General features: G+C 72.5%; 30 protein-coding genes and 3 pseudogenes. 19 read left to right on the plus strand and 14 right to left on the minus strand.

Annotated features, from left to right (window positions below):
- Together AB0K37_RS16820 and AB0K37_RS16825 are read left to right on the plus strand one after the other, a co-directional pair.
- Positions 1–309 (plus strand): annotated as a pseudogene (locus tag AB0K37_RS16820) (3D-(3,5/4)-trihydroxycyclohexane-1,2-dione acylhydrolase (decyclizing)); the annotation flags it as partial.
- Positions 310–319: 10 nt separating this feature from the next.
- Complete coding sequence (locus AB0K37_RS16825) at positions 320–1,801, plus strand: CoA-acylating methylmalonate-semialdehyde dehydrogenase (protein ID WP_363981311.1); 1,482 nt, start codon at positions 320–322, stop codon at positions 1,799–1,801.
- Here AB0K37_RS16825 and AB0K37_RS16830 read toward each other — a convergent pair.
- From AB0K37_RS16830 to AB0K37_RS16850, 5 genes and pseudogenes are all read right to left on the minus strand, one after another.
- Positions 1,775–2,425, minus strand: a complete 651-nt coding sequence (locus AB0K37_RS16830; protein WP_363981314.1) for an isochorismatase family protein — start codon at positions 2,423–2,425, stop codon at positions 1,775–1,777. The genes AB0K37_RS16825 and AB0K37_RS16830 overlap by 27 nt on opposite strands.
- Positions 2,422–4,322, minus strand: a pseudogene (locus AB0K37_RS16835) (hydantoinase B/oxoprolinase family protein). The gene AB0K37_RS16830 and the pseudogene AB0K37_RS16835 overlap by 4 nt, the downstream one beginning before the upstream one ends.
- A complete protein-coding gene (locus tag AB0K37_RS16840; protein ID WP_363981317.1) occupies positions 4,322–6,385 on the minus strand; it encodes a hydantoinase/oxoprolinase family protein in 2,064 nt (687 codons plus the stop codon). The pseudogene AB0K37_RS16835 and the gene AB0K37_RS16840 overlap by 1 nt, the downstream one beginning before the upstream one ends.
- Before the next feature lie 20 nt (positions 6,386–6,405).
- Positions 6,406–7,629, minus strand: coding sequence for a CoA transferase (locus AB0K37_RS16845; RefSeq protein WP_363981320.1), 1,224 nt, complete (start codon positions 7,627–7,629; stop codon positions 6,406–6,408).
- Positions 7,630–8,376, minus strand: coding sequence for a GntR family transcriptional regulator (locus AB0K37_RS16850; protein ID WP_363981323.1), 747 nt, complete (start codon positions 8,374–8,376; stop codon positions 7,630–7,632).
- 106 nt (positions 8,377–8,482) lie between these two features.
- Here AB0K37_RS16850 and AB0K37_RS16855 point away from each other — a divergent pair, with 106 nt between their 5' ends.
- The gene (locus AB0K37_RS16855; RefSeq protein WP_363981326.1) at positions 8,483–9,382 is read left to right on the plus strand and encodes a hydroxymethylglutaryl-CoA lyase; all 900 of its coding nucleotides are present in this window, start codon (positions 8,483–8,485) and stop codon (positions 9,380–9,382) included.
- Between the two features lie 26 nt (positions 9,383–9,408).
- On the opposite strand, the gene AB0K37_RS16860 is transcribed toward AB0K37_RS16855, so the two are convergent.
- From AB0K37_RS16860 to AB0K37_RS16870, 3 genes are read right to left on the minus strand one after another with little or no spacing between them, the layout of a single operon-like run.
- Positions 9,409–9,732, minus strand: coding sequence for a helix-turn-helix transcriptional regulator (locus AB0K37_RS16860; protein WP_363981329.1), 324 nt, complete (start codon positions 9,730–9,732; stop codon positions 9,409–9,411).
- Positions 9,729–11,078 carry a TrpB-like pyridoxal phosphate-dependent enzyme gene (locus tag AB0K37_RS16865; protein ID WP_363981332.1) on the minus strand — a complete coding sequence of 450 codons (1,350 nt, stop codon included), beginning with the start codon at positions 11,076–11,078 and terminating at the stop codon, positions 9,729–9,731. Before AB0K37_RS16865 ends, AB0K37_RS16860 begins: the two co-directional genes overlap by 4 nt.
- Before the next feature lies 1 nt (position 11,079).
- The gene (locus AB0K37_RS16870; RefSeq protein WP_363981335.1) at positions 11,080–11,364 is read right to left on the minus strand and encodes an acyl carrier protein; all 285 of its coding nucleotides are present in this window, start codon (positions 11,362–11,364) and stop codon (positions 11,080–11,082) included.
- A gap of 479 nt (positions 11,365–11,843) precedes the next feature.
- Between AB0K37_RS16870 and AB0K37_RS16875 the strand changes: the two genes are divergently transcribed.
- The 4 genes from AB0K37_RS16875 to asnB are packed head-to-tail and all read left to right on the plus strand — an operon-like array spanning position 11,844 to position 17,239.
- Positions 11,844–13,022, plus strand: a complete 1,179-nt coding sequence (locus AB0K37_RS16875; RefSeq protein WP_363981338.1) for an acyl-CoA dehydrogenase family protein — start codon at positions 11,844–11,846, stop codon at positions 13,020–13,022.
- The gene (locus tag AB0K37_RS16880) at positions 13,019–14,584 is read left to right on the plus strand and encodes an amino acid adenylation domain-containing protein (protein WP_363981341.1); all 1,566 of its coding nucleotides are present in this window, start codon (positions 13,019–13,021) and stop codon (positions 14,582–14,584) included. The genes AB0K37_RS16875 and AB0K37_RS16880 overlap by 4 nt, the downstream gene beginning before the upstream one ends.
- Positions 14,581–15,378 (plus strand): alpha/beta hydrolase family protein, encoded by a 798-nt coding sequence (locus AB0K37_RS16885; RefSeq protein ID WP_363981344.1) that lies wholly within the window; start codon positions 14,581–14,583, stop codon positions 15,376–15,378. The genes AB0K37_RS16880 and AB0K37_RS16885 overlap by 4 nt, the downstream gene beginning before the upstream one ends.
- Before the next feature lie 37 nt (positions 15,379–15,415).
- A complete protein-coding gene (gene asnB, locus AB0K37_RS16890; protein ID WP_363981347.1) occupies positions 15,416–17,239 on the plus strand; it encodes an asparagine synthase (glutamine-hydrolyzing) in 1,824 nt (607 codons plus the stop codon).
- Between the two features lie 13 nt (positions 17,240–17,252).
- On the opposite strand, the gene AB0K37_RS16895 is transcribed toward asnB, so the two are convergent.
- Positions 17,253–18,887 carry an AMP-binding protein gene (locus AB0K37_RS16895; RefSeq protein ID WP_363981350.1) on the minus strand — a complete coding sequence of 545 codons (1,635 nt, stop codon included), beginning with the start codon at positions 18,885–18,887 and terminating at the stop codon, positions 17,253–17,255.
- Between the two features lie 262 nt (positions 18,888–19,149).
- Here AB0K37_RS16895 and AB0K37_RS16900 point away from each other — a divergent pair, with 262 nt between their 5' ends.
- The 11 genes from AB0K37_RS16900 (at position 19,150) to AB0K37_RS16950 (ending at position 36,318) form a co-directional block, all read left to right on the plus strand.
- Positions 19,150–19,323 (plus strand): hypothetical protein, encoded by a 174-nt coding sequence (locus AB0K37_RS16900; RefSeq protein ID WP_363981353.1) that lies wholly within the window; start codon positions 19,150–19,152, stop codon positions 19,321–19,323.
- A gap of 183 nt (positions 19,324–19,506) precedes the next feature.
- Positions 19,507–22,401 (plus strand): hypothetical protein, encoded by a 2,895-nt coding sequence (locus AB0K37_RS16905; RefSeq protein WP_363981356.1) that lies wholly within the window; start codon positions 19,507–19,509, stop codon positions 22,399–22,401.
- Positions 22,398–25,184 (plus strand): protein-arginine deiminase family protein, encoded by a 2,787-nt coding sequence (locus tag AB0K37_RS16910; RefSeq protein WP_363981359.1) that lies wholly within the window; start codon positions 22,398–22,400, stop codon positions 25,182–25,184. Before AB0K37_RS16905 ends, AB0K37_RS16910 begins: the two co-directional genes overlap by 4 nt.
- 281 nt (positions 25,185–25,465) lie before the next feature.
- Complete coding sequence (locus AB0K37_RS16915; RefSeq protein WP_345181401.1) at positions 25,466–25,606, plus strand: hypothetical protein; 141 nt, start codon at positions 25,466–25,468, stop codon at positions 25,604–25,606.
- Positions 25,603–25,692, plus strand: a complete 90-nt coding sequence (kdpF, locus tag AB0K37_RS16920) for a K(+)-transporting ATPase subunit F (RefSeq protein ID WP_345181398.1) — start codon at positions 25,603–25,605, stop codon at positions 25,690–25,692. The genes AB0K37_RS16915 and kdpF overlap by 4 nt, the downstream gene beginning before the upstream one ends.
- Positions 25,692–27,359 (plus strand): potassium-transporting ATPase subunit KdpA, encoded by a 1,668-nt coding sequence (gene kdpA / locus AB0K37_RS16925; RefSeq protein WP_363981364.1) that lies wholly within the window; start codon positions 25,692–25,694, stop codon positions 27,357–27,359. Before kdpF ends, kdpA begins: the two co-directional genes overlap by 1 nt.
- Positions 27,359–29,518 (plus strand): potassium-transporting ATPase subunit KdpB, encoded by a 2,160-nt coding sequence (gene kdpB / locus AB0K37_RS16930; protein WP_363981367.1) that lies wholly within the window; start codon positions 27,359–27,361, stop codon positions 29,516–29,518. The genes kdpA and kdpB overlap by 1 nt, the downstream gene beginning before the upstream one ends.
- A 7-nt stretch (positions 29,519–29,525) precedes the next feature.
- Positions 29,526–30,425 (plus strand): potassium-transporting ATPase subunit C, encoded by a 900-nt coding sequence (locus tag AB0K37_RS16935; protein ID WP_363981393.1) that lies wholly within the window; start codon positions 29,526–29,528, stop codon positions 30,423–30,425.
- A 2-nt stretch (positions 30,426–30,427) separates the two neighbouring features.
- Positions 30,428–32,962 carry an ATP-binding protein gene (locus AB0K37_RS16940; protein WP_363981370.1) on the plus strand — a complete coding sequence of 845 codons (2,535 nt, stop codon included), beginning with the start codon at positions 30,428–30,430 and terminating at the stop codon, positions 32,960–32,962.
- A gap of 120 nt (positions 32,963–33,082) precedes the next feature.
- Entirely contained in the window at positions 33,083–35,644 is a 2,562-nt protein-coding gene (locus AB0K37_RS16945; RefSeq protein ID WP_363981373.1) for a DUF4118 domain-containing protein, read from the plus strand.
- A complete protein-coding gene (locus AB0K37_RS16950; protein WP_363981376.1) occupies positions 35,641–36,318 on the plus strand; it encodes a response regulator in 678 nt (225 codons plus the stop codon). The genes AB0K37_RS16945 and AB0K37_RS16950 overlap by 4 nt, the downstream gene beginning before the upstream one ends.
- Before the next feature lie 64 nt (positions 36,319–36,382).
- Here the strand turns inward: AB0K37_RS16950 and AB0K37_RS16955 are convergent, their stop codons facing one another.
- From AB0K37_RS16955 to AB0K37_RS16975, 5 genes are all read right to left on the minus strand, one after another.
- Positions 36,383–36,958, minus strand: coding sequence for a hemerythrin domain-containing protein (locus AB0K37_RS16955; RefSeq protein ID WP_363981379.1), 576 nt, complete (start codon positions 36,956–36,958; stop codon positions 36,383–36,385).
- Positions 36,959–37,054: 96 nt separating this feature from the next.
- Entirely contained in the window at positions 37,055–38,197 is a 1,143-nt protein-coding gene (locus AB0K37_RS16960; protein WP_363981381.1) for an oxygenase MpaB family protein, read from the minus strand.
- The gene (locus AB0K37_RS16965; protein WP_363981384.1) at positions 38,190–39,173 is read right to left on the minus strand and encodes a polyprenyl synthetase family protein; all 984 of its coding nucleotides are present in this window, start codon (positions 39,171–39,173) and stop codon (positions 38,190–38,192) included. Before AB0K37_RS16965 ends, AB0K37_RS16960 begins: the two co-directional genes overlap by 8 nt.
- Positions 39,166–39,366 carry a hypothetical protein gene (locus tag AB0K37_RS16970; RefSeq protein WP_363981387.1) on the minus strand — a complete coding sequence of 67 codons (201 nt, stop codon included), beginning with the start codon at positions 39,364–39,366 and terminating at the stop codon, positions 39,166–39,168. The genes AB0K37_RS16965 and AB0K37_RS16970 overlap by 8 nt, the downstream gene beginning before the upstream one ends.
- 209 nt (positions 39,367–39,575) lie before the next feature.
- Complete coding sequence (locus AB0K37_RS16975) at positions 39,576–40,307, minus strand: polysaccharide deacetylase family protein (RefSeq protein WP_363981390.1); 732 nt, start codon at positions 40,305–40,307, stop codon at positions 39,576–39,578.
- Between the two features lie 416 nt (positions 40,308–40,723).
- Between AB0K37_RS16975 and AB0K37_RS16980 the strand changes: the two are divergent.
- Positions 40,724–40,837: pseudogene (locus AB0K37_RS16980) on the plus strand (XRE family transcriptional regulator); the annotation flags it as partial.

Here is a 40,837-nt window from a genome sequence, read left to right on the forward strand (position 1 = left end):
CACCGCCTGCGCACCCCCACCGGCCTGGACGGCGAACCGATCCCGGTCGACCTCGCCGCCAACGCCGCCAGCCTCGGCGCCGACGTCATCCGCGCCGTCGACGCCGACGGCTTCAGGGACGCGCTCCGCCAGGCGATCGCGTCGCCCCGCACGACGGTCGTGCACGTCGAGACCGACCCCCTCGTCGCGGGCCCGAGCAGCGAGGCGTGGTGGGACGTCCCGGTCGCCGAGGTCTCCGAACTGGACGACACACGGCAGGCACGCGCCCACTACGAAGACAGCAAGAAGACCCAGCGCCGTTACCTCTGAAAGGAACCCGATGCGTTCTATCCAGCACTGGATCGGTGGTGTCCCGGTAGGCGGGAGCACCTCGGCCGCCGTCCACGACCCCGCGACGGGCCTTCAGTCGGGCGAGGTCGTGCTCGGGCGGCGCGCCGAGGTGGACCTGGCGGTGGGGACCGCCGCGCGGGCGTTCGAGTCGTGGTCGGAGGTGTCGCTGAGCCGCCGGGCGCGGATCATGTTCGCGCTGCGCGACCTGCTGGAGCGGCACGAGGACGAGCTGGCCCGCCTGGTCACCGCCGAGCACGGCAAGGTCCTCGACGACGCGCGCGGGGAGGTCGTGCGCGGCCGGGAGGTCGTCGAGTTCGCGTGCGGGATCGCGCAGGTGCTCAAGGGCGAGTACTCCGACCAGGTGTCGTCCGGGGTGGACGCGTTCTCGTTCCGGCAGCCGCTCGGCGTGTGCGCGGGGGTCGTCCCGTTCAACTTCCCCGTGATGGTCCCGCTCTGGATGCACCCGATCGCCATCGCCTGCGGCAACACGTTCGTGCTGAAGCCGAGCGAGCGCGTGCCCTCCGCCTCCAACCTGGTCGCCGAGCTGTACGCGCAGGCCGGGCTCCCGGACGGGGTGTTCAACGTGCTGCACGGCGACCGCGAGACCGCCGACGCACTGATCACGCACCCGGACGTGGCGGCGGTGTCGTTCGTCGGGTCCACGCCCGTCGCGCGGCACGTCCACGAGGCGGCGGGCTCCGCCGGGAAGCGGGTGCAGGCCCTCGGCGGCGCGAAGAACCACGCGGTGGTCCTGCCCGACGCCGACCTCGACCTGGCCGCCGACCAGATCACGGCGGCGGCGTACGGATCGGCGGGCCAGCGCTGCATGGCGGTCTCCGTCGCGGTCGCCGTGGGGGCCGCCGCGGACCCGCTGATCGAGCGGCTCGCGGTCCGGGCCCGCGCGATCAGGGTCGGGCCGGGCGACGACCCGGCGAGCGAGATGGGTCCGCTGATCAGCGAGGCGGCGCGGCAGCGCGTCACCGGCCACGTCGAGGACGCCGAGCGGGCCGGCGCGAAGCTCGTCGTGGACGGTCGCGGCGCGCCCGGTCCCGGGTTCTTCGTCGGCCCCTGCCTGCTCGACGGCGTCGCCACCGGCATGGCGGCCTACCAGGAGGAGATCTTCGGACCGGTCCTGCTGGTGCTGCGCGCCGAGACCCTCGACGAGGCGATCGAGCTGATCAACGCCAACCCCTACGGCAACGGGACGGCGATCTTCACCTCGTCCGGGGAGGCGGCGCGGCGGTTCCAGCGCGCCGTGCACGTCGGGATGATCGGGGTGAACGTCCCCATCCCGGTGCCGATGGCGTTCTACTCCTTCGGCGGCTGGAAGGCGTCCCTGTTCGGTGACACCCACGTCCACGGGGCCGAAGGGGTGCGCTTCTACACACGCGCCAAGGCCGTCACGTCCCGCTGGCCCGTCCCCGCCGTGGCAGACGGGGCGTCCTCAATGGCCTTCCCCACGGCCCGGTGAGGAGCCGCGCACGGTGGTGAGCGCCTCGCCGAGGGACAGGACGTCGGCGTACTTGGCGCCGAGGTCCAGCAGGTTCGCCTCGTGCAGGCGGGGGTCCCGGTCGCCGCAGGCCTCGTCCACCACCAGCGGGCGGAACCCGTGCTGCAGCGCGTCGGTCGCGGTGGCGCGGACGCAGCCGCTGGTGGTGAGCCCGCAGACCAGCACGGTGTCGATGCCGGACGCGGTCAGGGTGGCCGCCAGGGACGTGCCGTGGAACGCGCTGGCGTACTGCTTGGTCACCACGGTCTCGCCCGGACGGGGGGCCGCCCCCTCGGCGAAGTCGCCGAGGGGGCTCCCCTCCTCGAACACGCGGAGCGCGGGGATCTTGCGGCGGAACAGGCCGCCGTCCGCGCCTCCCGGCTGGTAGGTCACCCGGGTGAACAGCACGGGCAGCCCGGCCGCCCGGCCCGCCTCGATCAGGCTCGCGGCGGCGGCCACCGCGTCCTCGACCGGGGCGCGCAGCGGCGACCCGTCCACCAGGTAGGCGCGGACGAGGTCCACCGCCAGCACCGCCGGCGACCGGCCGCAGCCGAGGCCGCGGCCGAATCCCGACGCGCGGTAGCCGGCGGCGAGGTCGTCGCTCACCGGCGGTCCCTCAGCGCGGCGGCGGACCGCACGTCGACCGGCGGCCGCGGCGCGGGAAGGCCCGTCTCCTCCTCGCAGCGGGCGAGGATCTCCTCCAGCGGCGGGCCCATGTCGAACACCGGGATCTCCGTCCGCTCCGCGGCCTTCCTCGCCCGCAGCAGGCCGGTGGCCTCCTCGTCGAGGACGCCTCCGGCGGTGCAGACGACGCCGTAGCCGTCGCGCGCGCCGTCCGCGGTGACCAGGCCGCGCAGGACCTCCAGCGCCACCAGCTCGGCGGGACGGGCGAGCGGGTCGCCCCACCCGCCGCCGCCCCAGGTCACGAAGTGCAGGACGTCCCCGGGCCCGACCACGACGTCGTGGATCTTGCTGGGCAGCACCTCCCGGGTGCCGTCCGCCCGCTCGATCCACTTGCGGCCCCGCTCGCCGGGACGCCCCCCGTTCACGCCCCACGGGTAGGTGAGCCAGCGGTCGTCGTGGATCGCGATCGTGCCGGGCTCCTCGAAGCGGTACGCGACGTCGACCCCGTTGCCGCCCCGGTGCAGGCCCGCGCCGCCGGAGTCGGCGATCGTCTCCCACCGCTCGACGCGCAGCGGGTAGTACGACTCCAGGTACTCGCAGGGATGTTGACGAACGACGGCCACAGCGAGTGCCCGTCCGGGCCGTCCCCGACGGGACGTCCCGGCACGCCGCCGAACCCGATCGAGTACAGCTGGAACCACTCGCCCTCGCGCGGCCCCGGGCCATAGTGGCCCGAGTACATGAAGTGCGGCGAGGACGAGAAGCCGGCCGCGTTGAGGATCTCCGGGTTGGTCTGGCCGAGCAGCCCGCCGAACAGGTCGAACACCCGGCCGATGCCGTGGTTGCGGGCGTTCAGCGCGGCCGGGTGGCGCGGCTTCCAGAACGAGTCCTCGGGGATCGTCACGTCGATCAGCGGGTAGAAGCCGTCGTTCCAGAGGATCTGCGGATCCGCGACGGTGATCACGTAGATGCCGAAGAACATCCGGACGAGGTTCTCGTTGATGAAGTAGTTGACCGGCCCGACGGCCTGCGGAGCCGCGTGCGAGAAGTCCAGATGGATCTTCTCTCCGGTCCGGGTGAGCGAGATCTTGAGTTCGTACGGGCCGTACCCGCAGCCGTCGTCGCAGATGTAGTCGGCGAACTCCAGCGTCCGGCCGTCCTCGAAGAGGGTGGCCAGCAGCACCTTCATGGCCTGGTGGTTGCGGTCGAGCAGGGCGTCCAGCGCCGACAGGTACGTCTCGACGCCGAACCGGGCGCACAGCTCGGAGACCCGCCGCGCGGCCGTGGTGCACGCGGCGACCAGGCCGTTCAAGTCGGCCCGGTTCCAGTCGGGCATGCGCACCTGGTTGAGGATGATGCGCAGCGCCGGCTCGTTCAGCACGCCGCCCTCGTACAGCTTGAACGGCGGGACGACCACGCCCTCCTCGTAGATGGTGCGGGCGTCGGCGGGCATCGAGCTGGGCGTCTTGCCGCCCACGTCCGACATGTGCCCGAACATCGAGGACCAGCCGACCAGCCGGCCCCCGTGGAAGATCGGCACCACCAGCAGCCAGTCGTTGGCGTGGCTGATCGCGGCTCCGCACGCGTACGGGTCGGACGTCATCAGGATGTCGCCCTCGCCGATCGTCCCGTCGAAGTTCTCCAGGAAGTCGGGGACCGAGAGCCCGAACTGGCCGACGACCATCTTCCCGGACGGATCAGCGATCAGCGGGAACTCGTCGTGCTGCTCGCGGATGCCCGGGGACAGCGCGGTGCGGAACAGCACCTCGTCCATCTCGTGGCGGGCGTTGCGCAGCGCGTTCTCGATGATGTCCAGGGTCACCGGGTCGACGTCGACGCGGCCGGCCGGCGCGGTCGCGGTCTGCAGGATCTCGGCCATCAGCCCTCCTCGTTCAGCGGACGGATCAGCAGGCTGCCGCTGGGGTGCACGGTCGCGGAGTGCCCGGCCAGCACGAGGGTGGTGGAGTCCATCTCCACCACCACGGCCGGCCCGGCCACGACGTCACCGGAGAGCAGCTTGGAACGGTCGTAGATGCGGGCGGGCGTCGTGGCGCCGTCCATCCACACCTCGGTCTCGCGGACGAGCGCGGCGGACGGGTCGCCCGACCCCTCCGGCAGGACGCGCCAGGCGACCTGCGGACGCGGACCGCTCACCGTGACCCGCAGGTTGATCACCTCGCGCTCGTTGCCGAGTAGGAAGGAGAACAGCCGCTCGTGCTCGGCGTCGAACGCGGCGCCCAGCCCGGCCAGCAGCTCGCCGTCGACGGTGGCGCGGTCCACTTCGACCGGGATCTCGAAGCCCTGCCCGTGGTAGCGCAGGTCGACCTGGTACGTCGCGGTCTGGCTCGCGCGCGGCACGCCCTCCGCCTCCAGCCGCGCGGCGGCGGCCTCGGCCAGTTCGGCGAGCGCGGCGCGCAGCTCGTCGTCGTCGAGGGTGGAGAAGCGGCGCACCATCGTGCGGGCGCTCTCGTCGCGCGGGCAGGTGGTCGCGTCGCCGTAGGCGCACAGGACGCCCGGCGACGGCGGCACGATCACCGGCCAGGAGCCGGTCAGCCGGCCGAGCGCGTTGGCGTGCAGGGGGCCCGCGCCGCCGAACGACATCAGCGCGAAGTCGCGGGGGTCGTAGCCCTGCCGGACGCTGATCAGGCGCAGCGCGCCGAGCATGTTCTCGTTGACGATGTCGATCACGCCGGCCGCCGCGGCCTCGACGCTCGGCAGGCCCATCGCGTCGGCGATGGAGCGCATCGCCTTGCGGGCGGCCTCGGCGTCCAGCGCGATCTCCCCGCCGGCCAGCCGCGTCGGAAGGTAGCCGAGCACGACGTTGGCGTCGGTCACGGTCGGGTCCGTGCCGCCCGCCCCGTAGGCGGCGGGGCCCGGGTCGGCGCCCGCGGACTGCGGGCCGACCCGCAGCGCCCTGGTCAGCTCCGGGACGTGCGCGATCGAGCCGCCGCCCGCGCCGACCGTGCGGACGTCCACGCTGGTGGCGCGGACGGTGAGGTCGCCGACGGTGGTCTCCCGGCCGATCCGGGGGCGCCCGCCGAGCACCAGCGCCACGTCGGTGGACGTGCCGCCCATGTCGAAGGTGAGGAAGTCGGGGAACCCGGCCTGCTCGGCGAACCAGACCGCGCCCGTGACGCCGCCGGCCGGGCCGGACAGCAGCAGCGAGACCGGGTCCTCGGCCGCCTTGGCGGCCTTGGTCAGCCCGCCGTCGCTGCGCAGCACCGACAGCGGCGCGTCGATCCCGCTGCCGCTCAGCGACCGGTCCAGGTTGCGCACGTACCGGGACACCTCGGGCTGGACGTAGCTGTTCGCCACGGTGGTGACCGTGCGCTCGTACTCCCGCATCTCCGGCAGGACGCGGCTGGACAGCGACACCGGCACCCCGGGCAGCTCCTCGGCGGCGAGCTCCGCCACCCGGCGCTCGTGCGCGTCGTTCGCGTAGGAGTTGATCAGGGAGACCGTCAGGGCCTCGATGCCGGCGCCGCCGAGCCGCCGCAGCTCCGCCCGCGCGCGGTCCTCGTCCAGCGGGGCGACGACCGCGCCGTCGGCGGCGATCCGTCCCGGGATCTCCACGGTGTGCTCCAGCCGGGCCAGCGGCTCGGGCTTTGGCCAGATGATCCAGCCGGCGAGGCCGCCGGGGACGAACGACCGCCCGATCTGCAGGACCTGCCGGAACCCCTCGGTGGTCACCAGCCCGACCCGGGCGCCCCGGCCCTGGAGGATCGCGTTGGTCGCCACGGTGGTGCCGTGCAGGACGTGCGCCACCTCGTGCGTCTCGATCCCGGCGTCCCGGCACACCTTGCGGATGCCGTTCAGCACGCCCTCCGACTGGTCCGCCGGAGTGGACGCCGTCTTGGCGCGGTGGCTGACGCCGGTCCGCTCGTCGACCAGCAGCACGTCGGTGAACGTGCCGCCCACGTCGACGCCCAGTCGATAACCCATCTGCTCTCCCGGTGCTGTGCTCAGATGACGCCGCGCTGCGACAGCGCGGCGATCTCGTCTTCTGGTAGGTCCAGGAGGCCGCCGTAGACCTCCCGGTTGTGCTCGCCGAGCCCGGGTCCGGGCCGGCGGACCGAACCCGGGGTCTCGCTGAGCCTGGGGAACGCGTTGTGCATCGGGAGCTCGCCGAAGTCCGGGTGGACGAGGCGCACGATCGCCTCCCGGGCGGCGAAGTGGGGATCGTCGAACATGTCCTTGGCGGTGTAGATGCGGCCGGCCGGGACGCCGCCGGCGTGCAGCCGCTCCAGCAGGTCCCCGGTCTCGATCCCGGCCGACCAGGCCGAGATGATGTCGTCCAGCTCGGCCATGTTCCGGCCCCGGTCGGCGTGCCCGGCGAACCGGGGGTCGGCGCTCAGCTCGGGGCGTCCCATCGTCTCGGCGAGCCGTCCGAACACGGTGTCCTGGTTGGCGGCGATGAGGATCATCTCGCCCGACGCGGTCGGGTAGACGTTGCTGGGCGAGACGTTGGGCAGCACGGACCCGGTCCGCTCGCGCTGGTACCCGGCGACCGCCCACTCGGGCAGCAGCGACTCCATCATGGCCAGCACCGCCTCGTAGATCGCCGAGTCGACGACCTGGCCGCGTCCGGTGGCGTGCCGGCGGTGGACGGCCACGAGCGCGCCGATCGTGGCGAACACCGCCGCCAGCGAGTCGCCCAGCGAGATCCCGGCCCGGGCGGGCGCGCCGCCCGGGTCGCCGGTGACGTAGCGGATCCCGCCCATCGCCTCGCCGATCGACCCGTATCCGGCCCGGGGCGCGTAGGGGCCGGTCTGCCCGAACCCGGACACGCGCACCAGGATCAGGCCGGGGTTCGTCTCGCGGAGCCGGTCGAAGTCCATCCCCCAGCGCTCCAGCGTGCCGGGGCGGAAGTTCTCGACCACGATGTCGGCGCGCTCGATGATCCGCCGGGCGAGGCCCTGCCCCTCGGGGGTGCGCAGGTCGCAGGTCACCGACTTCTTGTTGCGGGCGACCACCGGCCACCACAGGGACTTGCCGTGCGGCTTCTCGCGCCCCCACTGGCGCATCGGGTCGCCGGCGCCGGGCGACTCCAGCTTGATCACCTCCGCGCCGAAGTCGCCGAGCAGCTGGCCGCAGAACGGTCCGGCGAGCAGCTGCCCCATCTCCACGACGCGCAGGTCGGCGAGCGGGCCCCTGGCGTCCGGCGCGGCGCCGTCGTGCGTTGACATCTAGCCGGTCCTCGTTTCCGTGTGGTCGTCCCGGTCGTCCCGGTCGTCCCGGTCGTCCCGGTCGTCCCGGTCGTCCCGGTCGTCCGGGGCGTCCCGGTCGTCCGGGGCGGGGGCGGCGCGCAGCAGCACCGCCTTGGCGGCGAGCACGTGCGCCCGCATCACCGACTCGGCCCACGTCCCGTCCCCGGCGCGCAGCGCGGCGGCCAGCTCGCGGTGGTGGGCGGAACTGCGGGCCAGGTCGGAGGGGGAGTAGCGGTGGAAGGTCCGCATCACGAGCGGGAGCTGCACCACCGCGTTGAGCATGGACACGAGCCGGCCGCTGGCGGCGGCGGCGCGGACGATGTCGTGGAACTCGGCGTTGAGCTCGGCGACCCGGTCCAGGTCCTGGCCGGCGCCCGGCTCGACGGCCGCCTCCATCAGGCGGCACAGCTCGTCCATCCGGTCCACGTCCGCGTCGGTGACGCGGGCGGCGGCGCGCCGCGCGGCGGCGCTCTCCAGCAGCATCCGCAGGTCGTAGATCTCCTCCAGGTCCTCGGCCGTCCAGTCCGGGACCCGCGCGCCGCGGTGCGGCAGCACCTCCACCAGGCCCTCGACCTCCAGCCGCCGCAGCGCCTCCCGGACGGGCGTCCGGCTGGAGCCGGTGGCCTCGGCCAGCTCGGCCTCGCCGAGGCGTGCCCCGGGCGGGTGGACGCCGTCCAGGATGTCGGCGCGCAGCCGTGTGTAGACACGGTCCACGGCACGGACCATCCGAACCTCCTCCGATTGATTGCATGCAAGATAGACAGAACGTGAGCCTTGACACAAGAGACTTCCCAGGACAATCCTGCGGATGGCTCTGGATTGCATACAAAGGATGCTCATGGTCGAACTCATCGAGGTGGCGCCCCGGGACGGGCTGCAGAACGAGTCGGCGATCCTCGCGACCGCCGACAAGGTGCGGCTCATCGAGCGCAGCGTCGCGGCGGGCCTGCGGCGGATCGAGGCCGTGAGCTTCGTGAACCCGAAGCGGGTCCCGCAGATGGCCGACGCCGAGGCGGTGATGGAGCGGCTCCCGAGGCCGGACGGCGTCAGCTACGCGGGGCTCGTCCTCAACCGGCGCGGGCTCGACCGCGCGCTCGCCGCCGGAGTCGACGAGATCAACGTCGTCGTGGTGGCCACCGACGAGTTCAGCCGCCGCAACCAGGGCTGCACGGTCGAGGAGGGCGCCGCCGCCTGGGCCGCCATCGCCGCGGACGCACGCGCCGCCGGCGTCCGCCGCACCGTCACGATCGCCGCGGCCTTCGGCTGCCCCTTCGAGGGCGAGGTCACCGCGGACCGCGTGCTCGACCTGGTCCGGCGGGTCGCCGAGAGCGAACCCGACGAGATCGCCGTGGCCGACACGATCGGTGTCGGCGTCCCCGCCCAGGTCCGTGCGCTGTTGACGGGCGCCGCGGAGATCGCGCCCGGCGTCCCGCTGCGCTGCCACTTCCACAACACCCGCAACACCGGCTACGCCAACGCCCTCACCGCGCTCGACTGCGGGGCGAGCGCCCTGGACGCCAGCGCCGGCGGCTTCGGCGGCTGCCCGTTCGCGCCCGCCGCCACCGGCAACATCGCCACCGAGGACCTGCTGTACGCCCTGGACCGCTCGGGCGTCGACACCGGCGTCCGGATGTCCGCGGTCGCCGAGACGGCGGCCTGGCTCGGCGAACGCCTCGGCAGGCCGGTCCCGGCCCTGCTCGGCCGCGCCGGCCCGTTTCCCGCCCCGTCCTGAGCCGCCGCGCCGGGCGGAGCCCGGCCCTACAGGACCGCGAGGTGCTCGTCGAGGTACCAGCCGTAGGGGCCCGGGGCCGCGCCCGCCGCCGATCGCAGGGCGTAGTGCCGGGTGCGGACCTCCGCGACGAGTTCACCGCGGCTGCGCACGCCCGTCTTGGCGAACACCGCCTTGAGGTGGTCCTGCACCGAGAACGGCGAGATCCCCAGCGCGGCCGCCATCCGCCTGGCGCTGTGCCCCCGGGCGGCGAGCCCGGTGATCTGGCGTTCCCAGGCGTCAGGCCGTACGCACCAGCGATCACCTCGCTGAGCATGGCGGTCCGCGGCCCTGGCCGCCGCCCCGTCCGTCACAACGATTCGATGAGGCGCAGGGACGCCTTGATCTCCTCGTCGGTGGGAGCGACGTCGACGGTCTCTCCGGAGAGGTGGCTCTCGTAGGCGCCGAGGTCCAGCAGGCCATGGCCGCTGAGACCGACCAGGACGACCCGCTCCTCGCCCTCTTCGCGCGCCCGCACCGCCTCGTCGATCGCGGCGGCGACGGCGTGGGCCGACTCGGGGGCGGGAACGAGCCCTTCGGCCTTCGCGAACGCGGCGCCGCTTTCGAAGACGCGGGTCTGCGAGTAGGAGGTCGCCTCCACCATCCCGTTGTCGTACATGGCGCTGACGATCGGAGCGGCGCCGTGGTACCGCAGACCCCCGGCGTGGATGTGGTAAGCCGTGAACGTGTGCCCCAGGGTGTACATCTTGACCGCGGGGGTCACGCCGGAGTAGTCGGTGTAGTCCAGCATGTAGCTGCCCCTGGTCATCTTGGGGCAAGCGTCGGGCTCCACCGCCAGGAACCGCGTGGCGGGGTTCTCCGCCAGCGCCGCCCGGTAGAAGGGGAAGGTCAGCCCGGCGAAGTTGCTGCCCGCTCCCATCGCGCCGATCACGACGTCGGGGAACTCGCCGGCCAGCTCCATCTGCAGCAGGGCCTCCTCGCCGATGACCGTCTGATGCATGAGGACGTGGTTCTCTCCGCTGCCGATCGAGAACCGCGCCCCCTTCCGGCCGTTGGCGTACTCGATCGCCTCGGCGTTCGCGATCCCGAGGGTGCCCGGCGACTCGGGGTCGGCGCGCAGGGCGGCCCTGCCCACCTCCGTCCTCGTGCTGGGACTCGGGACGACCTCGGCGCCGTTCAACCGCATCAGCGTGCCCCGGTACGGCTTCTGCTCGTAGCTGGACCGCACCATGAAGACGGTGCACGCCATGCCGTACGGGTGGCATGCCATCGCGAGCGCGGTGCCCCACTGGCCGGCGCCGGTTCCCGTCACCATCTCCCTGACGCCGGACCTGCCGTAGTAATAGGCCTGTGCCAGCGCGGTGTTTATCTTGTGGCTGCCGGACGGACTGGTGCCTTCGTACTTGAAATAGATGTGCGCCGGGGTGTCGAGGGCGTTCTCCAGCCTGGACGCCCGGAAAAGGGGGGTCGGGCGCCAGCGCTGGTACTCCGATCGAACGGGGCCGGGAATCTCGACGTAGCGCTCACGGCCGATGCTCTGGCGGTACATCGACAACGGCAGTTGCGGTTGCAGCGGCGCCGAACCGCCGTTCCTCGGCGGTGCCGGTCTAGCCGGGGGCACCTCGATCGGAAGGTCCGCGAGGATGTTGTACCAGTGCGTGGGAACCTGGTCCCGGTCCAGCTCGAAAACCTCGCGCATGTTACGCTTTTCCGCCCTCCGCGCCGATGATTCCGCTGATCATGTCGACAAGGCTTCCCACGTTCCTCAGTTCGGCGAGCATCACGTCCTCGTCGTCGATCTCGATGCCGAACTCTTTCTCGATCTCCACGAGGGTGTGCAGCAGGCTCAGCGAGTCCATGCCCACCACCGGCGAGTAGAGCGAGACCGCGTCGTCCAGTCGTTCGGGGGCGATGTCCAAATCGAGAACGCGGATCATGATGCTTTTGATCTGCGCCGCCAGATCCACGTTGCTGGCACGATCCATGGCATGCACCTCGTCTGCGGCGTCGGCCCGGGAATGGCCGGAGTGAGTCGGCAGGAGTGAGTCGGCACGGCGGGAATCGATACCCGCGGACTGAGGGCGCCCGTTTCGGGGAACGGCGCATCGCTTACCGGCGACCTGGCCGTCCGAGCCCCGGTTCTTGCCGACGAACCGGTGGCGGGCCGTCCATGGCCGGAACGTTTTCCGCTTCGATTGGTTGACGGTCCGTACCGTACGACAGGCGTCCGGGGGGCGCAAGAGGCCGTACGGAGCCCCCCGGCGGCCATTTGGCAGAAGTTGGGCTTTTCAAGATCGCTTCACGGATGCACAATGACAGCGATCGGTGCGGCGCGGCCGGGTTTCCCGTGCCCGCCTGGCGGACCGGAGGGGCGACGCTTGCGATTCCGCGCGGTGGTGGCGACCGTCCCGCCGCCGGCGATTCTCGATATGGCATGACATCCCGCTCGGGGGATTGGAGAGCCATGCGGTTCGAATGGGACGGCGACCAGGACGGGCTGTACCGCGCTTTCCGCGCGTTCGGCGAAGAGGCGCTGAGCAAGGATGTGACCGAGCGGGACAGGGCCGGGCTGTTCAGCCGCGACGATTGGTCGCGGTGCGCCGAGCGGGGTGTGCTCGGCCTGATCCTGCCGTCCGAATACGGGGGATCCGGGTGCGGTCCCGTCGACTATGCGCACGCGATGGAGGGGCTCGGGCACGGCTGCCTCGACAACGGCCTCATGATGGCGGTCGGCGCCCACGTCCTGGCCGTCGAGGTGCCGGTCTGGAAGTTCGGCGACGAGGAGCAGCGGCGCGCGTACCTGCCCGGGCTCGCCGCCGGCCGCCTTGTCGGGGCCAACGCGATGACCGAGCCGGGAAGCGGGTCGGACGCGCTGTCGCTCGCCACCATGGCCGAGCGCGACGGCGACTCCTACGTCCTGACCGGACGCAAGCGCTATGTGACGAACGCGCCCGTCGCCGATGTGTTCGTCGTCTACGCGACCGTCGACCCGGAGCTCGGCTTCACCGGAGTCACCGCCTTCCTGGTCGAGCGCGGCGATCCCGGCGTCTCGGTGCACGAGCAGGCCGAGAAGATGGGTCTTCGCACCGCCCGCTGGGGTGAGGTCGAGCTGGACGGGTGCCGCATCCCCGCCTCTCGGCGGCTCGGCGCCGAAAGGCAGGGATCCGCCGTGTTCGCGCAGACGATGGCGTGGGAGCGGGCGCTTCTCCTGGCGCCGTGGCTCGGCGTCATGCGGCGGGAGATCGAGGAATGCACGCGCTTCTGCCGGCGGCGCCGCCAGTTCGGCAAGCACATCGGGCGTTACCAGTCGGTCTCCAACAGGATCGTCGACATGCGGATCCGCTGGGAGATCTCCCGCATGCTCCTGCACCGCGCCGCGTCGGAACTCGACGGCGCGGAGGCGAGCATCTTCCCCGAGGTCGGCAAGCTGTACGTGAGCGAAGCGGCGGCGGAGATCTTCACCAGCGCGATGCAGGTGTACGGGGCGCTCGGCTATTCCTCCGACGGGCGCGCCGAGCGCAATCTCCGGGACGCCCTCGGCATGACGATCTCGTCGGGCACGTCGGACATGCAGCGAGTGATCATCTCCGGGAAGCTCGGCCTCGCCTGGCCGGAATCCGGGGGAAGCGGGGAGGGAAGGTGAACGGTCTGAGCGACTGCCTGCGCCACTGGGCCGGAACGCGTCCGGAGGCCCCGGCGGTCGAGTTCCGGGACGAGGCGTTGACCTACGGCGAGCTGGATCGGCTCAGTTCGGCCCTGGCCCGCACGCTGGTCGAAGGCGGAGTCGCCCCCGGTGACCGGGTCGTCCTGTGGCTGCACAAGTCGATCGAGGCGGTCATCGCCGTGCACGGGGTGCTGAAGGCCGGTGCGGTCTACGTGCCCGTCGACCCGAGCGCGCCCTTCAAAAGGGCCGGCCACATCATCGCCCACTGCGAGGCCGCCTGCGTGATCGCCCAGGACGACCGGGTCGAATGGCTGCGGAAGAACTGCTCCAGCCGGATCGTGTCCACCGGTCCGGCCGCGGACGCGTCCGTCACCGGCTGGGAGGAGGCGCTCACCGCCGCCCCGGCGGAGGTCGAAGCCGGACGCGGCCTCGACCTCCACAGCCCGGCCTTCATCCTCCACACATCGGGATCGAAGGGCCTTCCCAAGGGCGTGGTGCTCTCCCACGGCAATGCCCGCGCATTCGTGGAATGGGCGGTCGACGAATTCGGTCTCGGCCCCGCCGACCGGGTCTCCAGTCATGCGCCCTTCCACTTCGACCTGTCCGTGCTCGACCTGTTCGCGACGTGCATGGCGGGCGGCTGTGTGGTGCTCGTCCCGGAGAGCCAGGTCGGGCTCGGGGGCGCCCTCAACAAGTTCGTCGCCGAGCAGCGCATCACCGTCTGGTATTCGGTTCCCGGAGCGCTGACCCGGATGCTGGCCGCGAAGAACAGCGGACTGCTGGCCGAGTCGCGTCTGCGGGTCGTCCTGTTCGCCGGTGAGACGTTTCCGATCGCCCGGCTCCGGCAACTGCACTCGCTCGTCCCCGAGGTCGACTTCTACAACCTCTACGGTCCGACGGAGACCAACGTCTGCGTCTTCCACCGCGTCCGCGAGTCGGACGTCGCGGAGCACCGCCGGCACCCCGTGCCGATCGGCCGTGCCTGCCCCTACGCGGCGACGTTCATCGTCGACGGGGCCGGGCGTCCGGTGGAGCACGAGCCGGGAGCATCCGGGGAGCTGTGCGTCGCCGGGGACTCGGTGATGCTCGGCTACTGGCGCGACGACGACTTCACGGCGGAGAGAACCCTGTCGGTCGCCCAGGCCGGCGGGGAGACGCTGCACGCGTACCGGACCGGGGATCTGGTCCGGCTCGACGACGAGCTGAACCACGTCTTCTGCGGACGTGAGGACGACATGGTGAAGATACGAGGCCACCGTGTCGAGATCGGTGAGATCGAGGCGGTCCTGTCGGCCGCGGACAACGTCCGGGAGGCCGCGTGCGTGGCGGTCGACGACGGCACCGGGGAACGGGTCGTCGAGGCGTACGTGGTGCCCGAGACGCACCCGCTCGACGTCTCCAAGGTGCGCCGCCACTGCCTGGACGAGATCCCGCGCTACATGGTCCCGGAGCGGTTCCACGTCAGGACCGCGTTCCCGGTGACCGGCACCGGGAAGATCGACCGGAGGCGGCTGGGAGAGGGCTGGGCGGATCCGCGATGAAAGTGCTGACGGAGACCTGGCGGAGCGCGTCGATCGGCCGGGAGAAGTCGGTGAACGTCCTCCTGCCGTCCAGATACTCGTCGACCGGCCGCGCCTTTCCGGTGCTGTACCTCCTGCACGGCTTCGGCGGCAACCGGAACACGTGGCTCCAGTGCGGCGACCTCTCGTCCGCCGTGGACTCGGCCGGGCTGGTCGTGGTCCTCCCCGAATCCGGACGCTCGTGGTTCATCAACGACGCCCGGGGGCGGCGCTACGAGGACTACCTCGTGGAGGAGGTCGTCGGCCATGTCGACGGCGCTTTCAACACCGTGGCGTCCCGGGACGGGCGAGGTGTCGGCGGGTTCTCCATGGGCGGGGCCGCCGCCCTCTACCAGGCGTTGCGGCACGGTGAGGTGTTCTCGGTCGTGTGCAGCAACGCCGGTGCCTTCGAGGCCCCCCTGCGCGAAGGCGATCCCTACGACCACCTGCGGGACGGGCAGAGGCTGGCCATGCCGACCACGAGGGACCACGAGCGCGTCTGGGGGCCGGTCGGCAGCGAGGTCCGGCGCGAGTACGACCCGTACCGCGCGCTCCGGGACCGGGACGCGAAGCACCCGATCGAAGTGCATCTCGACGTCGGCCTGGACGACTATCCCCGCATGATCGGCATGAACCGGAGAATGCGCGAGGCCCTCGCGGCCGCCTCCGTTCACCACCGGTACCGGGAACGCCCCGGCGGGCACGACTGGGCGTTCGTCAACGCCGGCCTTCCCGATCTCTTCGCGTTCGCGCGGAGCCGTCTCCTTTCCGCCTGACCCGCGCGCACCCAAGAGGACTACGGAAGGAGCGCACATGTGCGGCATAACCGGATGGGCCGACTGGACGCGGGACCTCTCCACGCAGGGCCCCGTCGTGACCGCCATGACGCGGACCCAGGCGCCGCGCGGCCCCGACGACGAGGGGACGTGGCTCTCCCGCCACGCCGCGCTGGGCCACCGGCGGCTCGCCGTCATCGACATCGAGGGCGGGCGGCAGCCCATGCTGCGGAACGGGCACGACGGCGAGCCGGTCGTCATCACGTTCAGCGGCGAGATCTACAACTTCCACGAGCTCCGTGAGCGGCTCCGCTCGGCCGGCTGGTCGTTCCGGACCCGATCGGACACCGAAGTCCTGCTGACGGCCTATCTCCAATGGGGCGCGGATCTCGTCACGCGGCTCAACGGAATGTACGCCTTCGCCATCTGGGACGAACACGCGCGACGACTGCTGCTGGTGAGGGACCGGCTCGGGATAAAGCCGCTCTACTACGCCCGGGTGGGCGACGGGATCATCTTCGGGTCGGAGCCCAAGGCGCTGCTGGCCCATCCCGAGATGAAGGCCGAGGTGGATCTGGAGGGCCTCGCCGAGTTGACGGCCGTCCCGCGCGCGAGGACGCCCGGCCACGCCGTCTACCGCGGGATGCGGGAGCTCAAGCCGGGGTGCCTCGTCGTCGCCGACGCGTCCGGATGCCGCGAGAGCCGGTACTGGCGGCTGGAGGCCCGCCCCCACACCGAGGACTTCCGCGCGACGACGGACGAGGTCCGCTCCCTGCTCACCGACATCGTCAGGCGCCAGATCGTGGCGGACGTGCCGGTCGGCACGCTGCTGTCCGGAGGGATCGACTCCAGCGCGATCACGGCCCTGGCGGCCCGGGAGTTCGCGGGGGAGCTGACCAGCTACTCGGTGAGCGTCCCGTCGCCGGCCCGGCCGGGCAGCGACCTGTGGCGGCCCAGCCCGGACGAGCCGTACGCGCGCCTGGTCGCCGAACGGCTCGGCCTCAAGCACTCCGTGGTCCAGGTCGATACCGACAGCCTCGTCGAGGGGCTCGACCGCGGTCTGCGGGCGCGCGACCTCCCCGGCTGGGGCGATCTCGACGTCTCGATGTACCACCTGTTCAGCGGTGTCCGGGGAGACTGCACGGTGGCGCTGTCGGGGGAGTCGGCCGACGAGATGTTCGGCGGCTACACCTGGCAGGTCGACGACCGGTACGTCCGGCACACGTCGTTTCCCTGGATGTACGCGCGGCGCCAGCCGCAGTTCCTGCTCCGCGAGGAGGTGAGGCGCGCGATCCGGCCGGAGGACTACGAGGCCGACCGCTACCGGGAGGCGCTGGCGGAGGTCCCGCACGTGGACGGCGAGGACCGCACCGGACGCAGGCAGCGGGAGGTCTTCCACCTCGGCCTGACCCGCTGGCTGGGCGCGCTGCTGGACCGCAAGGACCGGATGAGCATGGCCGTCGGCCTCGAAGTGCGGGTGCCCTTCGCCGACCACAGGCTCGCCGAGTACCTGTTCAACGTGCCCGCGGACATGAAGGCCGACGGAGGGACGGAGAAGGCGCTGCTGCGCCGGGCGTGCGCGGACCTGCTCCCGGAGGAGATCGTGAACAGGCCCAAGAGCGCCTACCCGGCCAGCCGGGACCCCGGCTACGTCGAGACGCTGAAGAACCTGGTCATCGAGATGATCGACGAACCGGGCGCCCCGCTGTTCGACCTCATGGACCGGGCTGAGGTCCGCCGGGCGGTCACCTCCGAGCTGGACGCGCTGCCCGGCCCGATCACCGCCCGGACCTCGGCGATCGGCCTGTCCTACCTCCTCGAACTGAACCGGTGGCTCACCCGGGTCCGCGTCGTGGCGTGACCCGGCGCGGCCGTCACCCCCGCGTCCCCTCCGCCCGCGAGTAGCGCCGGCGCAGCTCCTCCTTCCGGATCTTGCCCGTCGCGGTCGTGGGCAGGACCTCCAGGAGCTCGAGCCGCCGCGGCCAGTACGCCTTGGTCATCCCGGCCTCGTCCAGCGAGCTCTGCAACTCCTCCAGGGTGACCGGGGAGGCCGCGGAGACCGGGGTCACCACCGCGCAGATCGTCTCGTCCTCGTGCTCGTCGGGGATGCCGATGACCGCGACGTCGCGCACGCCCGGATGCCGTCCGATGATCGACTCCAGGTCGGTGACCGGCGCGATGTTCGCGTTGCGCAGGATCATGTCCTTGGCCCGGCCGGTGATCCGGATGCCGCCCCGGCCGTCCGGCCGGGCCAGGTCGCCGGTGTTGAACCACCCGTCCTCGTCGAGGTCGGCCGCGTACAGCTCGTCCCGCCGGTAGTAGCCGAGGCACTGCGTCGGCCCCCGCACCCACAGCACGCCCTCGCCCCCGGTCCGGTCCGACACGGGGTCGATCCGCAGCTCCATGTCCGAGATGGGACTTCCGTCGCTGTGGGCGGCCCAGTCCTCCGGATCGTCCGGACGGGTGATCGTCACCGGGCCGTTCTCCGTCATGCCCCACAGCGAGTGCAACCGGAGTCCGAAGACGTTCGCGGTCTCGCCGATGAAGTACGGAGGGATCGGCGCCGAGCCGCTGACCAGCCACGCCAGCGCGGGGAGCGCGCGCGGCGCGGACCGCTGCTCCTTGATCAGGCTCAGCAGGTAGAAGGGCGCGCAGTAGAAGAACGTGACCCCGTGCCGGGCCATGAGATCGAGAGCGTCGCCGGGGTCCTTGGCGTCCTGGAACGCCATGGTGCCGCCCAGCGTCAGCGGCATCAGCATGCCCTGCACGACACCGGTGTAGTGCGTGTAGAGCGCGGTGGTGTACATGACGAGCGTCTCGTCGAGGCCGAACGTCTCCGCCTCGCCGCGAATGGCGGCGTACAACGTGTTCTGGCTGTGCAGGACCCCCTTGGGATCGCTCGTCGTGCCCGAGGTGAACAGGACCAGATACGGGTCGTCGGGCCCGAGCTCCCGCTCGTCGAGCAGGTGGCCGTGCCGCTCCTCCCAGGCGGTCCCGAAGAAGAACGACTCGAAGTCCTCGGTGCCGTCCGGCCCCTGCCCGTCCGCGACGAACACGCGCTCCAGGGACGGCAGCTCCGCGGCCAGCCCGGCGCCCAGCTCGCCCAGCCGGTCGCCGTTGTCCTCTGCCATGGTGACGAGGACCCGCGCCTCGGTGACGCGCAGCATGACGTCGAGCTCGCGGCGCCGGTAGGTCTTCATGAGGGGGCAGTACACGACCCCGGCCCGGATGCAGCCGAGCGTGATCGCCGCGAGTTCCCACCGGTCGGTGAGCTGCGCCGCGAACACGTCACCGGGCCGCAGACCGAGCTCGACCAGAGCGCCGGCGCACCTGTCGGCGGCGGCGGCGAGCTGCGCGTAGTCGAGCCGGTGCGTCCGCCCGTCGGACTGGCGCCTGGTGACCACCGCCGCCTTCTCCGGCCTTTCCCGCACGTGCCGCCGAAGGTCGTCGAGAAAGGTCTCGTCCCGCCACCAGCCGCGCTCACGGTAGTTCGCAGAGGTCGTGGTCATGTCAGCACCCCAATCACATCTTCGGGAAGGGTGGACCGCTCCGCACGGAATTGGAGATCAACATAACCCGATTTCACTCGCCGGTCACCACCCTCGGAGGTCCGCGCGCGTTCTGGTAACGCATTTCTCTCAGGCGTCAGCCGCGCTCGCGGACCGGGGCCGTCGGCCGGCGTCGCGGCTGCCGGTCAGCGCAAATTGGACTGATGGCCGAGGCGAACCGTCTTCGCCTCTTTGGATTTCGGGCTCGGGTTATTCTGCGGCCATGGCGAGCCGTTCGGTGAGCCCGGTGCTGGTGGGCAGAGGGCCGGAGCGTGCGGAACTGCTCGCCGCGCACGGCGAAGCCCGGCATGCGGCGACCGCGGTCCTCGTCGGCGGCGAGGCGGGCATGGGCACCGACCCCGCCTCTTCGACGAGGGGTGGCCGCCGGCGAGAGTGATGTTCGGGGTTTTCCTCGACTCAGCGGCACCATCCGGCCACCGGAAGTAGTGGTTTCCACGATGTAGTTCCGCGACTACTCAGCGCACTCTGCGGTGAGCCGAGTCTCGCGGTCGCCCACCAGGGCGGCGGCCGGGAAGATCGTGGAGGAACCTCGATGGCGAGTGAAGGCATATTCCGGTTCATGACCGTGCGCCCGGCGCGCAAGCAGGCGACCCTGGCCGGGATGCCGATCATGGTCGAGACGTCCGAGCTCTACCGGCGGCTGGCCGAGGCCGCGGCGGAGGGCGCCGACCGGGAGAGGCTCCGCGAGATGGTGAGCGGTCCTGCCCGGCCGGACGCGGCCGCGCGCACCGCCGGGCTGGATCTCGCCCACCTGCGGGCCTGGTTCTACGCGAACGAGAAGAGCACGCTGGGCGAGGCCGACCTGAACGGCTGCGTCTCGCGGGCCTACGGGCGGTCTCTGGCCGAGCTGGTCGACGCGCCGGAGTTCGCCGCGGCCCGGGCCGAGCTGAGCGACCGGCTGCTGGCGGCGGCGCTCCGCGGCGACGCCGAGGGGACCGCGGAGCGGGACCTGCTCGACGCCAAGCTGCTCGCGCTGGCCGCCTCGGCCGAGGCGGCCGGGCAGGAGCGATCGCTCGGCGACGTCATGAGCGCGCCGGCGACGCTGCCGTCGTTCCTGGGGCGACTCGCTCCGGCCCCGGCGTCCGCGCCGGCGCCGCCCGCCCCGGCGGAGCGCGACGACGAGGCGAGGGCCTGGCTGGACGACCTGGGCCGCGCGCACCGGGAGCTGCTCAGGCTGGTCCACGACGACAGGCACCTGGTGTTCTCGTCGGTGACCGCCGCGGCGGTCCCGGGCGCCGCCGAACCCCCCGAGGCGGCGAGCGCCGAGCCGACGCTCTCCGCCGACGCCGTGGCGGGGCTCGGCGAGGAGACGCGGGGAGTGCTGGACCGGCTGGGGCTGCTCGCCGGCGACCTGCGGCCGTTCCGGGCGATCCCCGCGGTCGAGGCCGAGCTGCACCACGCGGCCGGGCAGGTCGCGGCGGACGTCCGGCCGGCCGGGACCCTGGCCTTCGACGGGGGCGAGATCGACCTGGACCGGTTCCACCGGGCCATGAACGCTCCGGGCGAGGGGCTCGCCGCCGGGCCGCCGCCGCCCGCGCCGCAGCACTCCGCCGCCGGGGTGGCCGACCTGCTGGTGGTGCGGCAGAAGATCAAGGCCTACGAGCTGGGGGAGTTCGCCCACGTCGAGAACATCATGGCGGGGGAGACGCGGGAGCGTTCGACCCGCCGGCTCACCCAGGTGGAGGTGACCACGGAGGACGAGACGGAGACCGAGACCGAGAAGGAGCGGGACCTGCAGTCCACCGAGCGGGACGAGCTGCAGAACGAGGCGGAGAAGCACGTCAAGAGCCAGCTCGACATCGAGGCCGGACTCCAGGTGAGCGGCAGCTACGGCCCGGCCGCGTCGTTCTCCTCCAGCGTCAAGGCCGGAAGCTCGACGTCCACCGAGGAGTCCCAGCGCAAGGCGTCCTCGTTCTCGCAGGAGGTCACGCAGCGCACGGCGGAGAAGGTGCGCGAGCGCGTCCGCAGCCTCGTCCGGCGGCGGACGCTGGAGGAGTTCGAGGAGACCAACCGGCACGCCTTCAGCAACAGCTTCGCCAAGCACGTCCGCGGCGTCTACCGGTGGCTGAACAAGGTCTACGACGCCCAGGTCTTCAACTACGGCCAGCGGTTCATGTTCGACTTCGTGGTGCCCGAGCCGGCGGCGTACTACCTCTACGGGCTGGTGGAGAACCCGCCGCAGGACAGCGAGCTGGTGAAGCCGCAGGCGCCGGCCATGCCCGACGGGCAGCCCCTGCGGCCGTCCTACCTGACCCGCGGCAACTACACCGAGTTCGTCGCCCGCTACCGCGTCGTCAACGCGCCCGCTCCACCGCCGTCGACCCGGACGGTCACGTTCTCGGACAAGCAGGACGGCACCACCACGACCAACTTCGGCCGCGCCGGGAAGATCGACATACCGGAGGGGTACACCGCCAAGAGCGTGACCGTGCAGGCGACCCATCTGTTCGAGGCCGGCAGCGTGCACAACTTCCACATTGTGATCGGCGGCCAGCTGTACATCTACACCGACATCTTCGGCGCCAAAAGCGGGACGGCCTCCGGGGAGAAGGAGCTCTCCATCTCCATCGCCGTGACGGCCCTGTGCTGGTCGGTCGGCGTGGACGTGGAGTGCGTCGTCACCCCGGAGGCCGAGGCCCGGTGGCAGCAGTCGGTCTTCGACGCCGTCATCGCCGCGTACCAGCAGCAGCTCGCCGAGTACAACGAGAGGGCCGCGCAGCGGGAGCTCCAGCGCAGCACCAACCAGCAGTTCGGCCGCAACCCGCTGGTCAACCGGCGGGTGGAGCGCGACGAGCTGAAGAAGTGGGTCATCATGATGCTGGCCAAGAAGCCCGACCTGAACCTCGACTCCTTCCAGCCGCCGGTGCCCAAGACCCCGCCCGAGCCGGTTCTGGACCTCGACAAGGCCAACGCCAACGGCACGTTCATCCGGTTCCTGGAGAACGCCTTCGAGTGGCAGAACATGCTCTACGTCTGCTACCCCCACATGTGGGGACGGCGGGCCCGGTGGATCTCCGCGCTGAACATCACCGACCCGGACGCCGACTTCGCCGCCTTCCTGCGCGCCGGCGCGGCGCGCGTCCAGGTGCCGGTGCGGCCCGGCTTCGAGAGCGCCGTCGCCTACTTCGTGTACACCGGCAACATCTGGGACGGCAACGACGTCCCCCGGATCGACGACGACCTGTACGTGCCGATCATCGATGAGATCACCACCAACCTCGGCAAGCTCGACAACGGCGTCCCGTACCCGGCGGGCTCCAAGCCCTGGGAGGTGGTCGTCCCCACCGACCTGGTGCTGGTCCAGGACGTCTCGGACGTGCCTCCGCTGCGGGACGCGCTGAAGCCCGCGGCCCCGGTGGCGCTGGCGGACGGGTCGGAGGACGGCCGGGACGACGCGGCCGCGGACGCTCCCGCCGGGTCCGGCGCCGGGCACGAGGTCGCGAGCGGTCGATGACCGCCTACCGGCTGCACGCCGACTTCGACCGCGACGGCAGGCTCGCCGCGCGGCCGGGCGAATGGGCGCGGCGGCAGGCGCCGCCGGGGGCCCTGGTCCGCGCCAACCTGGACGACGACGCGCGGCGGCTGCCCACGACGGTCACCCGCGGCGACCCCGTCCGGCTGGACCGCGAGCTGCCGGTGAAGACGGCCGGGGACGACGAACCGGCCGGGCTCCTCGTGGAGGAGGTCACCGCGGCCCCCGGCCCGCTGTTCGTGGTGCTGCGGGGCGCGGACGCCGTGCGATGCGCGGTGGTCGACGCCACCGGCAGGCGGCTCGCCGGGGCCGGGGCGGGCGACCGGGTGCGTTTCCGGCTGCCGGTCGGGCCGTTCCCCCGCAGGCTCGCGCTGGAGGCGGTGGACCTTCCGGCCACTCCGCCGGCCGGCCAGGTGCTCAGCGGACCGGCCCCCGGGGTCCCGGACGGCCGGGTCACGGTGTGGCTGGAGCGCGACGACCCGGCCGGCACCGTGGTCGAGGACGAGGTGCTGTTCACCGTGTCCCCGTTCGTCCTCATCGGGAACGCGGGCGCGCTGGAACGGCTCTACATGTGCCAGGTCACCTCGGATGACCCGGCCAAACCCCTGGACGACAACGGTCCCGCCGTCGCGGAGGTGCAGGCCGCGCTCCAGCCGCTCGGCGTGCCGCTGACCCTCGTCCCGATGGAGGTGCACGGCGGCGACAGCTGGATCCAGGACCAGTACCAGCTCGGCTTCACCGAGACCCCGGACGGTCCGACGCGCGTGCTCCTCCACACGCCGCGCACCCGTTCGGACGCCGCGCAGGGGGTCGTCGCGCCCAACCTGAGCTCGATGGTGACCGCCCATTTCCCGAGCCGGGACCTCGGGATCTGCCAGTCGTTCTGGGACCGGGAGCTGACCATCACCTCCCCGGACGGCACGACCGGGCGGCTCGGCTTCGTCGGCAGCGACCGCGCCCTGGTGATCATGATCCGGATCAAGATGCTGCGCCGGCAGCTGTTCGAGTCCATCGCGCGGATCGGCACCGAGGTCGAGCTGAACACGACCGTGGCGCTGTTCGGCGACGCGACCGTCGAGTTCTTCCGCGCCCGCAACGAGCTGCCCGCGCTGGCCGGCCGGTTGAAGCAGGTCGCCAGGGCGGCGGCCGAACGCCCGGACTCGCCCTTCTACAAGCAGCACGACAAGCTCGGCCGGCTCGTCCAGAACGCCGAGAAGCAGGTCGAGGACGTCCGGCGGGAGATCCCGGTGCCGCAGGGCGCGCCCCAGCTCCGGCTGCGGCTGCCGGCCGTGGGGAAGCTGCCGCAGCAGGACTTCCTGATGTCCGAGGCGGAGGTGGGCCGCCTGGAGAAGCGGCTCCAGCAGTGGCACTCCAGCCACAACTTCGGCGGCAACATCGAGGTGGGGCCGCCGCACGCCAAGGCCCCGGCCGGCGTGGTGGTCGTCGGCAACCGGACCACGCCGCAGCCGGACGGCTCCACCGCGACCGACATGGACCCCGAACTCCTGGCCTTCCTGCGCGGGCAGGCGCAGGGCCGCCAGCGGGTGCTGGAGGTCGACACCAGCTGGCTCGACGTCGGTCACGTGGACGAGGTGCTGGCGTTCGTCCCCGACCTGCGCGACCCGCAGAGCCCGAAGGGCGCCGTGCTGCGCTCCTCGCCGCTCGTCGCGCTCAAGCTCGTCGCGGCCGCACGGCAGGAGTTCATGGCGGGCCTGTCGCCGGGAGAGCTGACCCGGTACAAGAACTGGATCCCCACCCGCACCGGGCGGCTCACCTACGAGGGCGCGAACCCGGTCACCCATCTGCTCCGCGGCATGCAGTGGCTGCACCAGCACGAGAGGGGGCAGCTGCTGCCGATCGAGCCGCCGGAGATCTACCTGTCGATGGCGAAGCGGTACCGGGACTTCGCCGGCCCGATCCCGAACTCCCCGCTCCCGCTGCCCGACTCGCCCTGGCAGCCGACCACCCCCTCGCTGCCGGCCGGCATCTCGATCTTCGAGCTGGACTTCTTCCGCGACGGGACGAACGAGGACCTGGAGGACCCCGAGCCGGCCGGTCAGCGGACGGGGCCGGACGGTGCGTCCATCCCGGCGAAGGGGCAGCTGACCGAGACCGAGGAGAAGCTCACCACCGAGTACGGCGCGATCTCCATCCTCAAGCTCCCGGTCGTCTTCGACGACCGGTCGGCGCTCGCCGAGCAGACCGCCGCCTTCACCCCGAACCTGGCGAACCTCCAGGTCGCCGCCCCCTGGCTGCTGGTCCCGCGGCCGCACGGGCCGCGGATGGACGTCGAGGCGGCCGCCCGGGTGCTGCGCGCGGTGGCCGAGGAGGTCGGGGACGTGAAGGCGTCGCGCTTCACGCCGCAGTGGCTGCGCGCCCGCGGGCTCGACCGCACGGTCCACTGGGCGCGGCCCGGTTCGATAGCGGGCGACCTCGCCGGGGACGACGCCGAGAAGCTGACCTCCGCCTTCCGCGACGGCTGGCCCAAGGAGACCGATCGCGGGGAGATCCGGCAGCAGATCGTCCGGGCCAATCCGGGCGCGTTCGACTCGCGCGGCTTCCTCAGGGGGAGCGCCTGGCGGAAGCTGCGGATCCCCGAGCGCAAGGTCGACCTCTTCGAGGCCTGGACCGAGGCCGTCGCCGACCGGATCGGCTATCGGGTGACCTGGGTGGAGGCGTGGTACTACCACGTGCGCCTGGGCTCCATCCACTGCGGAACGAACGTGCTGCGCGCCGCCCCCACCGGCCTGCGTTGGTGGCGCTGAGGCCCGCCGGGGGGCAGGGTCGGCGGCCGAGGCGGCGGCGGGTGCGGCCGACTGGATGGGCCGGCAGCAGGTCCAGGTAGCCGGATTCCTCGGCGGAGATCATGCGGGCGTCGGTAGCCCCCGGGGCGAGGGGACGAGCGTTCTCGGCGCACGCCGGAATCCACGGGCGTTAAGGAAGCGTTAAGCGCGGCGCTCCGCGCGCTAAGAACGCGTCAACGGCCCGGGGAAATGCTGGGCAAGTGCCGTTTACTGCCTGATGCACCCCCAAAGCGGGTGCGGGTGTGACGAGTACCCGGCGCTCCGTGGCGGCCTTCCGCCGCCCTCCAAGGAATCGAGAAATGTCAGATCTGGCGTTCATCCTGCTGACGGTGGCGGTCTTCGCCCTGTTCGCGCTGGTCGTGAAGGCGGTCGAGCGGCTGTGACCGCGGAGAACGGAATCGGCCTGACGCTGGCCGTGCTGCTGGTCGCCTTCCTAGTCGCGGCCCTTCTTTTCCCGGAGCGTTTCTAGTGAGTCCGACGGTCGCCGGGATCCTGTTTCTCGGCTCTCTTCTCCTCGCCCTCGTCCTGACGAACAGGCCATTGGGCGACTACATGCACAGGGTCTATTCCGAGACCCGGCATTCGCGGGTGGAGCGTGTGCTGTACCGGCTGGTCGGAGTCGATCCCGGGGCCGAGCAGAGGTGGGGGGTCTACGCGCGCAGCGTCCTGGCCTTCTCGGTCGTCAGCGTGCTGTTCCTCTACGGGTTCCAGAGGCTGCAGAACCACCTCCTCCTCAGCCTGGGGTTCGATCCGGTCAAGCCCGACCAGGCCTGGAACACCGCGGTCAGCTTCGTGACCAACACCAACTGGCAGTCGTACTCGGGCGAGTCGACGATGGGCCACCTGGTGCAGATGGCCGGGCTCGCGGTGCAGAACTTCGTCTCGGCCGCCGTCGGCATGGCCGTGGCCGTCGCGCTGGTGCGCGGCTTCGCACGCCGCAAGAGCGAGCACCTCGGCAACTTCTGGGTCGACCTGACCAGGGGATCGCTGCGGATCCTGCTGCCCATCGCGTTCGTCGGCGCCGTCGTGCTGGTGTCCGGGGGACTGGTGCAGAACTTCTGGGATCCCGCCCACCACACGGTGGACACGATCGCCGGCGGCGCCCAGACGCTGACGGGCGGTCCGGTGGCGTCCCAGGAAGCGATCAAGGAACTCGGGACGAACGGCGGCGGCTTCTACAACGCCAACTCCTCCCATCCCTTCGAGAACGCCACGGCGTGGACGAACTGGCTGGAGATCTTCCTGATCCTCGTCATCCCGTTCGCGCTGACCCGGACGTTCGGCCGCATGGTGGGCCAGGTCCGGCAGGGGTATGCGATCGCCGCGGTGATGGGGGTCATCGCGCTGGTGAGCGTCTCGCTCACGATGATCTTCCAGAACATGCACCACGGCACTGTGCCGACCGCGGTCGGTGCGGCGACGGAGGGCACCGAAGCGCGTTTCGGGGTGCTGAACTCCGCGGTGTTCGCCGCGGCGACCACGCTGACGTCGACCGGCGCCGTCGACTCCTTCCACGACTCCTACACCAGCCTCGGCGGCATGATGACGATGTTCAACATGATGCTGGGCGAGGTGGCGCCCGGCGGCGTCGGCTCGGGCCTGTACGGGATGCTGGTCCTCACCGTGATCACGGTGTTCGTGGCCGGGCTGATGGTGGGCCGCACCCCCGAGTACCTGGGCAAGAAGATCGGCTCGCGGGAGATCAAGTTCGCCGCGCTGTACTTCCTGGTCACGCCCGCGCTCGTGCTGGCCGGGACCGCCGCGGCGATGGCGACCGACCGCGGGCGCGCGGGCTTGCTGAACTCCGGGCCGCACGGGCTTTCGGAGGTCCTGTACGCGTTCACGTCCGCGTCCAACAACAACGGCTCCGCGTTCGCCGGCCTCACGGTCAACACGGTCTGGTACGACACGGCGCTGGGCCTGTGCATGGCCTTCGGCCGGTTCCTGCCGATCATCTTCGTGCTCGCCCTGGCCGGCTCGCTGGCCCACCAGGGGCACACTCCCGAATCGGACGGCACCCTGCCCACGCACCGGCCCCAGTTCGTCGGCATGGTCGCGGGCGTAACCGTCGTCCTCGTCGCGCTCACGTTCCTGCCCGCGCTCGCGCTCGGGCCGCTGGCAGAAGGAATCCACTGATGTCCACGACGCAGACCGCGCGGGGAACCGCGCAGTCACCCGCCCCCGAACCGTCGGGCCGCGTCCAGGGCGGCCTGCTCGACCCGCGGCAGATGCTGCGGTCCCTGCCGGACGCGGTCCGGAAACTCGACCCCCGGACGTTGTGGCGCAACCCCGTCGTGCTGATCGTGGAGATCGGCGCCGTGTGGTCCACGGTGCTGGCCGTCACCGAGCCGACGTGGTTCGCCTGGCTGGTCGTCGTCTGGCTGTGGCTCACCGTGGTCTTCGCCAATCTTGCGGAGGCGGTGGCCGAGGGCCGTGGCAAGGCCCAGGCCGACACGCTGCGGCGGGCGAAGCGGGACATGACGGCCCGGCGCCTGGTCGGCTGGGAGCCCGGGGCCGTGGACGTGGTGGAGGAGTCCGTCCCCGCCCCGGCGCTCACAAAGGGCGACATCGTGGTCGTCGAGGCCGGGCAGATCGTCCCCGCGGACGGAGACGTGGTCGAGGGCATCGCCAGTGTCGACGAGTCGGCGATCACGGGCGAGTCGGCCCCGGTCATCCGGGAGTCCGGCGGTGACCGGTCGGCGGTGACCGGCGGCACCAGGGTGCTGTCCGACCGCATCGTGGTGAGGGTGACCCAGAAGCCCGGCGAGAGCTTCATCGACCGGATGATCGCCCTGGTCGAGGGCGCCAGCCGGCAGAAGACGCCGAACGAGATCGCACTGAACATCCTGCTCGCCGCGTTGACGATCATCTTCCTGCTCGCCACCGCGACCCTGCAACCGCTGGCGATCTACTCCAAGGGCGGCGACCCCGGAGTGCCGGACTCGCCGGCCCTGGGCGCCCATGGCGTGACCGGGATCGTACTGGTGTCCCTGCTGGTCTGCCTGATCCCGACGACGATCGGCGCGCTGCTCAGCGCCATCGGGATCGCGGGCATGGACCGGCTGGTGCAGCGCAACGTGCTGGCGATGTCCGGGCGGGCGGTGGAGGCCGCGGGCGACGTCAACACGCTGCTGCTGGACAAGACCGGCACCATCACCCTCGGCAACCGGCAGGCGGCCGAGTTCATCCCGCTCGACGGGGTGCCCGAGGGCGAACTGGCCGATGCGGCGCAGCTGGCCAGCCTCGCCGACGAGACGCCCGAGGGTCGTTCGGTCGTCGTGCTGGCCAAGCAGCGGTACGGGCTGCGCGAGCGTACGCCCGGGGAGCTGTCCCACGCCGACTGGGTGGCCTTCACCGCCCAGACCCGGATGTCGGGCGTCGACCTGGACGAGGGGGCGAAACGGTCGCTGCGCAAGGGGGCGGCCAGTGCCGTCGCCGACTGGGTCCACGGGCAGGGCGGGACCGTGCCACCAGGGCTCGGTCAGATCGTGGACGGCATCTCCGCCTCCGGCGGGACGCCGCTCGTGGTCGGCGAGGCCGGCGGCGGGGGAGCGCGCGTCCTGGGGGTGATCCACCTCAAGGACGTCGTCAAGCAGGGCATGCGGGAGCGGTTCGCCGCGATGCGGGCGATGGGCATCCGCACCGTCATGATCACTGGCGACAACCCGCTGACGGCCAAGGCGATCGCGGACGAGGCGGGTGTGGACGGCTTCCTCGCCGAGGCCAGGCCCGAGGACAAGCTCGCTCTGATCAGGAAGGAGCAGGAGGGCGGCCGGCTGGTCGCGATGACGGGGGACGGGACCAACGACGCCCCGGCGCTCGCCCAGGCCGACGTCGGCGTCGCGATGAACACCGGCACGTCCGCCGCCAAGGAGGCCGGGAACATGGTCGACCTGGACTCCGATCCCACCAAGCTCATCGAGATCGTCCAGATCGGCAAACAGCTCCTGATCACTCGAGGCGCGCTGACCACGTTCTCCATCGCCAACGACATCGCCAAGTACTTCGCGATCATCCCGGCCCTGTTCGTCACGCTGTTCCCGGGCCTGGACGCGCTCAACATCATGCGGCTGGCCAGCCCGCAGTCGGCGATCCTGTCGGCCGTGGTGTTCAACGCGCTGATCATCATCGCGCTGATCCCGCTGGCGCTGCGCGGGGTGAAGTACCGCCCGAGCAACGCCACCAGGCTGCTGTCGCGCAACCTCTGCCTCTACGGCCTCGGCGGGATCGTCGCGCCGTTCATCGGAATCAAGCTGATCGACCTTCTCATCCAGTTCCTTCCGGGGATGTCCTGACATGCGTATGCCAACCTGGATTCGCCGGCACGTGGCCGCGGTGCGAGCGCTGCTGGTCCTCACCGTCGTGCTCGGCGTCGCCTACCCGCTCGCCGTCTTCGGGGTCGCCCAGATCCCCGGGCTGAAGGGCCGGGCCGACGGGAGCATCGTGAAGACCGCCGGCGGCAGGACGGCGGGCAGCGCGCTCATCGGCCAGTCCTTCACCGACAAGGCCGGGAAGCCGCTGAAGCAGTACTTCCAGAGCCGCCCGTCCGCGGCCGGCGACGGCTATGACCCGACCTCGACGGCGGCGAGCAACCTCGGGCCGGAGAGCGTCCTGGACACGCTCGCCGATCCGGCTGCCAAGGTCGAGGGCGAGCAGAGCCTCCTCACCCAGGTGTGCTCGCGGAGCAAGGCCGTCGGCGACCTCGAAGGCGTGGACGGCGAGCGGCCGTACTGCACGCCCGACGGGGTGGGCGCGGTGCTCAAGGTGTTCGGGACGCGGGCGCCCGACGGCACCGTCCCGAAGCCCTCCCGCGTCGTCAGCGCCAACCAGGCTTGCCCCGCCGTGCCCTTCGTGGCCTCCTACAGGGGAGTACGGGTCGAGTGCGCCAGGCCGGGCGAGGACCTCGCCTCGGGCCTGACCGTCCCGGTCAGGGGAAGCGCGCCCGCGAAATCCCAGGTGCCGGCCGATGCCGTCACCGCGAGCGGCAGTGGGCTCGACCCGCACATCACGCCCGCCTACGCGAGGCTCCAGGCGCCGCGGGTCGCCAAGGCGCGCGGCATCTCCGAGGCGCGGGTGCTGGCGGCCGTCCGGCACAACCAGACCGGCCGGGCGCTCGGCTTCATGGGGGAGCCGGTGGTGAACGTCCTCCGCCTCAACCTCGAACTGGACCGCGACCACCCCGTCGGCGCCGGGAGGGGCTGATCATGACGCGCGGGCGGCTCCGCGTCTACCTGGGGGCCGCCCCGGGCGTGGGGAAGACGTACGCGATGCTCGCCGAGGCGCACCGGCGGCGGGCCCGCGGCACCGACGTCGTCGCGGGGTACCTGGAGACGCACGGCCGGCCCCTGACCGCGGAGCGGCTCGCCGGGCTGGAGACGCTGCCCCGCAGGACGATGGAGTACCGCGGGACCGCGTTCACCGAGATGGACACCGAGGCCGTGATCGCCCGCCGCCCGCAGGTGGCGCTCATCGACGAGCTGGCCCACACCAACGTGCCCGGCTCCCGCCATGCCAAGCGCTGGCAGGACATCGAGGAGATCCTGGACGCCGGGATCGACGTCATCTCCACCGTCAACGTCCAGCATCTGGAGTCGGTGAACGACGTCGTCGAGCAGATCACCGGCGTGCCGCAGCGCGAGACCGTCCCGGACGAGGTGGTCCGCCGTGCCGACCAGGTCGAACTCGTCGACATGACGCCCGAGGCGCTGCGCCGCAGGATGGCGCACGGCAACGTCTACCCCCCCGAGAAGGTCGACGCCGCGCTCGGCAACTACTTCCGCGTCGGCAACCTCACCGCGCTCCGGGAGCTGGCGCTGCTGTGGCTGGCGGGCAAGGTCGACGACCAGCTCGACCGCTACCGCGCCGACCACGGCATCGCCGGGACGTGGGAGGCGCGAGAACGCGTCGTCGTGGCGCTCACCGGCGGGCCGGAGGGCGACACCCTGATCCGCCGCGCCGCCCGCGTCGCCGCCCGCACCAAGGGCGCCGACCTGCTGGCCGTCCACGTCCTCCCCGGCGACGGCCTCACCGGCGCCGACCCCGCGCACCTCGTGCGGCAGAGGGCCCTCGTGGAGCACCTCGGCGGCACCTACCACCAGGTCGTCGGCGACGACATCCCGACCGCCCTGCTGGACTTCGCCCGGGGCGTCAACGCGACCCAGCTGGTGCTGGGCGCCTCCCGGCGGGGCCGGGTCGCCCAGCTCTTCTCCCGGGGCGTCGGCGTGACGACGACCGCCCACTCCGGCCCCATCGACGTCCACCTGGTCACGCACGAGGAGGTCAGCAAGGGGCGCCGGGCCCGGCCGTCGAGCGGCGGCCTCACCCGGCGGCGGCGCACCGCGGGCTTCGTGCTGGCCGCCGCGCTCCTCCCGCTGCTCACCCTGGTGCTCCAGCATCTGCAGGGGGAGTTCTCCCTGCCCAGCGACATCCTGCTGTTCCTCGTCGTGGTCGTCGGCGTGGCGCTGGTCGGCGGCCTGTACCCCGCGCTGTTCGCCGCGGTGTCGGGGTCCCTCCTGCTGAACTTCTACTTCACGCCGCCGCTCGACCGGTTCACGATCTCCGAGCGGGAGAACCTGCTGGCCCTGGTGGTCTACGTCGTCGTGGCCGCCGTGGTCAGCGCCGTGGTCGACCTGAACTGCCGCCGCGGCCGCGAGGCGGCCCGGACCCGGACCGAGGCCGAGGTCCTGTCCGCCCTCGCGGGCGGGGTGCTGCGCGGCCAGAGCACGCCGCGCGACATCCTGGAAGACCTGCGGCAGACCTTCGGGCTGACGGCGGTGACCCTGCTGGAGCGCGGGCCGGAGGCCGCCGGGACGCTCGGTGTGCAGGGCGATCCGGACCGCTGGCGCATCGTGTCGACGGCCGGGGGCCCGCCCTGCACCGCCCCGAAGGCGGGCGAGACCGGGATCCCGATCGACGACGAACTCGTCCTGGTGCTGCGCGGCCGGACGCTGCGGGCCGAGGACCGCCGGGTGGCGGAGGCCTTCGCGGCCCACGCCGCGGCCGCGCTGCGGCAGCAGCGGCTGACCGCCGAGGCCGAGCGGGCGCGCCCGCTGGCGGAGGCCGACCGGATCCGCACCGCCCTGCTCAACGCCGTCGGCCACGACCTGCGGACCCCGCTGTCCTCGGCGAAGGCGGCCGTGGACAGCCTGCGCAGCCCCGACGTCACCTGGATCGAGGAGGACCGGGACGAACTGGTCGACACCGCCGCCGAGTCCCTGGCGCGGCTCGACCGGCTCGTGGCCGACCTCCTCGACATGAGCCGGCTGCAGGCCGGCGTGCTCGGCGTCGCCGCGCGGCCCCTGGCGGTCGAGGACGTCGTGCCCCGCGCCGTGGCCTCCCTCGACCTCCTCGACGCGGCCGGGGTGCGCATCCGGATCTCCGGCGGACTGCCCGAGGTGCCGGCCGATCCGGCCCTGCTCCAGCGGGTGCTGGCGAACCTGATCGCCAACGCCGTCCGCCACAACCCGCCCGGGGAGCCCGTCACGGTGACCGCGAGCGCCCACGCGGACAGGGTCGAGCTGCGTGTGATCGACCGCGGTCCCGGAATCCCCGCGTCCGAGAGGGACGCGGTCTTCGCGCCCTTCCAGCGGCTGGACGACCGCGGCGACGGCACCGGTGTCGGCCTCGGGCTGGCGCTGGCGCGGGGGATGACCGAGGCGATGGGGGGCACGCTCCTTCCCGAGGAGACTCCCGGCGGCGGGCTGACCATGGTGGTCACCCTGCGGACCGGCGGCCGTTAAGAAAGCGTCAAATCCCGGTCCGCGGGGACGGACCGCGCAGGGCCGCTCACCAGGCTTTGCTAGATTTCGCCAGGCCTCATAAAAAGGGTCAATTCAGGCGAGGGGGAGGCGGCGCTCGGCATGGGCAGGCGGGGCGCATGGCGCATCTATCTGGGCGCGGCGCCCGGGGTGGGCAAGACCTACGCCATGCTGAGCGAGGGCCGGCGGCGTGCCGGGCGCGGCACGGACGTGGTCGTCGGGCTCGTCGAGACCCACGGGCGCTCCCGGACGGCCGAGCAGATCGGCGACCTGGAGGTCGTCCCGCCCCGCCGCACGCACCACCGGGGGGCGCGGCTCACCGAGCTGGACGTGGACGCCCTGCTCGCCCGCCGTCCCGAGGTCGCGCTGGTCGACGAACTGGCCCGCGCCAACGCGCCGGGAAGCCGCAACGCCCACCGGTGGCAGGACATCGAGGAGCTCCTGCGGGCGGGCATCGACGTGGTCTCCACCCTCAACGTCCAGCACCTGGAATCGCTCAGCGACGTCGTGGAGGGCATCACCGGGGTCCGGCAGGGCGAGACCGTCCCGGACGCGGTCGTCCGGCGGGCGGACCAGATCGAGCTGGTCGACATGACCGCCGAGGCGCTCCGCCGGCGGCTCGCGCACGGGAACGTCCACGCGCCGGACGAGGCCGCCGCCCTGCCGCCCGGCTACTTCAGGACGGGCACCCTCAGCGCGCTCCGCGAGCTGGCGCTGCTGTGGGTGGCCGGCCGCGTCGACGAGGGGCTGGCCCGCTACCGCGACCAGCACGGCATCAACGAGCCCTGGGAGGCGCGCGAGCGCATCGTCGTGGCGCTGGGCGGCGGCCCGGAGGGCGATGCGCTGCTCCGCCGCGCGGCCCGCATGGGCGCCCGGGCCGGGCGCGCGGACCTCCTCGCCGTCCGGGTGGTGCGCAGCGGCGGTCTCGATGAGGGCTCCGCGGCCGCGGTCGCGCGCCAGCGCGCCCTGGTGGAGAGCATGAACGGGACGTTCCACCAGGTGGTGGGCGACGACGTGGCGACGGCGCTGCTGGAGTTCGCCCGCGGCGTCGACGCCACGCAGCTCGTCGTGGGGGCCGGGCGCCGCTCCGGCCGGCGGCGGGCCGTCGGGCACGGGATCGGGAGCGCCGTGACCAGGGAGTCCGGCGACTTCGACGTCCACATCGTCGGCCACGAGCACGCCGGGAGGCGCTCCGGCGCCACCCGCGCGAGCGGCCCGGCGCTGAGCCGCCGGCGCAGAGGGGCGGGATGGGCGCTCGCCCTCGCCGGCCCCCCGGCGCTGACCGGCCTGCTGGCCGGGACGGGCCTGCGGTTCGGCCTGGTCATCGACATCCTGCTCTACCTGGTGCTGGCCGTCGGAGTCGCCCTCGCCGGAGGGCTGTGGCCGGCGGTGGCCGCCGCGGTGCTGGGCAGCCTGCTGGCCAACTGGTTCTTCACCCCGCCCTTCCACACCCTCACCATCGGCGACCGCGACAACGCGCTCGCGCTGGTGATCTTCGTCGGGGTGGCGGCGGCGGTCGCCTCGGTGGTGGACCTGGCCGCGCGCCGCTCCCGGCAGGCGGCGCAGAGCGGCGCGGAGGCCGAGACCCTGAGCATGCTGGCGACCAGCGTGCTGCGCGGCGAGAAGGCGCTGCCCGCCCTGCTGGAGCGGGTCCGCGAGACCTTCGGCGTGACCTCGGTCGCGCTGCTGGAGCGGGCGGGGGACGGCTGGACGGTCCTGGGGTCGACCGGCTCCGACCCGTGCCCCGACCCCGACCGGGCCGACGCGCAGGCCAGGGTCGGCGAGGGCGAGGGCGCGGACCGGAGCGGCGAGACCGTGCTGGCGCTGCGCGGGCGCGTCCTGCCCGCCGCGGACCGGCGGGTGCTGTCGGCGTTCGCGTCCCAGGCCGCCGCCGCGCTGGAGTGGCGGCGGCTGGCCGAGGAGGCCGGGCAGGCGCGGCGGCTCGCCGAGGGCAACAAGATCCGCACCGCCCTGCTCGCCGCGGTCTCCCACGACCTGCGCACCCCGCTGGCCTCGATCAAGGCCGGGGTGAGCAGCCTGCGCCAGACCGACGTCGACTGGGACCCCGAGGACGAGGCCGAACTGCTGGCCACCGTCGAGGAGTCGGCCGACAGGCTCGACGGCCTCATCGGCAACCTGCTCGACATGAGCCGCCTGCAGACGGGCGCCGTCTCCCCGCTGACCCAGCCGATCTCCCTGGAGCAGGTGGTGGCGCCCGCCCTCCAGGGCGTCCCGGCCGGCCGCGTCGAGGTGGACGTCCCGGAGACGCTCCCGCCGGTCCTCGCCGACGCCGGGCTGCTGGAGCGGGCGCTGGCCAACGTGGTCGAGAACGCCGTCCGGCATAGCGCGGGCGCCGTCACCCTGCGGGCCGGCGAGCTGCGGCCCGGCCGGGTCGAGATCAGGGTCGCGGACCGGGGCCCGGGAGTTCCGGAGGCGGCCAAAGAGCAGATCTTCGCGCCGTTCCAGCGCCTCGGGGACTCGCCCCGGGGCACCGGCGTGGGGCTGGGCCTGGCCGTGGCCAGGGGATTCACCGAGGCGATGGGCGGCGCCCTGCGGGCGGAGGACACCCCGGGAGGCGGCCTCACCATGGTCTTCGCGCTGCCGGCCGCCGGCGCGTGCGGGGACGGCTCCGCGGCCGGCGGAGGGGACAGGGGGCCACTGTGACGCGCGTACTCCTCGTCGAGGACGAGCAGCAGCTCGTCCGGGCCCTGCGCATCAACCTGCGGACGCGCGGCTACGAGGTGGACACCGCGCCCGACGGCCGCACCGCCCTGGACCTGGCCGCCCGGCGCCGGCCGGACGTGGTGGTGCTCGACCTCGGACTGCCGGACATGGACGGCGTCGAAGTGATCCAGGCGCTGCGCGGATGGCTGCACGTCCCCATCCTCGTCCTCTCCGCGCGGCACGCCTCCGAGGAGAAGGTCCGGGCCCTGGACACGGGGGCCGACGACTACGTCACCAAGCCGTTCGGCATGGACGAGCTCCTGGCCCGCCTGCGCGCGGCGGTCCGGCGGGCCGCCCCGGCCGAGCCGGCCGCCGCCGTGGTGGAGACCGGGGCGTTCACCATCGACCTGGGCGCCAAGCGGGTGACCAGGGAGGGCCGGGAGGTCCGCCTGACGCCCACCGAGTGGAACATCCTGGAGGTCCTGGTCCGCAGCCCCGGCGCACTGGTCGGCCAGCGGCAGCTCCTCCACGAGGTGTGGGGCCCCGCCTACGACAAGGAGACCAACTACCTGCGCGTCTACCTCGCCCACCTGCGCCGCAAGCTGGAGCCCGACCCCGCGCGCCCCCGCCACCTGATCACCGAGCCCGGCATGGGCTACCGCTTCGAACCCTGACCCGCGACGGCGCGGCCGTGGACCGTCCGGTTCCCGGCTCCCATGTCCGGCTCCCTCCGTCTCCTCAGCCGTGCTGCCTGCCGAGGGCCTTGCGGATCGCGTCCCGGGTGCGGTCGGCGACGGCGGCGAACGGCCCCGCCACCAGGTTGGCGGGGGCGGACTCGAACCCGACGTGCGGACGGGTGGGGGCCACGGCCTCGGCGGCCTTCACCGCGGTGGCCATCCTGCGCAGGTCCTTCTCGGTGGCATGCCGCCGGAGCTGGGGAAACTCCTCTTCCTCCTCGTGCCGGGCGTGGTCCATGACGGACAGGCGCAGGTCGCCGAGCCGCTGGAGGAAGTCGGAACTCGTGGGGCCGAAGTAGTCGACGTCCGACAGGAGCTGCTTGGCCTGGTTCTCCTCGGCCAGGCGCGCTTCGATCACCTCGTGGCCCCGATCGATGTGACGGCGGGCGTAGGGGTGCACGACCTCCTCCTCGGCGGTCTCGTGCACGGCCAGCAGCCGGCGCAGCCGGTGGAAGGCCTCGGCCCGCTCGTGCCCGGCGGCGGCCTCGACCCGGTCGAACAGCCGCCGGATCTCCGCGTGCTGCCTCAGCAGGAGGTCGACGACGTCGCCGGGCGCGGCTTCTGATCGCTCACTCATCTTCCCCCCTGGAGAGTCGGCGGCGATGGTTGGCCCCTGCCCCTCCTGTGCTGCCGAAACATCCTCCTCGGTACGTCGGACGCCGATCGCGCGTGGTCAGAGGGCGGGGCTGGGCGGTGTCCAGCGGGCGTTCTTCGAGGGGACCCCGAAGTCGGATTTGAGTTCCTGCGGGATGGCGTAGTGCATGACGCGCCCCCGCGTCAGGGAGGACAGTTCCAGCATGGTGACCAGGTGGCCGAGCCGGTCGGAGACGTGCTCGGCCCATGGCCCGCGGTCCTCGGCCCATTCCAGGGCGCCCAGCAGGGCCGGGGCGAGCCCGATGAGGGAGTCGAACCGCGAGCGGGGGACCTGGAGCCAGTCCGCGGACGTGTCGCCGATGAGATAGCGGATGAGCGCGGGCACGACCGGGTCGAGCAGCTTCCCGGGGACGACCTCCTCGTACATGTCGATCAGCTGCCGGGTCAGGTGCGCCCCTTCGGGGGAGGGGCCCATGTGGCGCACCATGTACCGGTCGGAGAACTCCCGGGCCGCCTCCAGGTCCGGGGGGATGGTCGCGGGGTCGATTCCGAGGATCGCGCCGACGACGCGCCACGCGTAGTAGTAGGAGTCCGCGCCTTCGGCGGTGATGTGGATCCCCATGCGGTGCAGGGCGTCCAGGACCTGGATGCTGAACATCATCAGCCCGCCGAGCATGTCCTCCTGGCAGATCGCGACGGGTTCGGGCCAGTGGCCCTCCTCCTTCAGGTGGCGGCGGATGGAGGCGTGCAGGAGCCGCACCTTCTGCGCCGCCGGCAGGAACCGCCCGCCGGCCTGGAACGCGTCGGGCTGCATGAGGTAGACGGTGAACTGCCCGGTCTCGGCCATGCGGCGCGAGGGGTAGGCCAGCGAGTGCGTGGCCGACAGGAGCTTGGCCACGTGCGGGACGACGTAGCAGGCCGGCATCGCCGCGAACGACAGGGCGGTGGAGACGTGCACGTCGTTGTCGACGAAGAACTGCCGCGCCTGCTCCATGACGCCCCAGTCGATCCAGTCCGGCGGGGTCGCGGTCGCCTGGAGGTAGTCGCGCGCCGCGTCGGGCAGGCCGTCGGGAAGCGCTTGGCCGGAGGTCGTGAACCAGCGCATGAGGGTGTTGTACCTGCCCACCTGCCCGCTGCTGAACAGGGCCTCGACGGTCGCGTCGGCGAGCGGGTCGCCCTTCAGCCGCAGAGCGTCCATGTACCGGTCGGTGTACTCAGTCATCGGCGGTCACCTCGCAGATCAGTCGGGCCAGGGCGGCGGCGGCGTCCGGCCGGGTGCCGGCGAGCGCCGCGCGCGCGGCGTGCGCGCGTTCGTCGATCATCTGCCGGACGCGGTCCGGCGCCCGGGCGCGGAGCATGATCTCCCGGATCTCGGCGGCGCCGGCCGGGGTGAGCGGTCCGTCCAGCAGGTCCCGCAGGCGCCGGCGGTCGGGCTTGCCGGCCTCGGTCAGGGTCAGCGCGAGCAGGGCGGTGGGCTTGCGGCCGGCCAGGTCGTCCAGCGTCGACTTGCCGGTCCGGCGCGGGTCGCCGAACACGCCCCACAGGTCGTCCCGCAGCTGGAACGCCTCTCCGAGCGGCCGGGCGTAGGAGGCCAGCGCGTCCAGGGTCGGCGCGGCCGCCCCGCCCAGCACCGCGCCGATCCGCAGGGGCCCCTCGACGGTGTAGGAGGCGGTCTTGAACCGCACGATCGTCAGCGAGCGGGCCACGTCGGGCGCCGCCCCCGTCCGCAGGATCTCCAGGCACTCGCCCGCCACCAGCTCGCGGCCCATCGCCGTCCACAGCGGGACCGCCCGGCCGAGGAACGCCCGCGGCAGGCCCGAGGAGTGGAACAGCTGCGCGGCCCACGCCACCAGCAGGTCGCCGACCATGATGGCGAGGCCGTCGCCGAGCCTCTCGTGCGCGGTCGGCCGCCCGCGCCGCATCGGGCTGCGGTCGATGACGTCGTCGTGGACGATCGCCGCGGCGTGCACGAGTTCCAGCGCCGCCGCCGCGCGCACGGCGGCGTCGGTGTCCGGCTGCCCCGCGGCGCGCCACCCCCAGTAGCAGAACGCCGGGCGGATCCGCTTGCCGCCGTCGACCGAGATGCGCAACTGGTCGGCGACGGGCGCCAGCTCGCCGTCCAGGGCCAGCAGCTCGGCGACCTCCGCCTCGACGAACTCCTTCAGCGCCCGGTCGACGCGGGTCCGGAGGTCAGCCATCCTTGACCCGTGCGCCGGCGTGACGGGCCAGGACCTCCATGTGCGCCTCCGGAGCCGCGCCGTTGCGCCGCAGCGCCAGCTCACCGCGCGCGCGAAGCTCCTGCCGGACCTCGGCCGGACCGGGCATGCGCCGGGTCAGGCCCCGCAACCCCTCCGCCACCACGTCGGCGACCCCGGCCGCCAGGCAGAGCACTTCGTTACGCGAACCGGCTCTTCCGCCAGACTCCGACATCATCACCATCCGCTCCCTTGTAGTCGCAGTCAGTGATATCAGGAAAGCGGTGGGTCACCCCCGAAACGGGATGTCAGGACTGCCTCGCCGCCGCACAACGGAATAGTCACTCCCCGGCCGTTGCGAAGCGGGACGCGTCTCGCGCGCCAGCATGGACGGGCACCGTCTGGTTATGAGTGACCAGGTGACGTGCTTGGGGAGTAGACCTCGTGGTCGCGCAGCGGGCCGACGGTCAGGCCGGTGGCGCGGCAGGTCCCCACCACGCCGGGAAGGGCGCCGAGGGACGCTCTCCACGCGCCCGGCGCCGAGGTGGCGTCGCTGTCGTGCAGAAGGAGCGTCGCGCCCCCCTCCAGGCCGGGGGAGAGCGTGGCCAGCACGGAGCGGGGCGTCGCGGAGGCCGTCCAGTCCCTGCCCCAGGCCGTCCACAGGACGGGCTTCAGGTCGTCGCGACGGGCCGCGAAGAGGGCCTCGGCGGTGAGGACGCCGTACGGGGGGCGATACCAGGAGGGAGTGGCGCCGCAGACGTCCTCGATGAGGCGGACGGTGCGGCGCACCTCGGCCGAGACGCGGCCGGGGCGGGTCTTCAGGGCGTTGTCGTGGTGCCAGCCATGGACGGCGATCTCGTGGCCTTCGTCGACGATGCGCCGGCCCAGGGACGGGTCGCGCTGGAGCATCGCGCCGAGGACGAAGAAGGTCGCATGGCAGCCGAGACGGGCCAGCTCGTCCAGGAAGAGGGGCGTGGAGCGCGCGTCGGGCCCGTCGTCCAGGGTGAGCGCGACGTGGCGGGCTCCGCCGCGGCCGGCGAGCCGGGGAGTCAGGAGGCGGACGGGTGGAAGCCAGGTCGCGGCGGGCAGGGCGTGCGCCAGGAGGCCCCCGGCGAGAGCCCGAGTCAGATGCGACATGGGACCAGTCTCACAGGGGGATCGATCGCGTGGGCAAACGACTCCTCATCCTCTCGGCCGCCATGGGGGCGGGCCATGACGCCGTCGCCGGGGAGCTGGCGCGCCGGATCGCGCCGTGGGGCGTGGAGGTGTGCGTCGTCGATGTGCTGGACCTGGTGCCGCTGCGCCTCGGGCGCGGGCTCAGGCGGATGTACGGGGCGATGCTCCGCGGGGCGCCGTGGCTGTACGAGTGGATCTACCAGGCGTTCTTCGTGGCGCCGCGCCCGCCGCCCGCCTCGCCGCTCACCGTGCTGATCGCCAGAAGGCTGGAGCGGCGGACGTCGGAGCTGCCGCCGGACGCGGTGGTGTCGACCTTCCATGTCGCGGCGCAGGCCGCGGGCTGGATGCGCCTGCGCGGGCGGCTGGAGGCCCCGTCGCTCGTGCTGGTGACCGACTGAGGCGGCCGAGTTCGACACCCGGCTGCCGCACTGGTTCGGCGGCGACGGCGGGCCGGTCGAGGTGCTCAGCCTTTTCGGGCCGCAGGGGGAGCG

This window comes from Actinomadura sp. NPDC049753 (assembly GCF_040674655.1).
Lineage (GTDB): Bacteria > Actinomycetota > Actinomycetes > Streptosporangiales > Streptosporangiaceae > Spirillospora > Spirillospora verrucosospora.

Bases quoted from the DNA above. Each gene is read 5' to 3' on its own strand.
- AB0K37_RS16840 (WP_363981317.1), bottom strand. From the start codon at position 6,385: ATGGGTTATCGACTGGGCGTCGACGTGGGCGGCACGTTCACCGACGTG.
- AB0K37_RS16850 (WP_363981323.1), bottom strand. From the start codon at position 8,376: ATGGTCCGTGCCGTGGACCGTGTCTACACACGGCTGCGCGCCGACATC.
- AB0K37_RS16905 (WP_363981356.1), top strand. From the start codon at position 19,507: ATGACCGTGCGCCCGGCGCGCAAGCAGGCGACCCTGGCCGGGATGCCG.
- AB0K37_RS16825 (WP_363981311.1), top strand. From the start codon at position 320: ATGCGTTCTATCCAGCACTGGATCGGTGGTGTCCCGGTAGGCGGGAGC.
- AB0K37_RS16870 (WP_363981335.1), bottom strand. From the start codon at position 11,364: ATGGATCGTGCCAGCAACGTGGATCTGGCGGCGCAGATCAAAAGCATC.
- asnB (WP_363981347.1), top strand. From the start codon at position 15,416: ATGTGCGGCATAACCGGATGGGCCGACTGGACGCGGGACCTCTCCACG.
- AB0K37_RS16845 (WP_363981320.1), bottom strand. From the start codon at position 7,629: ATGTCAACGCACGACGGCGCCGCGCCGGACGCCAGGGGCCCGCTCGCC.
- AB0K37_RS16960 (WP_363981381.1), bottom strand. From the start codon at position 38,197: ATGACTGAGTACACCGACCGGTACATGGACGCTCTGCGGCTGAAGGGC.
- AB0K37_RS16910 (WP_363981359.1), top strand. From the start codon at position 22,398: ATGACCGCCTACCGGCTGCACGCCGACTTCGACCGCGACGGCAGGCTC.
- AB0K37_RS16955 (WP_363981379.1), bottom strand. From the start codon at position 36,958: ATGAGTGAGCGATCAGAAGCCGCGCCCGGCGACGTCGTCGACCTCCTG.
- AB0K37_RS16895 (WP_363981350.1), bottom strand. From the start codon at position 18,887: ATGACCACGACCTCTGCGAACTACCGTGAGCGCGGCTGGTGGCGGGAC.
- AB0K37_RS16875 (WP_363981338.1), top strand. From the start codon at position 11,844: ATGCGGTTCGAATGGGACGGCGACCAGGACGGGCTGTACCGCGCTTTC.
- AB0K37_RS16885 (WP_363981344.1), top strand. From the start codon at position 14,581: ATGAAAGTGCTGACGGAGACCTGGCGGAGCGCGTCGATCGGCCGGGAG.
- AB0K37_RS16940 (WP_363981370.1), top strand. From the start codon at position 30,428: ATGACGCGCGGGCGGCTCCGCGTCTACCTGGGGGCCGCCCCGGGCGTG.
- kdpB (WP_363981367.1), top strand. From the start codon at position 27,359: ATGTCCACGACGCAGACCGCGCGGGGAACCGCGCAGTCACCCGCCCCC.
- AB0K37_RS16935 (WP_363981393.1), top strand. From the start codon at position 29,526: ATGCCAACCTGGATTCGCCGGCACGTGGCCGCGGTGCGAGCGCTGCTG.
- AB0K37_RS16900 (WP_363981353.1), top strand. From the start codon at position 19,150: ATGGCGAGCCGTTCGGTGAGCCCGGTGCTGGTGGGCAGAGGGCCGGAG.
- AB0K37_RS16855 (WP_363981326.1), top strand. From the start codon at position 8,483: ATGCTCATGGTCGAACTCATCGAGGTGGCGCCCCGGGACGGGCTGCAG.
- AB0K37_RS16945 (WP_363981373.1), top strand. From the start codon at position 33,083: ATGGGCAGGCGGGGCGCATGGCGCATCTATCTGGGCGCGGCGCCCGGG.
- AB0K37_RS16975 (WP_363981390.1), bottom strand. From the start codon at position 40,307: ATGTCGCATCTGACTCGGGCTCTCGCCGGGGGCCTCCTGGCGCACGCC.
- AB0K37_RS16965 (WP_363981384.1), bottom strand. From the start codon at position 39,173: ATGGCTGACCTCCGGACCCGCGTCGACCGGGCGCTGAAGGAGTTCGTC.
- AB0K37_RS16865 (WP_363981332.1), bottom strand. From the start codon at position 11,078: ATGCGCGAGGTTTTCGAGCTGGACCGGGACCAGGTTCCCACGCACTGG.